Here is a 57671-nt window from a genome sequence, read left to right on the forward strand (position 1 = left end):
CGCCCGGTGAAGGCGAGGAAGAAGGGCGTGAAGGGAGCGAAGAGCGTTGCTGCCTAGGCTAGCCCCTTGTCACACAAACTACCGAAGCCTCTTGTTTTTTCCGATATGGATGGAACACTGTTGACGAGTGACAAGCAGATGAGCGACGCCACCTGGACGATGCTCGACGAGCTCGCACGTCGCGGCATTGAGTTTGTACCGTGCACGGGGCGTCCGCTGTCGGGCGTCTTTGAGGCCATCCTCGCCCATCCTGCCGTGCACTACGCAGTCTGCGCCAATGGCGCTAGCGTCTGGCAGCTCGACGAGGATGTGCCCACCGATGCCTCACGCGCCACGCGCATATTGAGCCGACCGCTCGACCGCGCCATCGCCCACCGCGTCCATAGCATTGCCGCCGGCCACGATGTGACCTTCGATATCTTCGCGGACGGGCGGTGCTTCCTCCCCCGCTCGCTCTACACGCGCCTGGACGAATTCTGCGGCGGAGATCCTCACATCGCGGCTTCGCTCAAGCGCACGCGAACGCCGATCGACATGGATATCGACAGCAAAATCGACGAGGTCGAGGTGCTCGAACGCATCGCCATGTACTGGCACGACTCAGCCGACCGCGATGCTATCGTGGCGGCGCTCGACACGCTCGAAGGCATTGAGGTCACGCGTTCGTACGCCATGAATATCGAGGTCATGGGCGGGGGTGCCACCAAGGGAACGGCATTGGCTTGGCTATGTGGGCATCTGGGCGAGCCTCTCGCCGACGCCTGGGCGTTCGGCGACAACATCAACGACATCCCCATGCTGCAGGCAGCGGGCCACGGTACGGCGATGATCAATGCCGAGCCCGAGGACCGCGAAGCCGCCGGCGCCATCACCGAATACGACAACGACCACGACGGCGTCGCCCGCGCCGTCATGGCCGCCCTCGCCTAGCAGCAGCAACCCGGCAGGGTAGCTAATTTGGGACGGGGCTTTTTTAGCTACCCTGGTCACAGTAGTCGTTGGGGGCACTCTTCGCGGGGCGCTGCAAGGACTGTCCCCATCTGCCGAATTAGGCGAGACTCTCCAGCACGCGACGGAGCTCCTGCTGGACGGCGTGGTCGCGGTTGCACCCCACCACGCGATCGGCGACTGCCTTGAGCGCGGGGCGCGCGTTTTCCATCGCGCAGCCCGTGCCGACAAAGCGAATGATCTCGTAGTCGTTCATCGAGTCGCCAAAAGCCATGACCTCGTCGCGTTCGACGCCATAGTGCTCCATGAGCTGTGCGATGCCCGAGGCCTTCGACACACCGGGCTGCATGGCATCGATCCACGCGTTGCCCGAAGGCGCAAAGGTAAAGAACTGGCCGAGCTCGCGCTGCAGTACGTAAGCGCTGTCCATAACGGCACCATCATCGCAAAAGATACTCGCCTTGATGATATTTACGCTGGGATCGGGCAGCTCCCAAATGCGCTCGGCATTGGGAAGGTCCTTATCCACCTCGCGCACGAACTTACTCTCGTCATCGAGCAAGAAGGACTTGGTTCGGTCAAAGAGCGCAAGATGCAGATTGGGAAACGTCGCGACGGCCTGGGCTAGCTTTCGAATCGCCAGGTGCGAATACACCTCACGGCCTACCATTTTGCCGTCGGCGTAGACCTGGGCACCGTTAGCTGCGACAAAGTCCATTTTGTCGCGAACGGGCGCAAAGAACTCGCACAGGCGATCGTAGCGGCGGCCTGACGATGCGGCAAAATGCACGCCATGCTCGCGTAGCGCCAAAATCAGTTCGTAGGTCTCGGGAGGCACCTGGCCGTTTTCGTCAAGCAACGTGCCGTCCATATCGGATGCAATCAGCTTAAACATAGAAAAGCTCCCTTCGGGCTTGCTGGAATCGAACGTGTATCCGATTCCAACGTACCCAAAGGGAGCTCAAATAAGACCCCGCAGTCATAAACGTTACATAGACCTGGCAAATAGCTCACGCGCGCCAGAGAGCCCACGGTCGCGGCGTCAGGCGACACGCCAAAGAGTGTCCCCAGCGACTAGTCGTTTAAGAACGTCCCCGATGACTAGTCGGCGTAGGTGAAGGTCGTGACGTCGAACATGCCCTCGGGGCGGATGCGGAGCGTCGGGATGACCGGCAGGGGCAGGAAGATGATGCCCATGATGGGGTCGAGCGGCGGCTCAATACCCATGGCGCGCGCCTTGACCATAAAGTCGTCGTGCTGCGCCGCGACATCCTCGGCCGTGCCCTCGCTCATCAGGCCACCGAGCGCCAGCGGAATGCGCGCCACGACCTCGCCGTTGCGCACCAGCACGTGACCGCCCTGGCCCACGGCCTCAACAGCAGCCATCATATCGGCGGCGTTGTCGCCCACCACGCACACGTTGTGCGAGTCGTGGCCGATTGTGGAGGCAATGGCGCCACCGGTGATGGTGAAACCGCGCACCCAGCCGCGACCGATATGCTTGCCGACCAGGCCCAGGCCAGCGGGGCCGTCGCCGTCGACGCCCTCGGCTTGCAGCGACACGCCGCGGCCATGGCGCTCAATCAGCATAATGCGGCGCAGGCCCTCGGCGCTCTCGGGGCGAGCCATACCCGTGATGGCCTTACCCGGCACCACGTCAATCACAGCCTCGCCCGGCTTAAAGGCATAGTCGAAAACGTCGAGCGAAAGCTTCGGCAGCTTAACAGAGGCGCGCAGCTCATCGGCAAGGGCTGCAACCTCAGCCATCTCGGGTGCGATCTCGCCCACAAAGGTGCCATCCTGCGCCACCAGAGCACCGGCGGCATATACGCGATGCGGGGCCGTGGCAAACGTCAGATCGTTGAGCACCAGCAGGTCGGCACGCTTGCCCGGAGCGATGGCGCCGCGGAGCTCATGCGGGTCACGACAGCCGTGGTCCAGGCCAAAGGCCTCGGCCGTGGAAAGGGACGCCATGGAGATGGCGACCACCGGGTCGATGCCGGCCTCGATAGCCACGCGGCAGGCATTGTCGATCATGCCGGTCGAAAGTGCATCGGAGGGAGCGCGGTCATCGGTCGCGAAGCAGCAGCGGCGGGCACGGGCGGGGTTTTCCAGCAGCATAGGCGACAGGTTGGCAAGATCATGGCTGCAGGTGCCCTCGCGCAGCATGACATACATGCCGCGGGATAGCTTGTCGAGCGCTTCCTCGGGAATCGTCGACTCGTGGTCGGCGATAATACCCGCCGCGGCATAGGCGTTGAGATCCTTGCCGGCAACAAGCGGAGCATGACCGTCAACCTGCTTGGACGGTGTCTGGTTGGCAGCATCGATGCGAGCGCAGGTCTCGGGGTCGGCCATAAAGACACCCGGCAGGTTCATCATTTCGCCCAGACCAAAGACGTCGCCCGGATGCTCGGCAAAAAACGCCTGCATATCGGCAGCAGTGATGACGGCACCGGCCTGCTCGTCGGGCAGTGCGGGCACGCACGAAGGCATCATGTACTTGATGGAGATGGGCGCGCGACAACCGTCCTCAATCATAAAGCGCAGGCCGTCTAGGCCGGAAACGTTAGCGATCTCGTGGCTGTCGGCAATAGCGGTGGTGGTGCCACGCGTCGCCGCCATGCGCGCATACTCGGCAGGGCGGATGTTCGAAGACTCGATATGCAAGTGTCCGTCAATAAAACCGGGTGCGAGATAGCGACCCTGACAGTCGATAACCTCAGCTGCCTCGTACGTGCCAGCAGCGTCATCTCGACCATCGTAGAGAACACCGACGATCACGCCGTCCTTGACGGCGACGCTACCGGGCGCCACGCGCTGACCGTACACATCGACGATCTGCGCGTTGGCAAACAGCGTGTCGACGGGCACGCGGCCCTCGGCGGCATCGATCACAGACCTCATGACCTCAACGGACATACATACTCCTTTAACCGTAGAAAAAAGCTGCGGAGCGGACAGACCTTCACCGCAGCAAGCCAATAGCCATTGTATGCCCAAACGATGGGCCAGCAATACGCCCCTCTGCTTAACGGCACGCACCACTTGGCGCAATGGGGACAGGCTGCTTTGCACCAAAAAGAAACGTCCCTAAGTGCCAACCAGGACAACGCCGTAGGTGGAGGACGGACAGCGAGCGGACTCCAGAGCGAACAAATTGGCATGAAAAGAGGACGGCATAGACCTTCTGGTCATGCCGTCCTCTTTGAATGACAAGTTGTCGCTCTGGAGCCCGCGCAGCGTCAAGCTGTTACGCGGTTTGGTAAAACCGCGTAACTAAATAAGCTTAAAGCCCTTGCGCTTGCCCACGGAGAGGGTGTCGCCCAGCTTGAGGGCACTGGGGTCGATGTTGTAGCTCTTGGGAGCCACGGCCTTGCCGTTGATCTTGACACCGCCGCCGTCAATGTCGCGGCGGGCCTGACCGGCGCTGGCCGAAAGACCCAGGTCCTTGAGCAGGCCGGCAAGGTAAATCTGGCCCTCGTCGTTTACGGTCAGCTCAACATGCTTCTCGGGGAAGTCGGCGAGCTGGCCCTCCTTGAACACGCGGTCGAACTCGGCCTGAGCCTCGTCGCCGGCACCGGCGCCGTGGTAGGTGTCGCACAGGTCGCGGCCCAGAGCGCGCTTGAGCTCATAGGGATCGGCAGAGCCATCGGCCAGGGCAGCGTCGATCTTGTCGACCTCGGCCGGGGTGAGCGAGCTCGCCAGGCGGTAGTACTTGCCGATCATCTCGTCGGGGATGGACATGGTCTTGCCGAACATATCCTTGGGCGCGTCGGTCAGACCGATGTAGTTGCCATAGGACTTGGACATCTTACGGACGCCATCGGTGCCCTCGAGCAGCGGCATGGTGAGCGCGATCTGCGGCTCCATGCCCATCTTCTCCATGAGCTCACGGCCGGCGAGCAGGTTGAAAAGCTGGTCGGTGCCGCCCATCTCCACGTCAGCCTTGATCATGACCGAATCGTATGCTTGCATCACGGGATACAGGAACTCGTGCAGGGCGATCGGCGTCTGGGACTGATAGCGCTTGGTAAAGTCATCGCGCTCAAGAATGCGGGCGACGGTGAACTTGGAGCACACCTGCAGCAGACCGGCCAGGTCCATCGACAAGATCCAGTCGCCGTTGTGCACGATGGTGGTCTTCTCGGGGTCCAAGATCTTCATGGCCTGGCTCACGTAAGTCTCGGCGTTGGCCTCGATCTGCTCCTGAGAAAGCTGCGGGCGGGTGGAGTTCTTGCCCGAAGGATCGCCAATCAGCGCGGTACCGTTGCCGATGATCAGGGTGACGTTATGGCCCAGGTCCTGGAACTGGCGCATCTTGCGCAGGGGCACGGCGTGGCCCAGGTGCAGGTCGGGGCTGGTGGGATCGACGCCGAGCTTGATGTTGAGGGGCTCACCCTTCTCAAGCTTCTTACGAAGGTCGGCCTCGGGGACGATCTTCGCGGCGCCCGAGGTGATGATACGCATTTGCTCGTCAACAGACAGCATTGGGTATCCTCCTTTTGCTATAGCACCCTCGCCGAAAACGGCGGTGCTGGAAGTCCATAAACTCTCATATGATAACAAACTGACGCGACGCAGCACCTACGACAGGAAAATCCTCGTCCTGCCGCATGCGTCGATGGCAACTGGCAGACGTGTACCGTCACGATCGACCAGATAGCGCGTCTGCCGGCGACGCAAGCAGTCGCAGCAACAAGCCTGTCCCGTCGCATCGGTGGCACAGACGCCCTCGGCGGTCAGCAGGCAGTGCTCGCACACCATAAGCTCGGGACGATCGGTATCGACGGGACCCAGGACGCCAGGACAGGCGGCAAGCTCGGCAACGCGTTTCGTATCGTGAGCGACAAGTTCGGCAGGCAAAAATACGCGCTGCGCCCCAAGCCCCCGCAACCAGGCGAGCGTTGCCCGGTTCGCACAGAACACCGGCGCTGCCACGTCAAAGACGACGCGCAGTTCGCGAGCTATCGCCACTTGTCCCAGATTACGACAGACGATGCGGCCGGCGCGCTGCATGAGCGACCGAGTGCGCTCGATATCGCCCACACGGCAGACCTCGTCGAGCACAACAGTCGCATCGGACAGGTCGAGCTCTTCGTTCGGGTCCTGGTCCATCAGCTGCCAGGCAAAGACCAAGCGAGCGGCGACAGACTCTGCAGGTTCTTCCGGCTGCGCGCCACCATCCATCAGAACGCCCGCAAACGGCAGCGTCTCGACAGCGCGTTTCGCAAGCACGGCCGCATCGGCCTCGGCCCGCATGCGCTCCAGTGCCGCCGCCGTTTGCTCAAGCACACCAGCGCTGCGAATCAGATACACTTCGCAGCCCGCGTCGACCTTGCGCTTGCAATGGACAACGATGCGCTCTCCCGCCGCGGCATCCACCGGGCAGGGAACTTGCGGCCAGCGTTTAGGTACATCGGGCCGAGCGTCGGCGCCCGGGTAAAACCTGATCTCGAGCGTATCGCCCGCCGCCACGGCGGCATCGAGCTCGACGGTCACTTCCTCGTGTCCCACGGTAACCAAACGGCCCACACGCACGCCCTGGTTGATCGCGCGTTCAAAACTCATAAGCTCCGCGCCCGAGCGGCCTCGCAGATACGCGTCGGTAAACCCGCGGTTAAACGACCTTCCCAGCTCACGTTCGAGCGCCCGCACGGCATCGGGATCCCACGCGCCATCACGCAGCATATCGAGCGCCCGGCGCCACGCCCGCACCACGTTGTAGACGTAGTCGGGGTTCTTCATACGCCCCTCGATCTTGAGCGACGCCACCCCGGCAGCAACAAGCTCGGGTAAATGAGCAATGCCCAGATAGTCACGCGGGCAGAGCAGACGATCGCCTTCGACGGCAACGACGCTCTCCCCAGCCTCATCCACCAAATCGTATGCCAGACGGCACGGCTGCGTGCAGTCGCCACGCATCGCCGACCGTCCGCGCCGCAGGGCCGAAAACTCGCACGCGCCCGAATAGCCAATGCATATGGCGCCATGGCAGAACACCTCGATGGGCACACCGGTAGCGCAGAGCGTCGCAATCTCTGCCACGGTCAGCTCGCGCGCCGTCGTCACGCGCTCGACCCCCAGCTCGTCAGCCGCCAAACGCACAGCCCCCTTGCTATGGACGCCCGCTTGGGTGGACAGATGAATCTCGACCCCCGGAATTGCCGCATGCAGCGCGCGGGCTAGGCCCGCATCTGCCACGATCAGTGCATCGGCGCCCAGCGCATGCGCATGTGCCCCCAGTGCCACAGCTTCGGACAGCTCGTCGTCGAACACGAATACGTTGAGCGTCACGTACACGCGCGCACCATGGGCGTGCGCCACGGCACACCCGCGCGCAAATTCGTCATCACTAAACCCGTGCGCACTCACGCGGGCGTTAAATCCGCTCAACCCGGCATAAATGGCATCGGCACCTGCCGCGATCGCGGCGAGCATCTGATTGAGCCCGCCAGCCGGAGCCAACAGCTCGGGCAGTGCCAGCCCCGATGTTGGCGTCCCATTCCCGCATTGTCTGCTAGGCTCCGTCGCCCAAATCGCCATCGGCAAACTCCTTACCAAGGTATGCAATCGCTCTGTTAATTGCCGTCAACCAGCATACACGAGGCTTCGCGCGGCTCGATTGGTTTATCGTGTAATAACTTATGTCCATCCTGCCCGACGCATACCCGCCGCCTGGCACGACATACTTGGAGGTCAACATATGGGTCCTCGCCAACGACAGGGACACGGTCGCTCTAAGACGCACGCTCTGCCCGTCATCCTGCTTTCGCTTTTGGGCTTTTTGCTCATCGCGGGCGTAGCATTTGGCATCGGCATGATCGGCAACGTCAACCGCTGGCTGTCCGACCTGCCCGACTACACCGACGCCAACGCCTATCTGGTCAGCGAGCCCACCGAGATTGTTGACTGCAACGGCAACAAGATCGCCAGCTTCTATACCCAAAACCGCAAGTCCATCACCAAGGACCAGGTCTCCCCGTACGTCCTGCAGGGCACGATCGACGTCGAGGACGAGCGTTTCTACGAGCACGGCGGCATCGACCTCTTGGGCATCGCGCGTGCCTCGGTGGCAACCCTTGCCGGCGGCCACGAAGGAGCCTCGACCATCACCCAGCAGGTGGTGCGCAACACCATCCTGCAGGAGGAGCAGTTCGACTTGACCATCGAGCGTAAGGTGCGCGAGGCCTATATCGCCATCAAGATGGAGGATATGTACTCCAAAGACGAGATCCTCATGATGTACCTCAACACCATTTACTATGGCCACGGCGCCTATGGCATCGAGGCCGCCGCCGAGACCTACCTCTCCAAGAGTGCTTCCGACCTCACCCTGAGCGAGGCCGCGCTGCTCATCGGTCTGCCCAACTCGCCTTCACAGTACGACCCCACGGTCAATCCCGACCTGGCGCTTTCCCGCCGCAATAAGGTGCTCGACAACATGCTGCGCCTGGGCCACATCACGCAGGAAGAGCACGATGCCGCGCAGGCTGAGCCCATCACCCTCAACGTGACCGAGATCTCGGGCAGCGGTGTCGACGTATACTCACAGCCCTACTTTGTCTCCTATGTCAAGCAGCTGCTCGAGCAGGAGTTCTCCACCGACGTGCTCTTTAAGGGTGGCCTGACTGTTAAGACCACCATCGACCCCACCATGCAGCAGGTGGCCGAGGAGGCTGTGCGCTCACAGCTCGACACGCTTTCGCTCGATGGCCTGGACATGGGCATGGTTGTCGTTGACCCCAAGACCGGCTACATCAAGTGCATGGTGGGCGGCTACGACTACAACGCCGACGAGAATCACGTGAACCACGCTACGGCAAAGCGCCCCGTGGGCTCCACGTTTAAGGCCTTTACGCTGGCAACTGCCATCCAAAACGGCATGAACCCCAACGTTATTCTCAACTGCAACTCGCCACTCAAGGCCAAGGGCACCACGACCGAGGTGCAAAACTATGACAAACAGAGCTATGGCAACATCACGCTTAAGCAGGCAACGGCATACTCATCCAACACCGGCTACATTCAGGTGGCCGAAGCCATCGGAAATGACAAGATCATGTCGCTCGTCAAAAAGCTCGGCATCGATCCCGCCAAGGACAATATCGAGGACGTTCCCGTCATGACGCTCGGCACCGGGTCCATCTCACCGCTCGAGATGGCATCGGCCTACGCCGCTTTTGCCAACGGCGGCTATTATCGCCAGCCGATCGCCATCACCGAGATCGACTCGCGTACCGGCTCGGTTCTGTACCAGCACACCGACAATCCCACGCGGGTGCTCACCGAAGGCGAGGCTGCCGCGGTTACCGACGTTCTATCCGGCGTCATGCAGGGCAGCGGCACGGGTGCCGCCGGCGCGCTGAGCGTCAACCAGCCCTATGCCGGCAAAACGGGCACCACTGACAACACCACCAACCTGTGGTTCTGCGGCTACACGCCGCAACTGGCATGCGCCCTGTGGACCGGTTATTCCGCAGGCGAGATTCCCATCCAAAAGTACGGTTCGGACCTGCTGGGCGACAGCACCAACCTGCCCGTCTTTAAGAAGTTCATGAACACCGTTCTTGCGGGCGCCGAGCGCGAGGAGTTCCCGACCGGAACGGCTCCCACGTACAAGAACAATAACGTCTGGAAGTTCTACGGCACAAACAACAAGAAGAAGGAAGAGGACGAGGATAAGGACGAAGACGAGGAAGAAGAGACGGAGACCACCGGCGGGAGCGGCAACGAGGGCGGTAACACCGGCGGCGAAGGCGATGGCGGCAGTACCACCCCTACTCCCGACCCCAGCCCCGATCCCAGCCCCAGCCCCGACCCTGGCCCGACCCCCGATCCCAGCCCTAGCCCGACCCCCGATCCCTCCACAGGTCAGTAGATAGCAAAGCGCCCGAGCAGCTCAAATGCTCGGGCGCTTTTTGCTGGGACATACATGGCATATCGCGCGCAATCGAGATGCCACGACAGGAGCGTCACAAAAAGGGCGTCGGCTCAAAACCGACGCCCCTGTATTTCCACCGTCTTAGCTGGCGTTGTTTACGCGCGTAAAGCTATTTACGCGCGGCACTGAGCTTGTTAATCAGCGCTTCGAGACGTTCGCCATCCTCGGCAGTCTGAGCGATAACCAAAATCGTGTCATTGCCGGCAAGCGATCCGAGCACATCGGGCAGCTCGGCCGCATCGACAGCCGCGGCAATGCCCGAGGCGGTGCCGGGCTGAGCCTTAATCATAACCAGGTTGTCGGTGCGCAACACACCGGTAACCAGCTCGGAGACCATGCGCTGCAGGTGCAGGTCCTCAGCCAGAACATAGATGCCCTCGGGCAGTTTGCGCAGCCCCATATCGGCGATGTCACGCGAAACCGTCGCCTGCGTGCAATCAAAGCCCATGGCGCGGAGTTCGTCCACCAGCACGCGCTGCGTACGCACGTCTTTATTGCGCACGATATCTCTGATGGCATCCTGGCGCCCGTTGCGTTTTTTAGCCATATAAAACCTCACTCCATAGATGGCGAAGACAATCTATCAGTGATTGAATAGTTTAGCGCTATTTGAGGCTATTTGTGAATAAGAACGCATTTCGAAACAATTCTATGCAAATTATTTTCGAATATGACACAGCTAGGCTATCCTTGCGCCCGTTCTGTTCAAAAAAGCAGCCAGATGCGCATACATAACGCAGCGCATAGGCTTAACGTTGGCAATCGGCCCAAACAAAAGTCCAAGGCCTCGGCGCTCTCCCTTAAGGGCCACCGCCATCTGGCGGGTCCGCACGTCGTTGAGCATATCACGCAATCGTGCCGTGCGCTCAATTGAAGACACCCCATGGGGGCTCAGGCACAAATTCTCGATACAAGCAACCAAGCGGCCATAGTAAAACCGTTGGCAGGCCAGCTTTAGATGGTTATCGTCATCTATTGCGTCGAATGGCACGCAAAGCTCTTCAAGCGCCTTGGCGTCATCGGAAAGTCGCGAGAACATGGTGGGGTCGAATGAATCCGCAACCGATGGCGCGGCCGTATGGAAACAAGCTTCGGCGCACCCCAATACGCGTTCCGCATGCGAAAGGGCAGGCGCCAAAAAGGCGATCGCACGATACGACTCGGCATGCTGCAGACACAACTCAAACAGGGAGCGTTCATACATCACGCCGGAATGTTGACAAACCAGACCGCTCTCGACCAGCTTGGCCAGGCCTAAAGCCCGGTCTCCATCGTCGGCAAGGGCAATGGATTGCGCGTCCAACATACGAGAATGGCGTTCCCGATGCGTATCGTAGCGATCGAGCGACACCGAGGGAAATACGATATCTGCCGAGGTCTCACAAGCGACATCGAGCATTGCCAAAAACGCGTGCGGCGCAAACCACTCGTCGGCGCTCATTGCGATAATGTGGGCCCCGCGCGAAGCGGCAAAACCCTCGCGAAGGCAAGCTCCGCTCGACGGATCGTCAACGTCTATCAAATCGATGTGAATATCTCTGCCCGCGGCAACATCGAGCGAATGACGAACGCCCGGCGCAGCGTTGCGACATGCAACGACAATCTGCATATCGTAGAGGTCTTGGTTTTGGACGCTTTCGAGTGCACGCATCGCGTAGCTGGGCGAACCCTCCACAACAAGGATCACCGAAAGTCGCGGAAGCGAGCCACGTCGAAGCAAGTTATCCATCCTCTCGACAGCAATAATCAACTGCCGTTCATGGTACACCCCGGCAATAAACGCAATGAGTCGCCTGATGCGCTGCACGCCAAGAACAGATGTTGCACACGGCTCGCCCACACGAGCAGCATACTTAGATGGCTCTCGCTTCTCCTCTATTCGAGCGCGACGAGCTCGGTGGGGTCATAATCTACGCCCATAAAGGTAAGGCCGCACGCCGGCGCCGTGGGACCCGCAGCAGTACGATCGCAAGCGTCAATCACCTCGCGCATCCACTCGGGATCGCGGCGATGCATGCCGATCTCGACGAGCGTTCCCACGATGGTGCGCACCATCGAATGCAAAAACGCATTGCCCTCGATGGTAAACGTGAGGATATCCTCGCCAAAGGCGACCTCGTGGCCAAACTCGGCACGCATCACGCAACGATGCGTTGGCTTGCCCACGGCAGAAGCGACCTTACAAAAGCTCTTAAAGTCCTGTTCGCCCAAAAGCGCTGGGCAGGCGGCTGCCATCGCATCCACGTCCAAAGGATAACGATGCCACCATACTGCGCCACGCGATAGCACCGGACGCGCATCGCGATCGGCAATGCGGTAGGTATAGGTCCGAGAACGTGCGTCAAAACGCGCAGAAAAGCCCTTACGGGCCTTGTAGACCTCATTAACGGCGATATCTTTGGGCAGCAGCGCATCCATAGCTCGCAGCCACCTGCGGCGCGTTAAAGCGAGCTCAGCATCCGCAACGGGCACGCTGATGTATTGGGCCACCGCATGCACCCCTGCATCGGTGCGCCCGGCACACGTCAAATCGACTGAGCGGCGCAAGAGCGTCTCTATGGCAAGACGCAGCTCTCCGGCAACCGTCGTCTGCCCCGGCTGCTCGGCAAATCCGCTATAGGACGAGCCGTCATAGGCAACACGAAACACCAACGTGGCATCGAGCTCTGGAGTCAAATTGAAATCAGACGGCGCGGTCATGGGCGCTCCCAACAAACAAACAACGATATCGCGACAAAAAAAGAGGGGTACGCGAACATACCCCTCGAATATAGCCTATGCAGACGAATTGTCTACTCAGCGGTCTCCTCAGCAGGAGCCTCCTCGGCAGCGGTCTCCTCGACAGCCTCGACCTTCTTGGGAGCAGCGGCCTTCTTGGGGGCCGGAGCAGCCTTCTTGGCCTTGGGCGTGCAAGGCTCGGTGACGAGCTCCATGATAACGATGGGAGCGTTGTCGCCCTTACGGTTACCGAGCTTCATGATGCGGGTGTAACCGCCGTTGCGATCCTGCCACATGCCCTGAGCAGCCTTGTCGAAGATCTCGGCAACGAGCTGCTTATCGCCGAGCTTGGCGATAGCCAGGCGACGAGAGTGCAGGTCGCCCTTCTTGGCCCAGGTGATGATCGGCTCGACAACCGAACGCAGCGCCTTAGCGCGGGTCTCGGTGGTCTTGATGCGGTCGTTCTCGAAGAGGGCCTTGGCCAGGCTCTTCTTCATGGCCTTGGTGTGGCTCGCATCGGTGCCGAGCTTCAGGCCCTTCTTAACGTTGTGACGCATGGTCTAGTTTCTCCTCAAATATGCGAAGCATTAAGCCTTCAGGCTCAGGCCCATGGACTCAAGCTTGTCCTTCACTTCCTCGATCGACTTAACACCGAAGTTGCGGATGTTCAGAAGATCGTTCTCCGAGAACTCAACGAGCTGACGGACCGAGTGAATGCTGGCACGCTTAAGGCAGTTGTAGGAACGGACAGAAAGGTCCAGATCCTCGATCTGCTTGTCCAGCTCGGCGTTGTCGTTGGTGACCTCGGGAGCGAAGATCGAAACCTCCTCCTCGACCTCGGGGGTCTCGGCAAGGTTCATAAAGGCAGCCATATGCTGGTTGATGATATTGGCGGCCTGGACCACGGCGTCGCGCGGGGCGATGGAGCCGTTGGTCTCGATCTCGAGGACAAGGCGGTCGTAGTCGGTGTGCTGACCGACACGGCAAGCCTCAACGAGCTTGGCGCAACGGGATACCGGCGAGTACAGCGAGTCGACGTGGATCACACCGATGGGATCGTTGTCGCGCTTGTTGGCCTCGCCAGAGACATAGCCGCGGCCATAGCCGATGCGCATGCTCATGGTGAGATGGCCACCCTCAGTGAGCGTAGCGATGTGCTGCTCGGGGTTGACCAACTCAAACTCGGACGGAATAAAGAAGTCCGCACCGGTGACCTCGCAGGGGCCGTCAACCGAGATGGTGGCGGTCGCCTCGTCGGTCGTGCCGAGAGCCCTGAAGACAAGACCCTTGACATTCAGGACGATGTCAGTGACATCCTCGACCATGTTAGGGATGGTCATGAACTCGTGCTGCGCACCATCGATCTGAATAGCCTCGACGGCGGCACCCTCGAGCGAGGACAGAAGAACGCGACGCAGGGAGTTGCCCAGCGTATCACCGTAACCGCGCTCGAGCGGCTCGACGGAGACACGAGCAGACGTCTCGTTGATCTCTTCGACCTGAACCTGAGGCCTAATGAATTCTGACATGTATTACCTCCAGCCTCAGCAGCCCGGATGGACTACTTAGAGTAGAGCTCGACGATGAGCTGCTCGTTGATATCACCGCTGATCTGCTCACGCGTCGGCAGAGCGAGCACGTTACCAGACAGCTTCTCGATATCGACCTCAAGCCAGCCAGGGACCTCAAAGCGCTCGGAGGAAATCAGAGCCTCCTTGATGGGGAGGAGGTCACGGAACTTCTCGCCAACAGCGACGACGTCGCCGGCCTTGACGCGGTAGGACGGGATGTCCACGCGCTTGCCGTTCACGGTGAAGTGACCGTGGCGGACGGACTGACGAGCCTCTTTACGGGTGCGAGCGAAGCCAAGACGGAAAACAACGTTGTCGAGGCGAGACTCAAGGATGATCATGAGGTTCTCACCGGTGACGCCGTTCATCTTACGGGCCTTGTTGAAGTAGCCGTGGAACTGCTTCTCCAGAACGCCATAGATGAACTTGACCTTCTGCTTCTCGCGCAGCTGCATGCCGTACTCAGATTCCTTGCGACGGCGCTTGGGCTGACGGATAGATTCCTTCTTGCTGCTGTAACCGAGCTCAGCGGGATCGATCCCGAGCTGACGGCAGCGCTTAAGAACAGGAGTCCTGTCGATTGCCATATTGATACGATCCTTTCAGTTACACGCGGCGACGCTTCTTGGGGCGGCAGCCGTTGTGCGGGATGGGGGTCTTGTCCTGAATGCTCGAGACCTCGAGGCCAGCAGCCTGGAGGGAGCGGATGGCGGTCTCACGACCGGAGCCGGGGCCCTTGACGAAGACGGAAACCTTCTTCATACCGTGCTCCATGGCCTGCTTGGCAGCAGCCTCGGCAGCCATCTGGGCAGCGAACGGCGTGGACTTACGGGAGCCCTTGAAGCCCACCTGGCCAGCCGACTTCCAGGAAATGACGTTGCCCTGGGGATCGGTGATCGAAACGATCGTGTTATTGAACGTAGAACGGATGTGAGCCTGGCCCACGGAAATGTTCTTACGGTCCGCGCGCTTCAGACGGGCAGCGCGAACGTTCTTCTTAGCAGTAGCCATCTATCTAGCGCTCCTTATTTCTTCTTCTTAGCACCGATCTGACGCTTCGGGCCCTTGCGGGTACGAGCGTTAGTGTGGGTGCGCTGGCCGCGGACCGGGAGGCCCTTGCGGTGACGAAGGCCGCGGTTGCAGCCGATGTCCATAAGGCGCTTGACGTTCTGGTTGCGCTCACGGCGGAGGTCGCCCTCAACCATGATCTGGTTCTTGTCGATATACTCGCGGATGGCGTTAACCTCATCCTCGGTGAGGTCCTTAACGCGCGTATCCACGTTAACGTTGCACTCGACGCAGATTTTCGTCGCAGTGGTGCGGCCGATGCCGTAAATGTAGGTCAGACCGATCTCAACGCGCTTCTCACGCGGGAGGTCGACACCATTAATACGGGCCAACGTAGTCTCCTCTCTTAACCCTGACGCTGCTTATGACGGGGGTTCTCGCAAATGACGAGGACCTTGCCATGGCGCCTAATGATTTTGCACTTATCGCACATCTTCTTGACCGAAGGACGTACCTTCATCGTTCTTCCTTTCGGTAGCGCTCAAACTACTTCCCTACTATCTACTCGCCCAGCCGCAGGCGTTTAAAACTATGGCTGGTCTTCACACACAATCCGACCGTAGGTTGAGCTAAGCCTGCAGTCGGAAATAGAGTGCGTGTATGCGTGCCGCTATTTGTAGCGATAGGTGATGCGGCCGCGGGTCAGGTCGTACGGGGAAAGCTCCACGACAACCCTGTCACCGGGGAGAATACGGATGTAATTCATTCGAATCTTGCCAGAAATGTTGCACAGAACCGAATGACCGTTCTCGAGCTCGACCTTAAACATGGCATTAGGCAACGGTTCCTTTACCGTACCCTCGAGCTCAATTGCGTCTTCCTTCTTCACAAGCAATCATCTTTCTCTAGAAAACGACAGCGATTGAGTATTCTACAACACGTATACACGCATCGTAATAACTTCGTAATGGCTCCACAACTACGTGGAACTTGTTACATTTGAAATGTAAAACAAAGCCGTTCCCTGATGCCCAAGATCGCCTTGAAATGAGAAGGCATAGACCTTGGGGTCATGCCTTCGAAATTGAAAGGCGAGGTTGGGCATCAGGGGGCGGCAACTTTTACATTTCTCCGCCTTGGAGCGAACACCAGGATCCTTGCGCATCGGTGGTGAGAATCACCGGACCGTCATTGGTGATGGCGACGGTGTTCTCGTAGTGCGCGGCGGGCAGGTGGTCGTTGGTGGTGACGATCCAACCGTCGGAGCCCGTGCTCACATGGTTGGAACCCATCGTTACCATCGGCTCGATGGCAATGACCATACCGGCCTGGAGGCGAACGCCCCTCCCCTTCTTTCCATAGTTAGGAACATTGGGGTCCTCGTGCATCGCGCGGCCAATGCCATGGCCCACATAGTCACGAAGCACGCCATAACCGTGAGACTCGGCGAGAGACTGGACGGCATGGCCAACATCCCCGATATGGTTACCGGGAACAGCCTGCTCAATGGCAGCCTTAAGGCAATCGCGCGTAACCTCGCACAGGGCCTTGGCCTCGGGCGTAGGGGTGCCGACGAAAAACGTCCATGCGTTATCGCCAACCCAACCGTCGACAACGGCTCCCGTATCGATAGAGATGATATCGCCATCGCGCAGGATCATATCGGGGTTGGGAATACCGTGGACCACGGCATCGTTGATCGATGCGCAAATGGTCCCCGGGAACCCGCCGTAACCCTTAAAGGCCGGGGTGCCGCCATGCATGCGGATAATCTGCTCCGCGAGCTGATCGAGCTCAAAAGTCGAAACGCCGGGGCGCACCATGGCTCCAACGTGGCGGAGCGCCATCTTAGATAGCGCTCCTGCCTTCTTCATCTGCTCGATTTGCGTTGCAGACTTAATCTTAATCATAGACCGAGGGCCTCTTTGACATCCCCGTATACGGTCTCGCGAGCCTGGTCACCGTTGACCGACTTGAGCAGACCCTGGCCACGATAGTAATCGACAAGCGGGCTCGTGGACTTCTCGTAGACGTCGAGACGGTTCTTGATGGTCTCGGGCTTATCGTCGTCGCGCTGATACATCTCGCCGCCGCATTTGGGGCAAGTAACATCGGCAGCAGTGCCGGTGTAACCGCAGGCGCGGCAGGTGCGACGCGAAGACAGACGATCGATGATGACCTCGGGGGCCACGTCGACCAGAAGGGCGCAGTCGATCTCGCGACCCATGGCGGAGAGCTCGGAATCGAGCGTCACAGCCTGGGCGGTGTTGCGCGGGAAGCCGTCGAGGATGAAGCCCTGCTGGGCGTCATCGGCGGCAAGGCGCTCCTTGACAAGGTCGATCACGAGCTGGTCGGGAACGAGCTCGCCAGCGTCCATGTACTTCTTAGCCTGAATACCAAGCTCGGTGCCACCCTTGACGGCAGCACGCAGCAGGTCGCCCGTGGAGATGTGGGCGACGCCAAACTCGGCGACGAGCTCCTGTGCAACGGTGCCCTTACCGGCACCCGGAGCTCCGAGCAATACCAGGTTCATGAGCAATCCTCCTCTAGCCTATTTAAAGAATCCATCGTAATCATACATCTTGATCTGGCCTTCGAGCTTGTCGACCGTGTCGAGCACGACGCCGACCATGATGAGGATGGACGTGCCGCCAAATGCCTGGATCAGCTGATTGCCCGTGAAGGAGAAGATGATCGAAGGCACGATGGCGATGAGCGCCAAAAAGACAGCGCTGGGAAGCGTAATCTTGTTGAGCGCGTTCTTGATGTAGGCCGCGGTAGCCCTACCCGGACGAACGCCCGGAATGAAGCCGCCCTGCTTCTTAAGGTTGTCGGCCGTGTCATCGGGATTGAACACCATGGAGGTGTAGAAGTACGCGAAGAACACGATGAGGACAACGTTAAGCACCCAGTTGAGCCAACCGGTCGAAAGCGCAGAGGCAACTGCCTGAATCCAGCCGATGCCGGGGAAGAACACGGCAACCTGAGCCGGGAAGTACAGCAGCGCCGAAGCGAAGATGATCGGCACGACACCCGCGGTGTTGACCTTGATGGGCAGGTAGGTGGTCTGGCCACCCATCATGCGACGGCCCACGACGCGCTTAGCGTAGGAGACCGGAATGCGGCGCTGGCCGCGCTCAAGGAAAACGATCAGCGGGATAACCAGCAGGATGATGGCGCAGATGATCACCATAGTGATGATGCCACCGCCATTGCCCTCGGTGCTGGAGAAGATCGCCTGCGGCAGACCGGCCATGATGTTCGCAAAGATGATCAGCGACATGCCATTGCCGATACCGCGCTGGGTAATGAGCTCACCAATCCACATGATCAGCATGGCGCCCGCGGTGAGCGTGCCGACGATCATGAGGTCGAAGATGATCTCGGGAGCGGCGGCGCCATTAAAGCTGATGCCGAAGCTCTTAAAGAGGAAGAGGTAACCCACGGAGTTGAGGATTGCCAGAGCCAGGGTGAGGTAACGCGAATACTGCGTAATCTTGGTCTGACCGACCTCGCCCTCGCGGGCAAGCTCATGCAGGGAAGGCACAACGGCCTGGAGCATCTGGAGGATGATCGAGCTGGTGATGTAAGGCATGATGCCCAGCGAAAACACCGACACATAGCTCAACGCGCCGCCAGAGAAAAGATTCAGGAGGGCCATAGCACCTGCGGCGACCGAATTGTTATCGGTCGAGAAAAGGCCCAGCATCCCCTGGAAGGGAATGCCGGGCACAGGAACGTGCGCACCAATGCGGTACACGACGAGCATAGCTATGGTAAAAAGAATCTTTTCGCGCAGTTCTTTGATGCGGAAAGCATTCTTAAGACCATTTAGCACGGCAGCTCGACCTTTCCGCCGGCGGCCTCGATCTTGGCCTGCGCAGAAGCGCTGACCTTGTCGACCTTGACCGTGAACTTCTTGGTAAGCTCACCATTGCCGAGCACCTTGACGGGCTCGAACTCGCTCTTGGTGATGCGAGCGGCCTTAAGAGCGGCACCGTCGATCACAGCGCCATCCTCGAACTTACGCTCGAGACGCTCAACGTTAACAGCGGTGTACTCGATACGACGGGGGTTGCGGAAGCCCGGAAGCTTGGGCAGGCGCATAGCCAGCGGAGTCTGGCCACCCTCGAAGCCGGCACCCTTGGTGCCGCCAGAGCGAGAGCCCTGGCCCTTCTGGCCGCGGCCAGAAGTGGTGCCGTGACCCGAAGAATTGCCACGGCCAACGCGCTTGCGGTTCTTGGTGGAACCGGGCGCGGGAGTAAGATCGTGAAGCTGCATTTGCTACTCCTCTACAATCTCGACAAGGTGCTTGACCTTGAAGATCATGCCGCGGACGGACTCGTTGTCAGTAATCTCGCGAACCTCGCGGATCCTGTGGAGACCGAGGGCACGGACAGTACGGACCTGGTCCTGCTTGCAACCGTTGGTGCTGCGGACCTGCTTGATCTTGATGGTGTCAGCCATGCTTAGTTCTCCTTACCGACGAACATCTCGGAGACCGTCAGGCCACGGCGAGCCGCGACGTCCTCAGGGCTGGAGAGCTCCTTGAGGCCCTCGACGGCAGCCTTGATGATGTTGAGGCCGTTGTCGGTACCGAGGGACTTGGACAGGACGTTCTTGATGCCAGCAAGCTCAAAGAGGGGACGCACAGCGCCGCCGGCGATAACGCCGGTACCCTCGACAGCGGGCTTGATGATGATGCGGCCGGCACCAAAGTGGCCGATAACCTCGTGCGGAATGGTGCCCTCTTCGGTCACCGGCACGTGGAACATGTTCTTCTTGGCATCGAGAGACGCCTTGGAGATGGCCATGGGCACCTCAGCGGACTTGCCCATGCCAACGCCGACGTTGCCCTTGCCATCGCCAACGACGACGAGAGCGACGAGGCTCATGCGACGACCGCCCTTGACGGTCTTCGACACGCGGTTGATGTAAACGACGCGCTCCTCGAACTCGGAGGCCTCGCGCTGCTGCTTCTGATTACGAGCCATGTGCTACATACCTCCTAGAACTCGAGACCGGCGGCACGAGCACCGTCGGCGAGGGCCTTGACGCGACCATGGTAGATACGGCCACCGCGATCGAAGGCGACCTTGGTGATGCCGGCCTCGATGGCACGCTTGCCAACGAGCTGACCGACCTTCTCCGCAGCCTCCTTGTTCGAGGTGTGGGTGCCCTTGAACTCGGCCTCGAGGGTCGAGGCAGAGACGAGCGTCAGGCTGGAGCCCTTGCTGTCGTCGATGATCTGGGCATAGATGTTGGCGTTAGTACGGGTCACGCGAAGACGCGGACGCTCGGCGGTACCCGAGATCTTGCCGCGAACACGACGCTGACGACGCTTGAGGCCTTCCAGCTTCGCCTTATGCTTGTTCATACGTAAACTCCTAAAAAGGTTGATCTTGCCAGCACCTAACGGGGTGCTGGTCTTATGCGAGTGAGTCGGTTACGACTACTTGGCGGCCTTACCCAGCTTGCGGCGGATGTGCTCGCCAACGTAGTGGATACCCTTGCCCTTGTAAGGCTCGGGAGGACGGTGGCCGCGGATCTCAGCGGCGATCTGACCGACCTGCTGCTTGTTGATACCCTTGACGTTCACGTGGGTGTTGTCGGGAACCTCGAAGGTGATACCCTCGGGAGCCTCGACGATCACGGGGTGCGAGAAGCCCAGGGAGAACTCGAGGTTCTTGCCCTTCTGCTGCACGCGGTAACCGACGCCGGCGAGCTCGAGCTTCTTCTCGAAGCCCTCGGAAACGCCAACAACCATGTTGTGGATGAGGGCGCGGGTGAGGCCGTGGCGGGCACGGGTCTCACGCTCGTCGTCGGGACGGGAAACGGTGAGGACGTTGTCCTCGATATTGATAGCGAGCTTCTCATAGACATCGAGCTCGAGCTGGCCCTTGGGGCCCTTGACGACAACGTTGTTGCCGTTGACTGCCACTTCGACTCCGGCGGGAATCTGGACAGGCTTATTACCGATACGAGACACGGTGATCTCCTTTCCTTCTACCTACCGAGCGAATTACCAGACGTAAGCGATGATCTCGCCGCCGACGTTGTGCTTGCGAGCATCGCGGTCGGTCATGACGCCATGGCTGGTGGAAATAATGGCGGTACCAAGGCCACCGCGGACGCGGGGCATGTCGGCAACGCCGGTGTACTTACGCAGGCCCGGCTTGGAAATGCGGCGGATGCCGTTGATGACCTTAGCCTTCTTGGGACCATACTTAAGCGTGATGTGCAGAGTCTTCTGGGGAACGGTGTCCTCGACATCGTAGCCCTCGATGTAGCCCTCCTCGTGCAGAACACGAGCGATCTCGACGAGCTTCTTGCTGCTCGGCATGGAGACCGTGGCCTTGTTCACAGAGTTAGCGTTACGAATGCGCGTAAGCATATCTGCGATCGGGTCTGTAAGGTTCATACAGATTCTCCTTCGTTCTTGATGAACACGTGCTCTTGGTTCTTCGCCGCCCTTAACGGCAAAGCCTAACTAGCACGTTTTCCCTGTTCCAAACGGATGCTTGAAACGCTGGTAGTGACTTACCAGCTGGCCTTCTTAACGCCGGGAAGCTCGCCCTTGAGTGCAAGCTCGCGGAAGCAGACACGGCACAGGCCGAACTTGCGGTACACAGAGTGCGGACGGCCGCAGCGCTGGCAGCGCGTGTACTCACGAGTAGAGAACTTCTGCTTGCGATTGCACTTGACGATCATCGATGTCTTAGCCACTTATATCCTCCTCACATAGAGTATTGTTCGCCCCAAGCGCCGCCCCCTTGTGGGAACGGCGCTTATAGGGCAGGTGAACCTATTTCTTGAACGGGAAACCAAAGGCGTCCAGAAGGGCCTTGGCCTCCTCATCGGTGTTGGCGGTGGTCACGAAAGTGATGTCCATACCACGCTGGTGATCGACGGAGTCAAAGTCGATCTCGGGGAAGATGAGCTGCTCGGTGACGCCCATGGAGAAGTTACCACGGCCGTCGAAGCTCTTGGCGGAGATGCCGCGGAAGTCGCGGATACGAGGGATAGCGACGGAGGTCAGACGATCGAAGAACTCCCACATACGGTCGCCACGCAGGGTAACCTTGCAGCCGATCGGCATACCAGCGCGCAGGCGGAAGGTAGCGATGGACTTGCGGGCACGGGTGATCATCGGCTGCTGGCCGGTGATGGCGCGCAGGTCGCGCACGGCACCGTCGATGGCCTTGGAATCGGTAGCGGCCTCGCCGACACCCATGTTCACGACGATCTTCTCAAACTTGGGGATCATCATGACGTTCTCGTACTGGAACTTGTCCTGAAGCTGCTGCTTGACCTCGTTGTTGTACTTGGCCTTCAGACGCGGCACATACTTCTCTTCTGCCATTGTTCACTCCTTCTTGGGGTTTTAAGCACGGGGCGTGGCCACGGTGGGTTGTCCTCGTGCCTCCTGACTGCATCCGCGCCGCTCATGGCATTTCGCGGTTTGGACTCGACGCAGCAGGAGCCGACAAAACAATCGGTACTATACGCGCATTGGGTGCGTATTTCCAGAAAAACATCGTCTGCCTGCACAACTCCACAACTCCCCCGCACAAATGGGTCCCAAAAAACAGTTGCGGTGAAATAGGGACTGTTTGGCGGCCTAACAGGCTTAAACAATCCGTATTTCACCGCAACTCATATATGGGTCGTTATTTTTGGCGAGGCAGGACCAGGTTGAGGACGACGGCGACAAGTGCGGCGACGGCAATGGAGGATCCGCCAAAGACGGTGTCGACCCATGCGGGGAATCCAGCGCCGGCGAGCGCGCCGGCCGTGCGCTCAATGCCCGTGCCAAAGGCGATAGAGAGACCCATGAGCGTGGTATCGCGCTGAGACAGGCCGTGGCGGGAAAACATGACCACACCGTTCATGCCGATGGTTGCGAACACGCCAATGGTGGCGCCGCCGATCACCGGTTGCGGAATGGACGTGAGCACTGCCGCGCACTTGGGCAGCAGGCCCGCGACGAGCAGAATGGCGGCTGCGAGCGTAAAGACCATACGGTTAACGACCTTGTTCTCGGCGATAATGCCCACATTCTGGCCAAAGGTTGCCGTGGGGACGCCGCCCAAAAAGCCCGAGAGCATACCGACGAGACCATTGGCGATCAATCCGCCCGAGATCTGACTATCGGTCGCGGGGGTATCGAGCGCCGCAGAGGACACGGCGGCAAACTCTCCCATGACCTGCACGGCGTTCACGATGGCCACAACGCCCACCACGGCACACGCCGCTGGATCGAACACCAGACGATGGGCGCCAAACGCCGGTGGGGCAAACCAACTTGCAGTCGCGACAGCCGAGAAGTCGACCATGCCCAACACCGCCGCAACGACAAAACCTGCGCAGATACCGGCCAGGATGCTGCCCAGCTTGAGCGCGCCCTTGCCGTAGTTACCGGCCATAAAGGTGACGACAAACGTCACGAGCGCGACGGTCCAGTTGGTGACGCTGCCAAAATCGGCCGCGCCCTCCCCGCCTGCCATGGACGCCACGGCAACCGGGCACAGCGACAGGCCAATGACAAAGATGACGGTACCGAGCACCGGAGCTGGGAACAGAAAGCTCACGCGCTTAAACAAAAGACCAAAGAGCACGACGAGCGCGCCGCCGATAACTTGAGCGCCCAGCACGGCCTCGAAACCAAGCTCAAGACCGACCGCTTTAAGTGCCGGCACGAAGGTAAAGCTCGCGCCCATCACGATGGGCAAGCCCGAGCCGACGATGCCTTTTATGGGGAACTGTTGAAGGAAAATGTCAAGCGCCGAGAGGACGAGCGACGCCTGAATGACGGCGGCTTCCTCTTGAGGCGTGAAGCCGCAGACCGACGCGATGATGATAGCGGGCGTGACGATACCCGCGAATGCCGCCAGCACATGCTGCAGTGCATGGGGCAATACCTGCACAAACGAAACTTTTCCCGTACGCTCGAACAGGGCGTCCCCTGCCACCGACTCTGCCATTTGCGCCTCCCATACCCTAGGCAGCGGCCCTATGCCGCCCAACGGGCGGACATTATAGGGCATATGGCACAGGTAGCATTTTGACCCGCATGCGGCAGAGGGCTGGGGTAGCTAATTTGGGACGGGGCTCTTTTAGCTACCCAACAGTGAGCGAACGCCTCGAGATGATTTTTCTGGGACGGGGATTAAAAAATCATTGCGTACCTAATGATTTTTTAATCCCCGTCCCAGAAAAATCATCGAGCAGGCAGGGTAGCTAAAAGAGCCCCGTCCCAAATTAGCTACCTCTGGGATGCGACTAGCGCTTGCGGGGGACGAGCTTGGTGCGACGCAGATGGATCATCTCGGCGGCGATGGAGATGGCGATCTCTTCGGGATCCTCGGCCTGAATGGCAACGCCGATCGGCAGGTGCAGCTCGTCGATCTGGTCCTGCGTAAAGCCCTCCTGCTCCAAGCGAGCCCGCACAAAGGCCGTCTTGCGGCGCGAACCCAGGCAACCCAAATAGGCGGGCTTGGCGCGCATGGCCTGAATCACCACATCGATATCGGACTTGTGGCCCGCCGTGGCGACGACCACCAGATCGCGCGGACCGATGGGGCATTGCTCGTCCAGGTTCTTGTAGTCGACCAGACGACGGTCGTAGACGCCGGGCACCCATTCGGGCGTCAGCGTGCCGGGGCGGTCATCGCACGCCACAACGGCAAAGCCCGCCGCCGTGAGCACGCGCGCCGTCGCGGCGCCCACGTGACCGCAGCCAAAGATGTAGGTCAGGCCCTCGGGGCAAAGCGTCTCGATGTGCGCCGGGGGAATCTCGGAGGCGGCGTTGGTGTAGGTGACCTTACTCCCCTCTTCCGTCAGCGAAAGCCCGGGGCAACCCACAATGGTGCGGCGCGACTCCTCGCCATGGTATTCGGCAGCGTCGCTTTCGAGCGCGCTTGCGATAAACGGTTCAAAGTCGATGACGAAGTCGCCGATGCGTCGATACGCCAAGACGTCGGCAACCGACTGGAACAACGGCGCCTGCGATGCATCCAGGTGCAGATAGCACAGGCAGATGGCTCCGCCGCAGATCATGCCGGTATCGGAGTTCTCGCCGCCCATGGTGTAGCGGACCAGACGCGATTGCCCTGCGGCCAACAGCTCGCGCGCCTCGTCCAGCGCAAGGAGCTCAATCTTACCGCCACCGATGGTGCCCGCTTGGCTGCCATCGGCAAAGACGGCCATCCAGGCGCCCACGCCGCGCGGCGATGACCCTGCCGTGCCGGCAACTACCACCAGCTCGCACGTCTTACCGGCCTTCAGAGCGCCAAGCGCAGCATTCACCACATCGAGCTTTTCCATCGTCGCTTCCTATCACCTAAAAACGTCGGTGAACATGGCGAGCGCCTCGAGTACGCCGCCGCCGACCGACGTCGCCTTGTCCGAAATATAGTTGATATAGCTGGCATCGCCGCGTGGATCGACATCGGCACATTTAAAGCCCTCAGTGACTTGAACGCCGTTCGCCAAAAGCCCGCGCAAGCAGCCGTCAATCTGCGTGACCATGGGCGCATCGCCCGCATACCCAATCGCATCACCGGCACTCACGATGTCGCCAATCACATGGTCGGACCTAAACACGCCGGCGGCGGGGCTGTGGATAACGCGCTCCTTGCCATAGCCGGCGATGACACCCGGCACGCCCGTATTGGGCTGGGGCGAGCCCTGGGTGATGACGCGGCCGAGAAAATGACCGCGCATGGTCTCGACCACGGCATCGCAATCGAGCGGCGCGGTAAAGCCCGGTCCTACGGCAATGACGACAGGCGCCATATCGCGCGTGGTGCCCAAATTGCGCTTGGCCAGGATCGCGTCGACCACGGCAGCGGGCTTAAGTTCGTCGAGCATCTTGGCCTGGGGATCCACCACGACGGCAACATCTCCGGCCTGGGTAATTGCAAGCGCCTCTGCCGGCGTCTGCGCCAAGCGGGCGCGAATGCCCTCGACCTGAACCTCGCCCAGGCGAATGGCCTCGCAAAAACTGATTGTGCGGCGGATACACGTGGGAACCGCGATATCGGCCATAACGACCGACACGCCGGCGCGCACCAAACGGGCGGCGACGCCCGTGGCGATATCGCCGGCGCCGCGAACATAAACGAGCATTTCCGGGGCACCTCCCTGTGCTACGGTTTGAGCAGAGCAAAAGCGGTTCGACCGCTACTCTGATGATTATTTATTATCACAGTATTATACGGCGGTGAACAGATGGAAACGACGAGCGGAAACCTTGTCTCCGCGCTCAAGCTCGAGCCGGGCATTACCGCGATTATCGGCAGCGGTGGCAAGTCGACCTTGCTAAAGGCGCTCGGCCTTGAGCTTATGCGCGTGGGCGGCCGCGTGCTCCTCTGCACCACCACGCATATGTTTCCCGTCGCCGGCGTGCCATGGGACGGGTCGAGTCGTCTCCTGGACGCCGCACCTTGGAAGCCGGGCGCCGCACATGTCCCCGGTTGCACCTGCGAGGCCTGCGCGGGCCTTGCGCGGGGAAGCATCTGCCAAGCAGGTGTCTTGGACCCCGAGACGGGCAAGCTCTCCGCCCCCGCCGAGCCGCTCGGCAAGCTGGCACAGCGCTTTAACTACGTCTTGGCCGAGGCGGACGGCAGCAAGCGGCTCCCGCTCAAAGCCCACGCTGCCTGGGAGCCGGTGATTCCCTCTGGCACGGCCAACATCGTCTGGATCGTTGGCGCCTCGGGGCTCGGCAAGCCCATCAACGAAGCCGTCCACCGCCCCGAGCTCTTTTGCGAGCGTTGCGGCTGCGAGACCACCGACATCGCCACGCCCGAGCGCGTCGCCCAGGTGCTCAATGCCGAAATGCAGGCGCTGAGGCTCGACGCCGCGCACGTCATACTCAACCAAGTCGACGCGCTCAGCGACCCCACGATAGCCGACCGCTTTGAGGCTGCCCTCGGCCGCCCCGTCGTCGCCACCAGCCTCCAGGGGTAGCTAATTTGGGACGGGGCTCTTTTAGCTACCCCATGTTGAGAGAAAAATCATCAGGTAGGCAGGGTAGCTAAAAGAGCCCCGTCCCAAATTAGCTACCCCTGGCGGCACCCCCTGCTAGCGAGGCGCGTAGCAGGCCGCAACGTGTTCTGAGACGCGGCGCTGTCCCTTGGCGGTATCGACGTCCCACAGCTCGTAGGCACGCGCCTCGACCAGCACCACGTCGGTGCGGTCCTTGAGAATCGAACCGCCGCCGTCCTTGCCCTCAAGACACATAAGCGCATCGAACAGTTCCGCCGGAAAGAGCACCGGGCTCGAAGGCTCACCGCTGCACGCCAAGCGCACCGGGTGTTTGCGGCCGCGCTCGTCAAACGCGCGAACCATGGCCTCAAAAGAATCCGCGCTCACAAGCGGCTGGTCGCCCGGCAAAAAGAGGCAACCTTTCCAGTTGTGATCGAATCCCCACGAAAGGCCCGCACGGACGCTTTCGCTGCGCAGCTCACCCTCGTGCAGCGCGCACGGGCAATGCTTGTCCTCGCAAATCTGAGCGACCTCGGGCCAGCGCGTCGAAACCACAACGTCAAAGCCCCGGGGAACCGAATCGATGGTCCGGGCAATCAGCGGCTCGCCATAGATATCGGCAAGCATCTTGTTAGAGCCAAACCGCTTGCCCTCGCCCGAAGCCATAATGACGCATCCAAGTTTCATGGCGATACCTCCCCTGAAGCCATCGTACCCATAACTCGCGCCGCGGGGCACCTACATCGAAAGCGCTTATCCCGCACGCCCACGACGCAAAAAGGGGGCACCCCGCCGGTTGGCAGAGCGCCCCCTTTACATGGCTTACCTCAACCCGGCTTTAGGCCTGAAACCAACGGACGGCGTTGCGCTCATAACGCAGCGACGCTTTCGTTATTTGCGAACAAGTGGGGTTTATGGCAAAGTGTGCCCAAACTAATTTTTAGGAAGGCACCCATGACCCCCGCACAGATTGAGTTTTATAAGCGCCTTGCACACGGCCTGGCGCTCCAGTTTGGCCCCAACTGCGAAGTCGTCGTCCACGACCTGGAGACCGAGGACGTGGATCACTCCATCGTAGTGATCGAAAACGGCCATGTAAGCGGACGCAAACTGGGTGACGGTCCCAGCCATATTGTGTTTGAGTCCATGCACGAGGACACCACCGACGTGCACGACCGCGAGCCATACCTCACCAAAACCGCCGATGGCAAGCTGCTTAAGTCCTCGACCATCTTTATCCGCAACGACGAGGGCAAGCCTGTCGGCATTTTGGGCATTAACTTTGACATTACGCTCATGAAAGCTTTTGAGCGCTCGCTCGATGCCTTTACCGGCACCGGCGGCACGGGCTACACCGAGCCCGAGCCCATTACCAAAACCATCGGCGACTTGCTCGAAGATCTGCTGCGCGAGTGCGAGCAATACGTGGGCAAGCCCGCAGCCCTTATGACCAAAGATGAGCGCATTCGCGCCATTGGCTACCTCGATCGTCGCGGCGCCTTCCTCATTTCCAAGTCGAGCGAGCGTGCCTGCGAGTTCTTTGGCATCTCTAAGTACAGCTTCTATAGCTACCTCAACGAGGCAAAGGCTGCCGCCGGCGACAAGTAGGCAGCTCGGCCGGATCGCCCTCCCCTTTTGGGCGCGAGTTCTGGAATGCACGAATCCAAGACTCGGCCGCAAGGCAAGTTCCATATAATCGATGAAATAGACAGTTCGAAAGGATGGAACAAGATGGGGTCGAGCAACGCATCGCGCAACGGCCACGGAGGCTTCGCTTCTGCCGCCAGGCATGCGAAACGCGTGTTTGACGAGGGCGAAGACGATCTGTTTGCGTTGAGCCTCGACGACGTGATGAGCGATCGCCCCTGGACAGCCGACGAGCACATGAGCGGCAAAACCCATTCGGCAGGCGATCCTTCCGAGACGGCATCGTTTATCGCCGCGGCGCAGCATCTTGCGCCCGAACCGCCCGTTGCAGATCTCGACGACTTTGCGACCCGTCAGTTTGCCTTCGATTCCTGGGCTGATGCCGATCTGGACGAAACATCTGCCGGCGCGCCGACGCTCGGCGAGCCGGTAAATCCACTTGTCGCCGCGTCCGCTTCCGAATACGAGCCGGACGACCACGCGCAAGCTATGCCCACATCCTCATACACCGATAGCCACACTGACAACGACGATTATTATGGCGACTACTACGCCGCGGAAGAGGCGCCGCGCTTTTTGGATTTCAATCCAGTAGCAAAGATTATCTTTATAGCGATTGTCGTGGTGCTACTTGGCGTCATTGCGTTTGAGGGATTCCAGCTGTTCCGCAGCCCCGTCGAGTCCGAATCGGCAACGCAGCAAAAAGAGGACGAGAGCAACGACTACCTCGACGTCAACAACCTCAAGGGCGACCCCAACGACGGGGACGAGTAGCGAGGGCTGAGGGCGGCTGAAACGTCCATATGTAGCACCAGCTTCTACGTGCTGTTTTGTTATCCGGTTACACTTTTCCGAATGTTGAGACCGTCAGATTCGACACTTTTCCGTACTTTTGAGGTGCCGATTCCGACACTTTTCCGTACTTTCTTACGGCTGATTTCGACACTTTTCCGAATGTTGGCCGAATAATTGCCGCGTAATCAAGCGCCGTCTGCACATCATTTCGCAGGCGCGCTTGATTTGTGTCCGCGCGCGCTGATAGACTCCATCGTGCCCGCAAGGAGCGGGCGCGTTTTATCCAGAGTCGGGGTAGAGAGTTGGCTCCACGATCCCGACGCCAACCGGCCAAGAGGCACGGTGGCCCTGCCAACATCGATGAAAGGAGTCCGTATGGACAATTTCTCCGTGCGCAGCGAGCGCAATTTCCACAACCTGGCAGCCAAGCCAAAACGAATACATCTTCTGGACAAGCCGAACGGCTATGCCTCGGCCATGGTCAAGAGCAGTCTCTCCCACCAGATGCGCTTTACGGTGCAGGTACTCGAGGAAGAGCTCTGCGCCGGCGGCGACCCGCATGTGTTGCAGATCAAGCTGCTCGGAGACGACTCGCGCGAGCCGTCGAGTTGGAAGTTGTTTGCAGACGGCATGTGCGTTGCGGACGGATCCGGCGCCTTTGCCCGCGAGTGCTTCTGCGAGGGAGCCGAGGTGTTTTTGGACCTGTGCCGCGATGCCGTGCGCGCAGCCAAGCTGCGCCAATGGAGTCAGAGGGAGTACGAGCTGCTGAGTGCCGCGCGCGGGATCGCGGGGGTGTAGACGAACGCAAGATGCATCATGGTGACGTGCAGCCATCGCACGCCACCCCTCAAATCACACGGTGTCAAAAGGCTGGCACTTGTGTCTGCCTTTGACAGTCCGAAAGCGCTAGCGAAGTTCATTGATGCCGCGGCTAGATACGCAGCAGTAAAGAGATGTTGAATACAAAAAGAGGCCTCCCATCTCTAACACAACCAGAAATGGGAGGCCCTTCATATCCGAAGCCCCTCTCAAGCAAGGCAATTGTAAGTCAGCCTATTCTGCATCCTTAAACTGAACTTCGTACTTCTCGCCCATCCGCTCGCCAATTCCAGTGACGTACTGGCTCAAGAGAGTTTTAGCTCTTTCACGGGCGCTGTTCATCAATGTCGAATTGCCCTCGACACTTTTTATCATTTCGTTTTGGGCTTCTTCAAGTGCAGCGGACTGATCAACTGTCGTAATAGGAGTTAGCAGTCCGGTATCGCTATAGATATCGGAAAAGGTGCTCTCGTCGGCTTGGGGCTGACCGAGGACCTGCGCATTAGGGACTGTGATAGTTACGACATTGTTCTCATCCGGCTTACTGACATCTACCTTGGCAACATCAACACCCAGCTGCACGGTTCCGTCGTACTCGAACCACGCTTTCTTGTAACCCACGTTTATCCCAAACAGCATATTGGTGCCGTCGTTATAGATTTCCGCGACGTTATGGAATCTGCACTCAACGGTAGCAAGCTCAGCGATCTTCGTATAACCCGAAAAATCAGGCTCTTCGTCTTTTTTTGCGCAACCCGAAAGCCCAGTAAGTGACAGCGCCGCCACGAGGGCAAAGCATACCAACCATGGTTTACGCATTGGAGTCAGCCTCCCCCTTGTAATCGGCCAACGGTTTGAAATCAAGCTCGTACTCACCCTCGATAAGCGGCAGCGTCAGGGCCTTCACGGTATCCCGCAAGCTCGCGTCCGCCTGTTTTTTAATCTCCTTTTTATCAACTTCGTCTGCGGCATCTTTGCGACAAAGTGACAGAACATCTTTTATATCTGCAGTTGCGTTTTCGGGAAGGTAGCCAAACTTACTATTGTCGAGCTGAGGCTCGCCAACCTGCGCTTTGGGGAGATAGGCGGTAACGACCTTATTCTCTTCGTCGATGCCAAACTGGATGTCGCTCATCGTAAACGATGCACGAATGTGAGCCTCGTATTTAACGCGATATTCCACGCGATCCATCCAGAGGAACCTGCCGTGTTTCTCGACGATGCCGTGGTAGGTGTAATCAACCGTAGAAAGACTGTCGATATCTACAGCAGACTTAAGATCCGATGTCGTGAGGTACTGAGTTTCGTCGTTATCGAGCATTGAAGGGAGGATGAAGCCGAAAAATCCGACAAGGGTCACCGCTATGACCACGACCAAAGCGATCTTTACCTTGGTCGACAGCTTTCCAAAAAACTTGGCAACCTTCTTACCCCACTTGTCATTCGCCTCGACCGCTTCTTTTCGAGACACTTCCACACGCTCATCATGCCCGGAGGTACATTCGGACTGAACGCCCCTCTCATGTTTGCTATGTTCCAAAACACGCCTCACTCATACCGTTGAGTAGTAATCTGCTGGTAGAATTCTATCAGCAGTTATTGAACTCATTTCTTCCAGTTCGGCAGGAGGCAAAATGAAGCAGTTGTATGCAGTTTTGGCAGTTGTGATTGCGTTGATAGCCCTCATTCTTCTCGCCAGCACCATTGGCATTATCAGCATCAGGCTTTAGCTCGCCATCAGATACCTCGCATCCATCCCTCAGCAGATTCAGCCTCAGCCTTCAAATTAGGCAACCACAACGGCATGCGCAACGTCTGCGGGCTCACCGAGATCGGTGAGCCCGCTTTCCGTAATCTGGTTGCCAAAATGTCGGTGGTCAGAATCTCCCGAGTCAATCACGAGCGATGAGCGAACATAGACAGCTGCAGAGAGCTCGAACGCTTGACGTACGAGAGTGTAGAAACCCATATCTCGAATATAGCGGCTCTTCTATGCCGCTCTCAAAAGTATCCCTCGTTGGGTATTCAGACACTCCTTCAGTCCCTCAATATCATTCGGCTTCTTTTCGAACAGCTTAAGAACGGCATTGGAGGTCTTCTCGCCATTCGCCTTGGACAGACGCTCTGTGTAGTCGCGCACGGACTTAACAATGTCCTCAAACTGCTCGCCCTTAATTTCGACCGAAAAGCCTTCCTTACCGCCATTAAGGGCAGTTATGGCGCCTTCCAACCTGTCAATCATCTCGATTGTGAGTTCGCCATCCCCCAAAGCCTTAAGGTATTCCGAGAATGTGGAGTTAAAGTCTGCCATCTGCTTCTTTCGCATCGCGTCTTCTTTGCTGTGGCGCACATGAGTCATTCCCGCATAGATGCCTCCGCCGACCGCAGCTACGCCCGCAACCGCAAGCGCGGCTATAGCAACTTTCTTGTTCTGCTTCGCAAGCTGAACTGCCTGGTCAGCTATGCGCAGCGCTTTGTTGGCCCCATTTTGAACATCTGCAGGCTTAAGATGCCGAACAATATGACCAGCGCCATCGCGCACAACACCGCCCCATTGGACATACTTACCAGTAGCTAGGCCCACCGCTATATCTGCGGGAACTTCGAAAGCAACCTGTTGAATCATGGCAATGTCTCCTTTTATGCTGGCCACCAGATACGGGTGAGCGGAAGAATGGAACGGGTATCGTCATCGGTCTTGTCATAGATTTCGACATAGTGCCGCACGAAGGCATCCAGATCGAGTAGGCGCACGGGAATGTTTGCACGATCCGCCTCGTAGCGCGCCTCTTTCGTAAAGCCCCCAGTTGACACATACAGTCCACGGTCGCCTGCGCGAAGGCCACCGATAAAAGCACGGACTGCCGGAGCGCCCATGGCGCCCTTACGGTGTTTGACCTCAGCGACAATACGAGGCGATTCCAATCCGAGAGCATCCGGAGACGCCACCACATCGCGACCACCATCAGGACCCTTGGGCATAACGCGAGCGCAGTAGCCCATGGCCTTGAGCAAGCCCGCTACCAAGCGCTCCATATCCTCCCAATCGAGCTGGTTAACGCGATCCTTAATGAGCTCAATACCATTGTCATAGGTTGCTGCGAGGGTTTCTTCGTCATTTGTCGCGTTGTTATCATCGATGGCGGAATCATTCGAAGGCACCGCCGACTTATCCTTTGCGGCGTTCATGAGATCGGCCATAACTTCATCAGACACGGCAAAGATGGTTTGGATGCCGCCAAGTGAATTCTTAGAAGAAGGCGAGAGCACGTCACGTGGAGCGGTTTCACCCCATTTGACGTCTCGCGTGTAGGTCACTCCGTCCATATCGCAGACGGCAACGCAGGGGCCAGTGATAACGCCAAGGTGATAAAGGCGGCTCTCTGGATCGTACATGACAACAGTCAAGCCCGTCGTCATATCGTGCGCAAAGCGGTAAACCTGGCCAACACCCGCCGCGACTTTACCCTTGCTGTCACCGGGATGCGCCTGGCCATATGCCGCCCTAATCTGTTCGCGATCCATAGCGGCAATATCGGCACCATCGAAATCCCAACCGATACCTATGACGCCGCGCTCGAGCCAGTCGGACGCATATACGCCGCCGCGCCCCGCACGAATCATCCAAGCACCCACGCGAAACCTGCCTTCCCGCCATAGCGCATCTGTGTTGTGACACCATGGCTTAACTCAAAACCCCAAAGATCACTTCGACGACATTCGCTGCATTGGCAAATGACAACAAGCGGCCCTATTACTCGCTCACCTTCATATAGGTGAGCTCAAATGCCTTTACGCGACGCATTTCGGGTAGGCGGTTCTCGATGCTAAAAGCGTTGCCGCTGTCGAAGCGTTGCCAAATATCCAACCCGCGATCGAGCAGGATGTCCCATTTGCCATCGATCTTGAGATGTCGCGCATGAAGTGTACCGCTGCGATCAATCTCCCAAGTAAAATCAAGGCCCAAGGGAGACATGGACTCCCTGATTTGCTCCAGGTATTCCTCCTGCTTGGAATCGGGGTATTCGTCGGGAGCTGTAATCAGATGCACCTTTACCGAAGTCACGTCAAACTTGCAATGGCGCACGACCACTTCGAGCAGTTCCATTACGTTGCGACATTGATGGAACGTGCGCACGTACGGATCAATAATCTCGACATTCTGCGCTCCCTCCAAGTAAGCACCAAAGAGCTTCTCATAGGAAACACCACGCTGATTCTCGCGCAGGGCAATGTGTCCAGCTCCAGGCTTACGCACCGCTGGCTTCGGCTGAGACTGCGCAGGAGCTGCTGCCTCAGTCTCAGCGGACGCAGCGGGCTTATCCACGGATGCTTCGACGACGCGCTCCTCCGCCTGGACCGCCGCCTCGAACCCATCGGTCATAGGCGCTTTGCCCCCGTCGCCCTCCCAAGGCACCTTGTCCAGTGAGTGATACGTCGCGGGATAGTCAAGCTCCTCGAGCGTTGCCACCTGTTTCCAGGCGCCTCCCCCCTTGGGGCGATAGGCAAAGTCAACACGCTCAAAGGTCTCGTCAATGCGGATGAGTGTATCCTTCACGCGCTTGCGCAGCTCCAAAGCGAACTCGACGATTTCAGCGGCCTCCTCAGCGGTCTCATTGCGCCCGGGGAACAGAATTTTCATCAGGCCCGCGCACGTCTTTACCACGCCGTCACGGTCGCGCGTCGAGATACTGCTCGAAAGCTCGAAGAACCGATCGACCTCACCCGAATAGTCCATAGGACGCATAGCACGCAAGGCCTCGGCAAGGTAGTCAACGATAAAGCCAAAATCACTGCAGAACATGTCACCACGGATGATATCCATCTCCCAGCCAGGGATATAGGCATGCAAGCGATCAATAAACGCGGGGTCATGATAGACGGGAGGCAAATCCTCGAGCAGGTCCGTCTTGTTGATCATGTAGCTCACATCGTGGCTCGTGTTGCCCACGAACACCATAGACGCCTCTGCCGTCACCTGTTCAATACCACGACTAAAGCTCTTGTTGGCCATATAGTTCTTCATGATGTCAACGATATCGGCCTTGGGCTTTTTATTCTTGCCCGCGAACTCGTCGAAGGCTACGCAATCCCAGTAGCCAACCAGGCCGATCTTACCCGTGGAGTTGTTCACGAACAGCTTCGCCGGCGTTACCTCGCCGCCCGAGATAAGGATACCGTGCGGGCTGAACTCACTGAACACATGGCTTTTACCGGTGCCCTTAGGCCCCAACTCAACCAAGTTGTAATTTCGCTCGCAATAAGTCACCAAGCGCGTCAGCTGGAACAATTTGGCACGGCGCCCCAGCTGATTAGGGTCCAAGCCAATCGAGCGGATGAGTACGTCAATCCACTCGTCCTCAGAAAACTGCGAGCGTCGTGCAACGAAGCCCTCAAAGTCGAAACGCGACATCTGAATAGGCTTAAGCGAATTGAGCACATAAGGGGATTCATCGCGCGCCTCATTTGCCTCGTAGGATAAATCGGCGATGCACCACACGCCCGAAACGAGCAGACGACGATTCTTCTTAACTGTGTCAGAGCTCACGAGGACCTTGGATACACCCAAATTCTCAAAAGATGCCTCATAGGCATCGCGCTTCTCGTTGAGCGTGACCGAAACCTTGTCGATGATGCGCTTCTGCCCAATTTGTTTTATATCCGAACGTATAGCGCCAGCCTCGGCACGTTGCACGTAGTGCTTGGCAAGGATGCTGCGCACGCGCTCCACGCCCGCTTCAATCTGAATTTCGTCATCGGTGGCGCAATTCTGCCCCAGCAGGTACTCGAGCACGTAGCTGGGAACGGCAGCGTTGCCCTTCACGAGCTTGACGAGGTCCTTACGGACCACATAACCCGTAAATACGTCGTTCAGTTTTTTATCCAATGCGTCCATGCGCAGCCCTATCTCCATGTGCTCAGACCCGCGACCTTAGCCAAGGCATGCGGGAACTTGTTGTAATTGACCTTAACACCGTCGTCCAGGTCAATGTCGATTCGCTCGTTGGCCAGCGGGTAGATGACGTCGCGCTCCCAGTCGGTAAGCTCGCGCACCACCGCACGGTACCTGTCCGCCTGGCGGTTATCGGCTGCACGGTCGCTCTGCTCGAGCTGGCCGATCTTCGCGTTGAGCTTCTCGACGTACTCGCGCAGGTACTTGGTCAGAATCTGGCCGACCGTGCTCGGCGTGTAGCGGTGCATGTAGACAAGCACTTGGAAGCTGCCCTTGGGGCTTGCGAACATCCAGTAGATGGGCCGCTTGCCGCTACCCGTCACCTGATAGGTCGCACAGTGGTCCTTGTAGAATTCCTTCACGAAGTACTTGCGCAGGTTCTTACCCAAGGCGTCCTCGATGAACCTGATGTTTTCGTCAAGTGTCTCGGCGCCATAGGTCACCTCAAGCCACTTGCGGAACTGTGCCACGATGTCATCGCCGAACCACTCGCCGTCAAGCACAGGGAGGATGGCATCGTCATCGGGCAGGAACCCGGCATTGGGGACCCTCGCCCTGAAGTCATCCACCGTCTGCTGCGCATCAGCCAGAATCAGTCCAGGCACGAAGGTCGAGTAACGGCCCATAATGCAGCCGACACCATAGGAAATGAGCGATTTCACGTCGCGTACCAAGTCAGCGCGACGCACCGAGACCTTGTCGTCAGGCACTTCGATGGGCACCTCGCCCTCCATACCGTAGATGCGCGCGAATATACGATTGAGCTCCTCCTCGTTAGCCTTGAGCTGGTTGAAGCGCTCGTCGCAATCGGCGCTCCAGCGCGCAAACCGCTCCGAAATCAGCGAGGCGGATGCCGTACGGGCATCGGAGTTCACACCATAAGAGAGTTGCTCAGCGCGTTCGCGAGCAGAAGGCGCAAGCGGATGATAGTCGAGATGCCAGGAAATCTCGAAGGCATCCCAGTCTATTTGAGACAAATCGATGAGCCGTTCAACGGCTGCGTCCAACTCATCGGTAAGAACCGCCTCGCTTAGCGGAACCTTCCTTACTTCACCGACTGATTTAGTAATGGTTGGTGAAATCTTTTTTAGAAACTCATCCCCAACGCTTGAGTTGAGTAGACCAAGAATAGCCTTGGCATGTCGGAGAGGGTAAATTCCGATTCCAGCCATGTCGGAAAGGAAGCCCTTTGGCTTAAATCGAAAAGCACCTCCGCCAATTTTTGACCAAGTAACAACCTCGGAAAACTTATATTCTGGCCTATAATCTTGAACGTGTCGCGTTTCTTCAGGAAGCAAACGCTTAACGTTTTCCCCGTCATTCTTCCAGTTTATTACTTCAAAATCATTCCCGTACCATTTTCGGTAGTCTCCGCCTTTATTAAGTGGGTACCAAGTTTGCGGAGCAAACGTCAGATCGTTTACTGAAGACAGGCCAAAACCAATATTTCCATATGCGACTTCCCACCAAGCTTTAATAAACTTCGTGTTATTCCCCGTCTGAATACCTACAGACCCAGGAGCATAATCACCGAGAAGCGCATTGCTGGAAAACGCATTGCACATTGCTGGCGTAAGCCCGTATGAAATAGTGCAGTCAGGCAGACTTGCAAAATCACTCAGACTCTTATGGTAGATGAACTTCTGCTCATTGCCTTTTATTGCGCTCGTTAAAGCACCTCTTTTGGCTGAACTCGTCTTATATTCCTGCAGATCAATATAAACACCGGTAAATAATGGATGCCCGCTAAACAATACCGTCGCACAGACCTGAACAACATCCCCAGCAATTTGTTCGAAAGCCCCAGCTCCCAAATCCACCAAAGCGACAATATCCTTGGTATCAATTACAAGTCGCCTCATCGCCTTATAGGTACGTTGAGTTAGCCATGAGTGCATCGTAACCATGCTCGAATAACCGCATGTCTTGGCTAGGCTAAATCCTCGTTTGATAAAACAGGTGCATAAATCATTTTTCTCATCTGGATACTTATTCTTTGTCCAGGTGCTCATATAGCTATTAAAATGACCTCTCGTCAAATACGGGGGATTTGCGACCACACAATCAACCCTGCGCGACAACGCCTCGAGCACGTTCTTCATTGTTCGGAGCTTCCTGAGTACGCCGGCGCCCAGCAGGTCGTCCCCGCTGAAGCTCGCGATGGCGTTATCCACCGCCGCCATGTCGCCCGGGGCGGGCACATAGAGGCTGCCGACCTCGGTCATGTGTTCGAAAGCGTCGAGCAGGTCAGTCGCGCCTGCGATCGGGCCTGCGCCCGCGAGTGTGCCAGGCTCAAACGCGACGGGCTCGAGCACCGTCACGTTTGCATCGATATGTTTATCGAAGAAGCTCGGGTCCTTCTCCCGCGCTTTCATCTCGAGTGCGAACTTGGCGATCTCGGCCGCGCGGCCGTCGATCTCCATGCCGAAGAGGTTGTTCTGTAGGATGAGCGCTGGGATGTCCTCCGGGAAGTAGCCCTCCTCCTGGTAGATCTCGAAGAGCAGGTCGAAGGCGTACACGAGGATGTGGCCCGATCCGCACGCTGGGTCGCACAGCGTCAGCTCCTCGGGCGAGTAGACCTTGATGAAGTCCTCGGTCTCGCCCTCGGGTGCTATGTAGTAGTCCATCTTGTTGGCGAGCGCCGAGTCCGGGTTGTTCAGCATCCAGAGGCGCCCGAGGGAGTTCTCCACGAGATACTTCACGATCCAGTCGGGCGTGAACAGCTGCGTGGCGGGCGCGATGTCGTCCGCGGTCGCCTTGCGTCCGCTGTCGTTGTACTCCGCCTTGCGCTCCGCTACATAGAACTGGTAGAGCCAGCCCAGCACCTCGACGGTCTTGCACTCCTCGTCGTCCATGTCCTCGACGATGCGGCGCAGGATCGAGCCCTCGGCGAGGAGGCCCTGCGGCATGACGAGGCTCGACGCCGCCGCCTCACCGAACAAATAGGGCATCGCCGCGGCGTAGCGGTCGCACACCGCCACCAGCAGCTCGCCGTAGGCCGCCTCGGTGCGGTTCGCGCCGGAGCCGCTGCCGCCGGCGAGGACGCTCTGCACGCGGTCGCGCACCAGGCGCGAGAAGCCGAAGTCCGGGTCGAACACACCCTGGGCGGCGTCCGCGAGGATCGCGGGCTGGGTCGCGCCCGGGCGCGGCGTCACCACGGGGACGGGCGTGTAACCCTTCGCGTCCATGAAGCGCAGCGCGCACAGGCGGTTGAACCAGGTGTACGCCGTCGACTCAACGACGGCGTCCATACCCTTGTCGTCGATGGCGGCCTCGAGCCTCCTGACCTTCTCAGGCAGGTCGAGCCGCTCGGGGCTGCCGGGCTCCAGGACGGCGTCGATCCTCGCGGCGACCTCGGCGCGCAATGCGTCGCGGGCGCCGAAGGCCAGGTTCTTTATCTTGTTGGAATCCATGTCTGCCGTCCTAGAAGTCGAAGTCATTGCCGAACGCGCGGTTCACAGAGAGCCGCTGCTCCCACTCGGCATCGAACTGGTTGGTGTTTCCCACGCGCGCGCTTATCCTGAGCACCGCGGCGACGCAGTCGTCCACATCGTCAGTCACGTGGAGCGTGACGCGGGTCTTACGTTCCTCGGAGCCCTGAGCCGCACTTGCGAGCTCGAGCGTCTGTACCTCGGCACATAGGAGGCGGCTCGCGTCATCGGGGTCATAGAGGCCGACGCGCACGGTCAGCGAATTCACCTTCTCGGAGCACGGCTCCGTTTGGTATACGTCGAGGGTCACCGTTGAGCCGGTAATGGCGGGCCTTCCACAAAGGAAGCCCTGAACCCCCGTGCACTCCGCCGTCTGACGAGCGTCGACTCGGTTTATGGTTACCACTGGAACGACATTCTCTTGCGGAGAGACACCGCCGTGGACATAGCGTGCGCCGCTGCCGCGCAAACGCAAGCGTGTAATACCTCGAGGGAAGGCGAACCGCCCCTCGCCACCAAGCGAAAGTTGCGCTGAAGAGTATTCAATAAGAACGTCGCTCTTTGGCAGCGTCAAGCCCATGGCATATCTTCTGCCGTGGCTAAGATTGTGACCGGAAGCATGGACAAGATCGGTAAGACCGTCCGCCGCGGCAAAGTTATACTCTTCGACTTGGCCATCTTGATAGAGGAAACCGTGATCGGCGGTCACGAGGACCTTACCGCATCCCGCGCGCAGAAGCTCACCGGCGATCTTCATCACCTGGGTGATTGCATCTTCGCATGCTGCGAAGACCTCACCTTCGGTGTCGCGAGAGTCACCGCGCTTATCAATCGCGTTATGGTAGACCATCACGAGCGGAGCGCCCTCGACATCGGGCAAACCCTCTTCCAGGACTTTTGACGCCTGGATGAGCATGGCACCGGGAATCGCCGCCTCTACGACCTTCTGGCGATTGACAAGCCCGTCGGTGGCGTCACCGTCCTTAAGCACGTTAGCCGTAGCTAGATCAACCTCCATGGTCCCCTCAGGAAGCAGCGCCGCCATGCCCAGCTGGGTATAACTCGGCAGCATGCAGGCCATCCCCTCACAGCTCGCACTCACGAGAACACGTCCCGAAGACAAGTCTCCGCCGGCGATACGAGTCGAAAGTTCGGCGCCAACCTCATAGCGCATCGCATCGGAAACGATAACGCCCAGACGCTTGCCTTTCTCGGCCGTCGGGAGTTCTTTCTCAACTTTCTCGTAGAAAAATCCCGACTGCGAGGGAATAGTCGAGGGTGGATAGACCCCCGAATCCATAAGATGCAATTGCCAGCGATCGGTCAGGTCAACGAGAAACTTGCCATAGGCGTCATCGACCTTGGACACAAGCTCGTTTGCCCTCCTTCTAAACTGGGCGGTCGCATTGCGCATGGCATTCACAAAGCAACGATATTCCTCGTCGATGCGGTACCAGCTGGCGCAGTACGCGTCGAAGATCTCTCTCTCGGTTATCGCCGCGGTGCATTCCGTCTTATATGCCTCGATTCCCTCAAGCGTCGCGGCCGCAGCAACCAGAGCCTCATACTGGGGAGCGTAGCCCTCAAACCAGTGAGTATGCAGGCGTACGTTTAGCTCGTTTTGGGCATCAGCCGCGTGCAGCGTGCCGTCAAGAGCACGTCCAAGCATATCTGTGATAATCCAGTCATCGAAGACTGCCAGAGCATCGTTGGTGCCGATAGACTCCATTGAACGCTTGTCAGTACCCACCGATGAAACGACAGCGTCGGAGTATTCGCGTGCCAGCGAGTCATACGAATCGCTGGTGCGGCTGCTGGCGGCAAGGTCAGCGAGTATTCGCGCGGCATCCGCCTTGAGCGACGCACTGTCACAAATGAGATCGGCGCAGCGTGCCTTGAGCATCTTGAGAGCAAGATCTTCGAGGGTCGGGTCTTCACCCGTGGGTGCGGCATATCCCACAACTTCAAAGATCTCGGACCAAAGCGTTGTGACAAGCCCACACTCGTAAATGACTCGCAACGTCCTATCCTGCCCGCGCCCAAGCTCGGCGAGGAGCTTCTTCACCACATCGCGCACGGCGTCGCGAGGAATCTCCGCCCTCGATCCTACGCACGCGGAGAGCATCGCCAAGCGAAGAGAACGGTCGTCACTCTTACTTAGCACGCTTGCCGCAAGGGCCTTGCGACGCTCCTTTGAGTTGAAGAAGCGCCCATGTTCGGCGAGGGCGTCGGCAAGGGCCATGGGAACGCCGCATTCGCTCGCCCAGATACCTTCCATCTTGCAAGTGAAGGGCGTGGCAGCGAGCTTTATGTCGTATAGAAAGTCATCCTGAAAACGTGGCTTTGCACCCGAACGATAGACAACAAGATTATGGGCAGGTCGCTCGCGAAGGATCGTCCGCTTGCATGCAAGCTCCGCACCGGTCGCGTCGAGGATAGCGCCGCCGTCCAAATCTAAAGAGGCGACAGTCTCGGCGTACTCGCCGGACTCGTCCTCCCAGAACAGCGTCGCATGACCAAGGCTGAACTGGCCCTTAATCCTGTCCTCGATTTCATGAACGTCGATGTCCACAGTTCCTACCTCGTAACGATGATTCCGTCGTCGACCTTGGCCTCGAGCTCGGCGCGCAGCGCCTCGAGATAGTCGTCGACATCCTGCCTACTCTTGATGGTCGGTTTACCATAAGCCCCCGCGCGTAGCGAGCTCAGCGCGCAGGTCATGGGCGCTTGGGTCCGGGCGGGCTCGGGCTGCGACCCAGCGGCTTCCCCGTCAGACTCGTCGTTTTCTTGCGTGTGCGCAGGAGCGACCGCAGGTGGATTGAGCAGGGAAACTATGCTTGCCGCCTTGGCATCCTTAAACGACTCAAGGAAAGTCCGTATGCGCAGCGATGACTGCTCTTCGGCGAGTCTCGTCGCTGCTTGATCGAAAATCTCTGCAAGCGAGAGACGCGCTTCCTCTGGCACCGCATCCATGTCATACGCGCTCTCAAACGAAGCGCGATATTCGTCGAGTTCCTTAGCAACGTCGGACCTTAAGCTCTCCCTAGCACGGTCAATCTCGCTCTTCGCCCGCCTGACATCACTCGCAGCGCGAGGGATATCGCGCGATTTATAGCACTGAGGGTCGTTCACGACCGCAAGCGCTCCCTCAAGGTCGGAGGTAATTTCGATGCCGAGGTCACGCATCTCGGCAAGGCCGGTTTCGCCGAACTCCTTGACCTCATTCCACTTAACAGCGAGCGGCGAGCCTTCAATAAACTGCTTCATACTCGACAGGTCTACCTTGTCCTCCGCGAGGGCGTCAGCCTTCTCGGGAAACTGGTCAACGAGCCATTTCCAATCAGCATTCACCGCGCCAAGCGCAGCGTTAAGCTTGTTAAGCTTCCCGGTAAATTCGGTGGCGAATGGATAAGTCGAGGCTCGTCCCTCGGCAGCGCGGAACGCTGGAACTTCCTGCTCGAGATAGGCCACCATCTCGCCTGCGATGGACTTGGCATCGCCGCCAACGGGATTGGTGCCCACGAGCTTTCTAAACGAGCTCTTAATCGATGCAAGACGCTCGGGAGACACGGCCTCGACCTTGGCAACGACAAGTTTATCCATATCGCGACCAACTTTGAGCGCTTGCGCGAGAGCGGTGCCCTCGAGGAGCGACCCCGCCTTACGAATCTCGACGCGACCGGCGGCGTAGAGCGTCGCCACCGCATTGCGAACGGCAACGTCGGGCCATCCGTACTCATCCTTCGTAAAGTGCGCCATCAGACTCGACGTGCCATCGCCGCCGACGGTTACCGCGTAGCCCGGACCCATGATGCCGATCCAGCTAAGTACCGTCTGGGCATACTCGGGAAGAGGAAGGTCAATCATCGATTGGGCCGGCAGACAGCTGTTGTAAACGTCTCTGTCGGTGTAGTTCTGCACAATTTGTTGCAAGCCCGTGTAGCTGCGCCGTACAAGTTCGCCCACAGCACACTCGATGGCGACCTTGCCCGAACCACTCACAGAGTCGGTAATGTTGACTCCAGAAACATAAAAGCGCGCCTCTCCAATCAGCTCATCTAAATCGGCGCGGAGTTTACGCGACTGCGCGTTGAGTACTGCCCTCTTGTCAGCGATTATCGCGTTGCGAATCTCGTTCGAACCACTCGCCTGGTTTACGTACTTATTTGTCTTTACGAACAAGGCGACATCGTTGAGAAACGCATTGGGATTGTGCAACACAACCGTGAGTGTCTTGGGGCCAGAGGTTTGAACATCCACGATACCACCGGATGGAGCATCGGTCACAATGTCAACAGTCAGGTCGTTACCCGAACGTCCGATGGCGTCGCCGTTCACCTTAAGATTGTATGGGAAGGCATGCGAGAAGGAACCATTCTCGTAGCTTGCGCGCGAGGCGCCAACGATATCCTTAAACGCATCGCCAATCTTATCGCGTACATCCGAGGTCTGAATCTCCGTCGTACGGATTTCCGTCTCGATCTCTTTCTCATCGTCGGTAAGGTACTCATAGATGTTCGAGTTGGGATTACGACGTATGTAGAGCTGTCGTTCAAGCTCGGCAAGCGCATCCTTAATCTCCTGCTCGAGCGTTGCCGTGTTCTGCTTGAAAGAGCCATACAGGAGCACACGCAGGTTTCCCGGCGTTGCCTTGAAGTCCTTGCAGTATTTGACGAGCAGCAGTGCCTTGAGGACGCGGATTGCCATGGGCATGTCAGCAAGGTTTGTCTCGGCAATGCTGATGGCACCATAGACCTCGCTCTTTAACGAATTGCGCAGTCCTTCGAACATTGAGTCGAACGTTGCCAGGTCCTGGCCCTCCGTTGAACCGTCACCGCGGTTGAGTTCGACGCCAACCTCCTGGAACACGCCGAGCATGGAGCGGGCTCCCGTAGAATGGTGCTTGCCCGTGAAGGCATTGTAATCGGAAAGACCACGCATCGCAGTGATGAACAAGTCAAACTGATAGGGCACAAAGGGGTACGTGCCTACAAAATCGTCCTCATCCTTATAACCCACATAGCGCTTCGAACCATCGGCGAAGTCAAAGAGCACCGGGAAGTCGTCCCTGTACTTATCGTACATGCCGTCTAAGGCAGAAACGGCATCGCGGCTTTTGGCCAAAAGTCGCTGTTTGATGACCTCCTTGGCATCCTTGGACGTGAGCTGCATCTTAATTTTGAATCGCGCTTGGATTTTGGAGAAGTCATTGGCGGACTTGTCGGTCATCTGACCGATCGTATCTTCCATGTTTTCCTGGCTGGTAACAACGACCCAGGACGCCCCATCGCATACGGTTGCGAGCTCTTCTGCCACGGACTGCAAATTCGTCATGAGGTTTGAATCCTTGGCGATAAACTGGCCAACTTCATCAACGAAGAAATTCAGGCGGAACCCCGGCTCGTGATCATCGATGTATTCCTTCACGCGAACGGCAAACGAGTGAATATCGGGCTTATATGTTTGCTGGTAGTAGCGCACGGCATTGTCGGTGGTTCCGGGCTCGTTGCCGCACACCTCATCGAATGCTGCAGTGATCTTTGCAGCATGCAAAAGCGCTGCTTTGCGAACATCAACCCATGCCTTGCCGGTAGCCTCCTCAACTTTAGCTATAAAAGCATCGAGCAGTCCCTCCCGGTCGAGGTCATATTCCATCTTGGCAATATGCTGTTGATCACCATCGAAATAGCCGCAATGACGGTTGAAAACCTTAATGAATGCGGCAAGCAGAGCGCCGGCCTCGGTGCGTCCCTGGTTAGGCGCAATCGTATCAATATTGAAAAGGATGGACTCGCTCGGATGGCGGGTGCGGGCCACTTCCATGGCGCCCCGCAGGGCAGGGTCGTCCTCGAGCTTAGGCAGGATGTAGTCAACAGCGCGTTTACCGGCAACTTCCTGGTCCTCCAAAAGCACTGCGAGAATCTTGAGCATGTGAGATTTACCGCTACCGAAGAAGCCCGCGATCCATGCGCCATTACCGGTGGCATCGGGATCGTTGTACTCATCAAAGAAGCGGTTAAGGTGGCCGGCAAGTTCGGGAGTAATCACGTACTCGTCGAGCTCGTTAGCAAGATGCTCAACGCTGGAAGCCTTCACAACAGCATCAATCGGCCTGTCGATCGGCTTTTCGTACATATACTCGTATTTCATAGAGTTGCCCCCTAAAGGTCAAACACGTTCGTCGCGCGGTAGTAGCCGCCGTTTGCTTCAGACGGGATATTCAATATGTCAAGCGAGGTCGAACCGTCGGCGTTCTGGCGGTATTCGCCAGGGAACACCAACACGACGGGTTTATCCGTCTCGATTTCGCCGAGCAGCGTATGAGTTCGGACAAAGGGAAATGTCTCTCCAACGCCTGTGATGAACGCAATGTCGCACGCAGAGTCGTCGATAGCCGCCTCGACGGCAGGCTTAATGACGTCGCTCACGCTAATGGTGTCCTGAAGCATCATGATGAGCTCGTCGCGCGTGGCGGTTTGCTCGGCTTCACAAAGAGGCTCCCACATGCCCTCAGAATCCAGGTAGTCGAGAACGATGTCATAAAGGTTCACCCGCACAGCGCGGACGCCCCTATTGGGTAGGTCGTCGGAACAGATGGCGGCTATGAGATCTCGAGCATACGACCTCTGCGCCGGAGGATACGGCAAAACATACGTCGACTGTCGCATCGTGTAGCCCTTGCGGCCGAGAAGCGTGTCGTCGGAGAGACGCTCCACGATGAAAGCGCGCGCATCGGGCGATCCGATGTGCTCGAACTTTTTGGTCACAACAAAACACCCGCCTTCGGGAACAGCTCGATATCCTGTGGAGCGCGCTCGCGAATGAGGTCCGCAAAATGAAGCGAGGGATAGAGCGGGGTGATGTTACCCGCGTTGTCAAGGAGGCGGCACTCGCGAAGCATCCCGAATGCTCTGAGCTCGAGTTGTTTGAGCGACTTTTCGGTGAGGCGTGCAAGTTCGGGATGATCGACAGACTGCTCATCTACAAAAGCGGCCCATACCGTTCGGGGCACATCGGGCACCATATTGGAGAAGCGTGCAGCGACGACGTCAGTCGAAAACGAATAGAGCACCTGATAGGTTCGGCAAATGGCGAGCCACGTCATGGCAAGCTGGTCGTCGTCAACGGCATCGGCCAAAAATGCCAGCTCATCTGCGTCAAGCATCTTGAGTCGCTTAATGATCTCGGCACCGACACGCTTGCGAGTGCTCTCTTTGTTGAGGCTGATAATGTCGTCCTCGACTATGCGACGCCTAACCTCTGCCCAATCGGGGGTCTCAACAAAGGCCCTCGCGACCTCAGCAGTCTCGAGCCTGCGGGCACCAATGCTCGTAAAGGAGAGACTGTACTTCTGTCGTTCATTACCTGTCATTCGTAAGCTCCTTGATTAAACATTCGCGAACGTATGCACTTAAGCTTGTGCCCTTCAGAGAAGCGGCTTCCTTAGCGGCGTCACGCAACGTATCGGGGATGCGCACGGTTATTGCAGTCTGTTCGCCACTCACGAGAAACTCGCGAATATCCGTGGCGTTTGCATCTTTGCGCAGCAAGTCGGCATAACCCATGTTGACCATCCCTATGTTTGCGATATGCAATACATTGTTAGTAAAAAAATCGATTCCCATTGTCTTGCAATAGACTTGTGATGTCATCGCCTTTTCTGTAAATGGACCCGTTTTTACCTCGCATGGTTTGTTGTTCAACAATGCTGCGAATGACGTGAATGCCTTATGATCGCTCCGCGTCACTACCACCATTTAGCGCGCTTACAGACGCTTTGGCACCTAACGCCCGTTGTTCGATGCGCGCCCTTTACTCAAACGCCTACACTTGAGCATTACAGGTCAATTCCGCCAACAGGCAAGAGAGGCTAACATGCGGTCCGAAAACGAGCAGATTCATTACCGAGCAAAGTTCAGGCTTTCGCCCTATTCGACCACCACGCCCTCAATCGTCGATGCGTATCGTCAGATCTACACCTGGGTGCGCGATAAAGAGCAGCGCAAGCGTCATGAGCAGAGTGCCTTTGAGTTTTTGTCGAGCAATAAAAACATCGCCTCCGATTTTATATTTGGAAACCTCAGCTATCCCGTTGGCTATTCTGGAGGCATGACCACGGGCAGCCGCGTGAACATTTGCACTCGCGCAGCCTTTGATGACAAGCGAGGCAGGATTCCCGTCGCTTGGGCCTTTGAATATGACGAGCCCGACAGTCACTATCCGTTTCGTCACTGGCACACCTGTATTGGTCTCGAGACCGCCGAGGACGACTCATGTCTGGTCAATATCAAGGTCACCTATGCGACCCTGCCCGATTATGTGGGCTGGCCACTGCCAGAACCGGACCTCAATATTCCCCGCATCGCAAAGGTTCTGTTTTCGCTTCCCAATCATCAGGCATGCGTTGGAGAGACAATCGTCAACACATCGTGCACGCGCCTGACGTTTGAGAACTTTGACGCCGAGTTCTCCGACAACCTTCTGAGCAGCCAGCGCGAACTCCCTTTGATTCTAATAACCAGCGATGATACCGGTCGATATCCCGTCAAAGATCCCGGCAAGCTCGCCAATAATCTTATGGGCCTAGCCAACGTGTTTGCCGCCGACGAATCCGATGGTCGGCTCAAATCAAAGCTGTTCAATCTTTTTCTCTACGATACGCCTGCCTATCGATACAACTGTCCCAAGTCGTCACTTCGTATTTACCAACCGAACATCAATCTGTCTGACGAAGAAGACGCCCGTCGACACCTCTGCATCAGGCACGATAGGCTGACCGAGTACGGCAACAAGACATCCACGATACTTAACCGGAGCCTGGGGCGCTCGTTCTTGCGCGGCAGGGGCGATATTGTAGACACGAGCGATATTGCCTGGTACAAATCGCGCCAATCAATCGGGGCGCTACGCAGCCGCATGGCAGAGATGAAACGCCACGCAGAGAATGAAACCGTAGCCGAGGCAAAACGCACCGAAGCGCTTGCCGCCTCGTACAGCCAAGAGGCAATGGACAACCTTAAAGAGCTGTTGTCAAAGGAGACTGCTGACAGGCAGCTCTGGGAGGGGCTGGCCAACGATTACGCCGACAGCAACGCCGCGTACGAGCAGCGTATTGAGCAACTGGAAAACAGCCTACTCGAGTTGGATGAATCCGAGAACACGATCGCCAACTTAAAGTATCGACTCCAAGAGGCGCTGGAGCGAGCCGATCGCTCGGAAAAGCAGGTAGCCGCGCTCAGAGCGGAAGCATGTTTTGTCGAGGGGCTCGAGGCATTTCCGCGCACCCTTGAGGACGAGCTTAGGTTTGCTGCGAATCTCTGGCCCTCGCGCATTTTCGTTTTGCCCGAGGCATACGACTCGGCACGCCGATATGATTTTGCCGATCTTGACGAGGAATGGCAGATCCTTAAATCCATAGCGACCGTTATGTGGCAACTCAAGTTTGGGGAGCGCCCGACGACCGGAGACCTCTATAGCGAGTTTAGAAATCAGACCTCGTTTGACGCCGCACCGACCGAGACCAAGCTGACTAAAAACGACACCGAGCTCATGCGGCTCCGCCAACGCACTTACAACGGTAAGCAGGTTTGCATCTTGCCGCATATTAAGGGCAACGGTCGCAACCGCCGCGACCCATTCCGTCTGCACTTTTGTTTTGACGACGAGGCCAAGCTGATCGTGATAGGCCACTGCGGCAGCCACCTGCCAACATCTGGAACTGCCAGGCAGTAAGGTACCGCACCAGCATGGGCGGAGGGTGCCCCCTACCTCCCCTCCGCCTTCAGCTTCAGCAGCAGGTCGCCCAGCTCGGGGCACTTGCTAGAAAGGCACGTCTCGGCTCGCTCGCCCATCCCCCACCGTTGGCGGACTTCCTTGGCGCGCGGGCTCACGTGGTAGTCCCCGTCCATCACCTGCTTGAGCAGCTTGGCGGTCACGCGTGCATCGGCCAGGGCGCTGTGGGCGTGACCCGTCGACTCGTCGAACTCGATGCCAAACCACATTGCCGCGTCACCCAACGAGACGCGCCCGTGGCTGCCCACGTCCATAATCGAGGTGTAAAACGCCTGCAGGTCGGCCCAGTCCGTAGGAAATGCGGAAAGGTCGATGTGCTTTGCCTGGCACTCGGTCAAAAGCTGTCGACGGTCCGTCCCGCTCCAGCAAACCACCTGGGCGGAGTAGCGACCGATCCAATCACCGAGCCTTTTGATCACTATGTAGAGCGGATCGGCCATCGCGGTGTCCACGGCCGATATCCCTGTGAGCTCGCGGACGGGATACGCAACGCCTTCGGTTAATTCTGTCTGCACAAACTGCGAGAACTCGCCCATAACGTTACCGTGGTAATCGAGCTTGACGGCGCCGACCTCGATAATCTCATTGCGCAGCCCACGGCGCTGGCGCTGCTTTGGCACCGGCGCAAACTCAAAGTCCAGCACGATCTGGCGCGCAAAGTTCGTCGTATCGATAGCCGAGATACCCGGCGTCTTTTCAGCTGACACGGTTATGGCCTCTCTCCGTTGCCTGCCGCTTGCTACATAGGCGGCTACATTGTCGTAAGGATAGGCGCTCGTGCGGACATGGAAGCGGGGCGCAACGCCATGCGCCGGTCGCACGCCATGCAGACGGCCCCCAAGGGAGTCGCCCGCTTATTCAAATGGATGAAAAAGATTGAGGCCCGGTGACTTGAATCAGAGGTCATCCCGGGCCCATCAGAGCTCGTAGAGCTCTTGGTTGCTTTGGTCTCGCTCTTCACGGCGCTTATCGAACTTTCCGAGGCACTCAAGCAGCATTCGAAGCATAACAAGTCGCTGCCATTAAGGCACTGACCTCTTGACCAAGCAACGGCGCTGCCCAGCTATCACCCTTGGGCTGCCGTCAACTTTATTCTATCCGCGGGCGCTTGGTTTAACAAATGGATTTTCGGCAACGAGGCCTCGGCGCCCGTTCCTGCGTTCGCTCAACTCGTCGCTCTACTCCAGCCACCACTCAACATCCACGGAGCACTCAACCGCAAATGCTAAAGACCGCGCGATCGGGCAAAGACCCGTCACCAACAACACAGGACGGTCCCTCAGCTTCCTTTACGTTATAGCTAGCTATAACGTAATTCGACAATCGCTCACGCAAAAGGGGCGGTACACCACCGCACACGGACCGTTCCGGAAGCTCCTGACCGCTCTGGTCTCGCTCCTCACAGCGCTCATCGGACTTTCCGAGGCACTCAAGCAGCGTCCGAAGCATAAAAAGAGGGGTCGACGCCGTTAAGGCATCGACCCCTTAATCTAAACAACGACACTGCCCAGCTCTTCACCACTTGGGCTGCCGTCAGCCTTATTTTACCCACGGGACAAACCCTTTGAAGTGCGGCTTGGCGCCGCATGACGTCGGCGGACGAGGCGATGCGTCCGCCGACGAATAGCACCGAATTAGTTACTTCTTGCTCTCGGGCAAGACCAGATCAACGGCAGCGTCCTTGGCGGCATCGATGTGCTGAGCCACGACCGGCGTCTGCGGAAGGATCAGGTTAAGGACAATGGCCATGATGGCGGTGGGGGTTACGGCATTGGAGCCGATGACGGTGGACACCCAGGTGGGCATACCCTCGCCGGCAAGGCAACCGCTGGCCATCCAGATACCCAGGCCAAAGACGACGGAGGTGCCGACGATGGTGGTAGTGCGCTGCGTGAGGCCCTCGCGGGTGAACATGCGCACGCCGTTCATGGTGATGGTGCCAAAGACGCCAACGGTCGCACCGCCGATGACGGGCTGCGGGATGGCGGAAAGGACAGCAGAGAGCTGCGGGAACAGGCCGGCGATGGCAAAGACGGACGCGATGATCACAAAGACCCACTTGTTGACGACCTTGTTGGAGCAGATGATGCCCACGTTCTGGCCAAGGGCGCTGGTGGGAAGACCGCCCAGCAGGCCGCCGGCCATAGAGGTGAGGCCCTGAGACACGATAGCGCCGGAGAGCTCGCGCTCGGTGGGCATGCGGTCGATGGAGCCCAGGCAGGCGGCGGAGACATCGCCGATAACCTGGATGGCAACCATGGGGAACACGACGGCGAGGGTAATGCAGACCTCGGGATCAAACTCGAGCGCGTAGGGCATGAGCTTGGGAAGGGCGAAGACCTGAGCGGTGGCGACGCTGGAGAAGTCGATCATGCCAAAGGGAATGGAGACGATCATGCCAACGATCATGCCAAAGAACACGGATCCCAGCTTGAACGTACCCTTGCCAAAGTTGGCGAGCGCGAAGACCACGGCGAAGGTGATAAGAGCGACGCACCAGGCCTGCGGGGTGCCCCACAGCGGCGTACCCATACCGCCGGCCATATACTTGACGGCCGTGGGATACAGGGAGACGCCGATGGAGAAGATGACCGTACCGGTCACGACGGGCGGGAACAGCCACTTAATCTTGCTGTAGGCCAGACCAAAGAGGACCGCGACGGCACCGCCGACAATCTCGCCGCCCAGCAGTGCACCAAAGCTAAAGCCCGAGGCACCCATGGCCTGCAGGGCCGGCAGGAACGCGAACGAGACGCCCATGACGATGGGCAGGCCGCCGCCGATGCGACGGAAGGGAGCGAAGGCCTGAAGGGCCGTGTCGATTGCCGAAAGAATGAGCGCCACCTGAATGATGTCGGTGCTCTGCTGGCTGTTAAAGCCGTAGACGCCGGCCATGATGACCGCCGGGGTAATGATGCCGGCAAACGATGCCAGTACGTGCTGAAGGGCACACGGAATCATTTCCTTAACGGGCGGCATGCCCTCGCGAGTGAACAGGGCTTCAGTGCCGTTCGTAACCGTCTCCTGGGCCATTTGACCACCAATCCTCGAAGTAGTTGTTTTCGCATCTAGCGCTCTATTGTGACGCAGTGCGGGGTTGAGGTTGTGCCTTCGGTGAATATCGTATTAAAGAATTTTCTCATTCTCAATAATAATTTTTTGTTATCAGACTATTTTTCAGCTTAGACAACGCATTTCCGCAGGTCAGGAAAGTGTCTGGTCAAAATAACATCTAACTTTTCTTTTGGTCGACCGCTTACCGCCAAAATCCTACCGTTCGTCTGTATTACGCAATGTACCTGCGAATATACGAGTCAATAGACACCGTGTTACCATGAGAAAAAATTGTTATGAAACTTCCGATTTCATCCAAAGGAGTTGCCCGTGAACGAGACTGTACGTCGCTTTTTGCCGATGGTCGATTTCCTGGAGCAGATACTCGGCAAGAACAGCGAAATCGTGCTGCACGATTTCTCGGATCCCGACCACGCCATCGTCGATATCCGTAACGGCATCGTGAGCGGCCGCAAGGTCGGCGGTCCCGCCACCGATCTGGCACTCAAGATCATACACGATCCCAAGTATCGCGACCTGCCGTTTATTACGGGCTACGAGGGGCGCGGTGCCGGTGGCAAGACATTGGAATCCGCAACGTACTTTATTCGCGAGGATAACGAGATCGTCGGCATGCTCTGCGTCAACACCGATCTTTCCACGGTACGCTCCATCAACGCCATGGCTCAGCAGCTCATGGCCTGCTTCGACGCTGTGCCAAGGCAGGCGGAGCCCGCGTCTATCGAGGTCGAAATTCTTTCAGAGTCTACACAGGAGCTCATCGACCACAGCATTTCCGAATTGCTCGAAAGCCGCGGCCAGGATGTCGCCTCGCTTGGGCAGGCCGATCGCGTGGACGTTATTCGCCACCTTAACGGCAACGGCGTATTTATGCTCAAGGGCGCTGTTGCCTGCGCTGCCACCGCGCTGGGCATCTCGGAGCCCAGCGTCTACCGCTACCTGCAAAAAGTTCGCAAGGAGGGCTAACGAGCAAAATGGAGCGCGGGCAGTCTTTTTGGGACGGGGCTATTTTAGCTACCCTCCTCTGCCCGCGACTTCGATGAGCCGTAAGTAAAAGCAATCCTGCATATAGGGGTAGCTAAAAAGGCCCCGTCCCAAAAAGACTGCCCTTGGTGGCTCCGCAAGCGATCCGTCACGTGACAAAAGAACCCTGCAGCTCACACGCGCTGCAGGGTCTTTTTGCATGTCATGTTTAGTTGTTGCCAACGCCTTAGAGAGCGGCGACGACCTCAATCTCAACCAGACCGCCAGCCGGAAGAGCGGCAACCTGGAAAGCGCTGCGCGCGGGGAACGGGGCCTCAAACTTGGAGGCATAAATCTCGTTCACGGCGGCAAAGTCGGCGATGTCAGCCAGGTAGACCGTGGTCTTGACGACATCGGCAAACGTAGCGCCGGCAGCGGTCAGCAGGGCTTCGACGTTGGCGAGGGACTGCTTGGCCTGGGCCTCGATGCCCTCGGGCAGCTTGCCGGTCGCGGGATCGATGCCCAGCTGGCCGGACAGGAACACCATGTTGCCGGTCTGGATACCGGGGGAATACGGGCCGATGGCTGCGGGCGCGTTATCGGAAGACACGACGGTCTTGCTCATGTTTTTCTCCTTACGATCAAATAGAGAGCGTGAGCGCGGCGTTCGCACCGGGAGGCACAGTTCGGTCTGAACACCGCGCTTGATTGGGATAGTAGGGGATGATTTCGCCCGCTGCAAGATAATTATCAGAATGCGAGAATATTTTATCGCCCAACGGTTTCCCCGAACCGCTGAACGGTTCTCCACGGGGTCAGCCAGCCCAGGCTACTGAAGACTTTGTCCTGCTTAGGCTGCGGGCATCGCCCATCGCGACGGCGCCACTATACTTTTGAATATCTGAGCATTTTGAAAGGCAGGATATGACCGCAACCGCCAGCCGAACCACCAACCGCAGACCCGAGCTCTTGGCCCCCGCCGGAGGCCCGGAGCCCTTTGCCGCCGCGCTCGCCGCCGGGGCAGACGCCATCTACTGCGGCATGGGCAGCTTCAACGCCCGCCGCAAGGCCACCAACTTTACCGATGAGGCCTTTGAGCAGGCATGCCGCGCCGCGCACCTGGCCGGCTCGCGCGTCTACGTCACGGTCAACATCGTCATTAAGCAGTCCGAGATGAGCGATGCACTGCAGCTCATCCACCGCTGCTCCACGCTGGGCGCCGACGCCTTTATCATCCAGGACTGGGGCCTGTTCTTTGAGGTCAAGCGCACCATGCCCGGCATCGAGACCCATATCTCGACCCAGGCGAACATCCACGATGACCGTGGAACCATCTGGTGCCGCGAGCAGGGCGCCGACCGCGTGACCCTCTCGCGCGAGCTTTCCATCGACGAGATCGCCGCCATCCACGACGCCGCGCCCGACGTTGACCTGGAGGTCTTTAGCCACGGCGCCATCTGCTTTTGCTACTCGGGCCTGTGCCTGCTCTCGAGCTTTGCCATGGCGGGCCGCTCGGCCAACCGCGGCATGTGCGCTCAGCCCTGCCGTCTGCCCTACGAGCTGATCGACGAGAACGGCCGCACGCTCTCCCCCGCCGGTCGCGAGCGCGCGCTATGCCCGCGCGACACCAACACTTCACAGCTTGTTCGCCGCCTGTATGACGCCGGCGCCGCATCGCTCAAGCTCGAGGGCCGCATGAAGGCGCCCGATTACGTGTACTCCATCGTCGATGTGTATCGTCATCAGATCGATGACATGCTGGCCGGGGCCGTCGTAGATAAGGACGAGGACGCCGCTCGCCAGCGCCAACTCAAGCGCTGCTTTAACCGCGACTTTACGCACGCCTATCAGGACGGCACCTCGGGCGACGAGATGATGAGCTACGAGCGCTCCAACAACCGCGGCCAGATCGTGGGCACGGTGCTGGGCAGCCGTATGGCCAACCGCGACGTGCGCGGGCTCAAACCCGACGACCGTCGTCGCCGCGCCGCCATCGCCCGCATTGAGCTGTTTGAGCCCGTGGGCAAGGGCGACCTGTTGGAGCTTCGTCACGACGACGAGTTCGACCAATTCCTGACCACCATCGCCGCCGATGATGCCGCCGCCGGCGACATCATCGAGTGCCGCGTTCCCCGCAGCATGCCCGAGGGCTGCCGCGTGCGTGTGATTCGCAGCCAGCGCGCCATTGACGCTGCCGGCGCTGCGCTCAAGCGCGACGTGCTACGCCGCCGCGCCGTAGACGTGTCCGTCGCGGCGCGCCTAGGCGAGCCGTTTACCGTCACGCTCACCTGCTGCGACGACCCCACGCTCACCGCCACCGCCACCGGCTTTACCGTCGAGGCCGCCAAGACCCGCGCCGTCGAGGTATCCGATCTGGTGGAGCATGTGGGCCGCATGGGTTCCTCGCCCTTTGAGGCCGCGAGCTTTGACGTGGCGCTCGATGAGGGCTGTGGCATGGGCTTCTCCGCTGTGCACAAGGTGCGCGCCGCCGCTTGCAAGGCGCTCGAGGAGGCCATTCTGGCGCCTTACGAGGAGCGCGCCCACACGCTCGAGCTGCCGGCGATTGTCACCAGTGATTCCCGCCCCGCGCCCGAGCACTACCGCGATGAGCCGCAGATCTGCGCCACCGTCACCTCGCTCGAGGCCGCCGAGGCAGCGCGCGCGGAGGGAGCCGCGCGCATCTACATGACCACCGACGCGCTCGATGCGGCCGAGCTCTCCCCCGCCGATGCGTTTGAGCAGGGTATTGTTCCCGTGCTCGATGAGGTCTGCCGCGCCGTCGACCACGCGCGCGTCGACCCGTGGGTCGTTGCCGGTGCCACGGTCGCTATTGGCAACATCTCTGAGCTTGCCCTGGCCGCCCAGGTTGGTGCCACGGCCGAGATTCGCTCTTGCCTGCCCGTGCACAACACGCCTTGCATGGAGGCACTTGCCGAGCGCGGAGCCGGGGCGTTTTGGCTCTCGCCCGAGATCACGCTCGACGAGATTATCTCGCTTGGCACCTCCGCGCCCGCAGCCCTGGGCATCACCGTTTTCGGCCGCCCGCGCGTTATGACGAGCGAGCACTGTATCCTGCAGGTGGCCAATGGCTGCATCCACGATTGCGCCCACTGCCGCCTGCGCGCCCGCAAGCTGTCGCTCAAGAATATCGACGGCAAGGTCATGCCGGTGCGCACCGACATCCACGGCCGCTCGCGCCTGTACGACGCCTACCCCATCGACCTCACACCGCAGGTTCCACAGCTGCTCGACGCCGGCGTGCGCCGTCTCATGGTCGACGGAACCCTGCTCGAGGCCGATGAGATTGGCCGCGCCGTCGCACGCGTCCGTCGCGCCGTCGAGGCCGCGCAGGCCGGCCGTAAGCCCGCCGCCCGCCTGCGCGGCGCCACTTCGGGCTGCATGTTTGTGGGAATTAGCTAACCGAAAGGCTTACACGTGAACGAAGAACCCCAAGTCCTCTACTGCGACGCCTGGCTCATGGCCATCGATAAGCCCGCCGGCATGATCGTCCACGGCGACGGCACCGGCGAGCGCACGCTTACCGACTATGCCAGCGACCTTTTGCTGGCGATGGGCGACGGCTTTGCCGCGACCGACATGCAGCCGCTCAACCGCTTGGACCGCGACACTACCGGCGTGGTGTTGTTCTCGCTCGACAAGCAGACGCAGCCCGCCTTTGACCAGATGGTCATCGACCACGCCTTCGAAAAGCACTATCTGGCGCTCGCCGAGGGCAAGATCGACTGGAACGAAAAGCTCATCGACAAGCCCATCGCCCGCGACCGCCACGATAGCCGCAAGATGCGCGTCGGTGCCAGCGGCAAGCCGTCGCAGACGCGCGTGAAGGTGCTCAAGCGCCTTAAGAGCCGCCGAGGCCTGCCCACCCGTTCGTATATCGATGTTGAGCTGCTCACGGGCCGCAAACACCAGATCCGCGTGCACCTGGCAAGCGAGCGCCATCCCCTGGTTGGCGACGACCTGTACGGAACGCCGCGCCCCTGTGGCCTCATGCTCCACGC

General features: G+C 58.7%; 53 protein-coding genes and 1 riboswitch (1 of these 54 running past the window's edge). Of the genes, 10 read left to right on the forward strand and 43 right to left on the reverse strand.

What is annotated here, in order from left to right; translation table 11 throughout:
- Nucleotides 1-66: 66 nt before the first annotated feature.
- Nucleotides 67-930 (forward strand): Cof-type HAD-IIB family hydrolase, encoded by an 864-nt coding sequence (locus tag ACTNDJ_RS00685; protein WP_255413671.1) that lies wholly within the window; start codon nt 67-69, stop codon nt 928-930.
- A gap of 118 nt (nt 931-1048) precedes the next feature.
- Here the strand turns inward: ACTNDJ_RS00685 and ACTNDJ_RS00690 are convergent, their stop codons facing one another.
- From ACTNDJ_RS00690 to ACTNDJ_RS00705, 4 genes are all read right to left on the reverse strand, one after another.
- Entirely contained in the window at nt 1049-1843 is a 795-nt protein-coding gene (locus ACTNDJ_RS00690; protein WP_427794984.1) for a Cof-type HAD-IIB family hydrolase, read from the reverse strand.
- Between the two features lie 206 nt (nt 1844-2049).
- Nucleotides 2050-3870 carry an adenine deaminase gene (locus ACTNDJ_RS00695; RefSeq protein ID WP_441044634.1) on the reverse strand — a complete coding sequence of 607 codons (1821 nt, stop codon included), beginning with the start codon at nt 3868-3870 and terminating at the stop codon, nt 2050-2052.
- A gap of 357 nt (nt 3871-4227) precedes the next feature.
- Nucleotides 4228-5439 (reverse strand): tyrosine--tRNA ligase, encoded by a 1212-nt coding sequence (gene tyrS, locus ACTNDJ_RS00700; RefSeq protein WP_117769435.1) that lies wholly within the window; start codon nt 5437-5439, stop codon nt 4228-4230.
- A 96-nt stretch (nt 5440-5535) separates the two neighbouring features.
- Nucleotides 5536-7494 carry a U32 family peptidase gene (locus ACTNDJ_RS00705; RefSeq protein ID WP_441063381.1) on the reverse strand — a complete coding sequence of 653 codons (1959 nt, stop codon included), beginning with the start codon at nt 7492-7494 and terminating at the stop codon, nt 5536-5538.
- Between the two features lie 160 nt (nt 7495-7654).
- Here ACTNDJ_RS00705 and ACTNDJ_RS00710 point away from each other — a divergent pair, with 160 nt between their 5' ends.
- Nucleotides 7655-9829, forward strand: coding sequence for a transglycosylase domain-containing protein (locus tag ACTNDJ_RS00710; protein WP_441063379.1), 2175 nt, complete (start codon nt 7655-7657; stop codon nt 9827-9829).
- A gap of 172 nt (nt 9830-10001) precedes the next feature.
- Here the strand turns inward: ACTNDJ_RS00710 and ACTNDJ_RS00715 are convergent, their stop codons facing one another.
- The 24 genes from ACTNDJ_RS00715 to yqeB all read right to left on the reverse strand — a co-directional run bounded on the left by ACTNDJ_RS00715 (nt 10002) and on the right by yqeB (nt 26319).
- Nucleotides 10002-10439, reverse strand: coding sequence for an arginine repressor (locus tag ACTNDJ_RS00715; RefSeq protein WP_154516043.1), 438 nt, complete (start codon nt 10437-10439; stop codon nt 10002-10004).
- Between the two features lie 132 nt (nt 10440-10571).
- A complete protein-coding gene (locus tag ACTNDJ_RS00720; RefSeq protein WP_441083179.1) occupies nt 10572-11732 on the reverse strand; it encodes a glycosyltransferase in 1161 nt (386 codons plus the stop codon).
- A 35-nt stretch (nt 11733-11767) separates the two neighbouring features.
- Nucleotides 11768-12592 carry a tRNA pseudouridine(38-40) synthase TruA gene (gene truA, locus ACTNDJ_RS00725; RefSeq protein WP_441063375.1) on the reverse strand — a complete coding sequence of 275 codons (825 nt, stop codon included), beginning with the start codon at nt 12590-12592 and terminating at the stop codon, nt 11768-11770.
- Between the two features lie 92 nt (nt 12593-12684).
- Nucleotides 12685-13167: a 50S ribosomal protein L17 gene (gene rplQ, locus ACTNDJ_RS00730; RefSeq protein ID WP_271742473.1), complete on the reverse strand. Its 483-nt coding sequence runs from the start codon at nt 13165-13167 to the stop codon at nt 12685-12687.
- A 30-nt stretch (nt 13168-13197) separates the two neighbouring features.
- Nucleotides 13198-14139, reverse strand: coding sequence for a DNA-directed RNA polymerase subunit alpha (locus tag ACTNDJ_RS00735; protein ID WP_154516055.1), 942 nt, complete (start codon nt 14137-14139; stop codon nt 13198-13200).
- Nucleotides 14140-14171: 32 nt separating this feature from the next.
- Nucleotides 14172-14768: a 30S ribosomal protein S4 gene (gene rpsD / locus ACTNDJ_RS00740; RefSeq protein WP_006235275.1), complete on the reverse strand. Its 597-nt coding sequence runs from the start codon at nt 14766-14768 to the stop codon at nt 14172-14174.
- A gap of 19 nt (nt 14769-14787) precedes the next feature.
- On the reverse strand, nt 14788-15192 hold the full coding sequence (rpsK, locus tag ACTNDJ_RS00745) for a 30S ribosomal protein S11 (RefSeq protein WP_006235274.1): 405 nt from the start codon (nt 15190-15192) through the stop codon (nt 14788-14790).
- Between the two features lie 14 nt (nt 15193-15206).
- Nucleotides 15207-15581 carry a 30S ribosomal protein S13 gene (gene rpsM / locus ACTNDJ_RS00750; RefSeq protein WP_154516058.1) on the reverse strand — a complete coding sequence of 125 codons (375 nt, stop codon included), beginning with the start codon at nt 15579-15581 and terminating at the stop codon, nt 15207-15209.
- Between the two features lie 14 nt (nt 15582-15595).
- Nucleotides 15596-15709 (reverse strand): 50S ribosomal protein L36, encoded by a 114-nt coding sequence (gene rpmJ, locus ACTNDJ_RS00755; protein ID WP_006363204.1) that lies wholly within the window; start codon nt 15707-15709, stop codon nt 15596-15598.
- 150 nt (nt 15710-15859) lie between these two features.
- Nucleotides 15860-16078 carry a translation initiation factor IF-1 gene (gene infA / locus ACTNDJ_RS00760; protein ID WP_035137443.1) on the reverse strand — a complete coding sequence of 73 codons (219 nt, stop codon included), beginning with the start codon at nt 16076-16078 and terminating at the stop codon, nt 15860-15862.
- Nucleotides 16079-16310: 232 nt separating this feature from the next.
- Nucleotides 16311-17099 (reverse strand): type I methionyl aminopeptidase, encoded by a 789-nt coding sequence (gene map / locus ACTNDJ_RS00765; protein ID WP_441063374.1) that lies wholly within the window; start codon nt 17097-17099, stop codon nt 16311-16313.
- Complete coding sequence (locus ACTNDJ_RS00770) at nt 17096-17722, reverse strand: adenylate kinase (protein WP_347486596.1); 627 nt, start codon at nt 17720-17722, stop codon at nt 17096-17098. The genes map and ACTNDJ_RS00770 overlap by 4 nt, the downstream gene beginning before the upstream one ends.
- Before the next feature lie 18 nt (nt 17723-17740).
- Complete coding sequence (gene secY, locus ACTNDJ_RS00775; RefSeq protein ID WP_370450586.1) at nt 17741-19027, reverse strand: preprotein translocase subunit SecY; 1287 nt, start codon at nt 19025-19027, stop codon at nt 17741-17743.
- The gene (gene rplO, locus ACTNDJ_RS00780; RefSeq protein WP_006235267.1) at nt 19021-19470 is read right to left on the reverse strand and encodes a 50S ribosomal protein L15; all 450 of its coding nucleotides are present in this window, start codon (nt 19468-19470) and stop codon (nt 19021-19023) included. Before rplO ends, secY begins: the two co-directional genes overlap by 7 nt.
- 3 nt (nt 19471-19473) lie before the next feature.
- Nucleotides 19474-19656 (reverse strand): 50S ribosomal protein L30, encoded by a 183-nt coding sequence (rpmD, locus tag ACTNDJ_RS00785; protein ID WP_154516067.1) that lies wholly within the window; start codon nt 19654-19656, stop codon nt 19474-19476.
- 2 nt (nt 19657-19658) lie between these two features.
- Nucleotides 19659-20183 (reverse strand): 30S ribosomal protein S5, encoded by a 525-nt coding sequence (gene rpsE / locus ACTNDJ_RS00790; RefSeq protein ID WP_154516070.1) that lies wholly within the window; start codon nt 20181-20183, stop codon nt 19659-19661.
- A gap of 14 nt (nt 20184-20197) precedes the next feature.
- Nucleotides 20198-20566 (reverse strand): 50S ribosomal protein L18, encoded by a 369-nt coding sequence (gene rplR, locus ACTNDJ_RS00795; RefSeq protein WP_118270231.1) that lies wholly within the window; start codon nt 20564-20566, stop codon nt 20198-20200.
- Nucleotides 20567-20641: 75 nt separating this feature from the next.
- Nucleotides 20642-21178, reverse strand: a complete 537-nt coding sequence (rplF, locus tag ACTNDJ_RS00800; protein ID WP_370450587.1) for a 50S ribosomal protein L6 — start codon at nt 21176-21178, stop codon at nt 20642-20644.
- 33 nt (nt 21179-21211) lie between these two features.
- Nucleotides 21212-21610 (reverse strand): 30S ribosomal protein S8, encoded by a 399-nt coding sequence (rpsH, locus tag ACTNDJ_RS00805; RefSeq protein WP_006235262.1) that lies wholly within the window; start codon nt 21608-21610, stop codon nt 21212-21214.
- A 119-nt stretch (nt 21611-21729) separates the two neighbouring features.
- Nucleotides 21730-21915, reverse strand: a complete 186-nt coding sequence (locus ACTNDJ_RS00810; RefSeq protein WP_022094280.1) for a type Z 30S ribosomal protein S14 — start codon at nt 21913-21915, stop codon at nt 21730-21732.
- 79 nt (nt 21916-21994) lie between these two features.
- Nucleotides 21995-22552, reverse strand: coding sequence for a 50S ribosomal protein L5 (gene rplE / locus ACTNDJ_RS00815; protein ID WP_154516073.1), 558 nt, complete (start codon nt 22550-22552; stop codon nt 21995-21997).
- A 307-nt stretch (nt 22553-22859) separates the two neighbouring features.
- Nucleotides 22860-24173, reverse strand: coding sequence for a uracil-xanthine permease family protein (locus ACTNDJ_RS00820; RefSeq protein ID WP_441044624.1), 1314 nt, complete (start codon nt 24171-24173; stop codon nt 22860-22862).
- 298 nt (nt 24174-24471) lie between these two features.
- A complete protein-coding gene (locus tag ACTNDJ_RS00825; protein WP_441063372.1) occupies nt 24472-25515 on the reverse strand; it encodes an XdhC family protein in 1044 nt (347 codons plus the stop codon).
- A gap of 12 nt (nt 25516-25527) precedes the next feature.
- On the reverse strand, nt 25528-26319 hold the full coding sequence (yqeB, locus tag ACTNDJ_RS00830) for a selenium-dependent molybdenum cofactor biosynthesis protein YqeB (RefSeq protein WP_441063370.1): 792 nt from the start codon (nt 26317-26319) through the stop codon (nt 25528-25530).
- Between the two features lie 102 nt (nt 26320-26421).
- On the opposite strand from yqeB, the gene yqeC reads away from it, so the two are divergent.
- Entirely contained in the window at nt 26422-27159 is a 738-nt protein-coding gene (gene yqeC / locus ACTNDJ_RS00835) for a selenium cofactor biosynthesis protein YqeC (RefSeq protein WP_441083180.1), read from the forward strand.
- A gap of 114 nt (nt 27160-27273) precedes the next feature.
- On the opposite strand, the gene ACTNDJ_RS00840 is transcribed toward yqeC, so the two are convergent.
- Nucleotides 27274-27864: a nucleotidyltransferase family protein gene (locus ACTNDJ_RS00840; protein ID WP_441063367.1), complete on the reverse strand. Its 591-nt coding sequence runs from the start codon at nt 27862-27864 to the stop codon at nt 27274-27276.
- 267 nt (nt 27865-28131) lie between these two features.
- Here ACTNDJ_RS00840 and ACTNDJ_RS00845 point away from each other — a divergent pair, with 267 nt between their 5' ends.
- The 3 genes from ACTNDJ_RS00845 (at nt 28132) to ACTNDJ_RS00855 (ending at nt 30417) form a co-directional block, all read left to right on the forward strand.
- Nucleotides 28132-28785 (forward strand): helix-turn-helix transcriptional regulator, encoded by a 654-nt coding sequence (locus tag ACTNDJ_RS00845; RefSeq protein ID WP_441083181.1) that lies wholly within the window; start codon nt 28132-28134, stop codon nt 28783-28785.
- A gap of 123 nt (nt 28786-28908) precedes the next feature.
- Nucleotides 28909-29598: a hypothetical protein gene (locus tag ACTNDJ_RS00850; protein WP_441083182.1), complete on the forward strand. Its 690-nt coding sequence runs from the start codon at nt 28909-28911 to the stop codon at nt 29596-29598.
- A 297-nt stretch (nt 29599-29895) separates the two neighbouring features.
- A riboswitch (SAM riboswitch) is annotated at nt 29896-29986 on the forward strand.
- An 8-nt stretch (nt 29987-29994) separates the two neighbouring features.
- Nucleotides 29995-30417 carry a hypothetical protein gene (locus ACTNDJ_RS00855; protein WP_441083183.1) on the forward strand — a complete coding sequence of 141 codons (423 nt, stop codon included), beginning with the start codon at nt 29995-29997 and terminating at the stop codon, nt 30415-30417.
- Between the two features lie 255 nt (nt 30418-30672).
- Here the strand turns inward: ACTNDJ_RS00855 and ACTNDJ_RS00860 are convergent, their stop codons facing one another.
- The 11 genes from ACTNDJ_RS00860 to ACTNDJ_RS00910 form a co-directional block, all read right to left on the reverse strand.
- The gene (locus tag ACTNDJ_RS00860; protein WP_441083184.1) at nt 30673-31257 is read right to left on the reverse strand and encodes a DUF4230 domain-containing protein; all 585 of its coding nucleotides are present in this window, start codon (nt 31255-31257) and stop codon (nt 30673-30675) included.
- On the reverse strand, nt 31250-31978 hold the full coding sequence (locus ACTNDJ_RS00865) for a DUF4230 domain-containing protein (RefSeq protein WP_441083185.1): 729 nt from the start codon (nt 31976-31978) through the stop codon (nt 31250-31252). Before ACTNDJ_RS00865 ends, ACTNDJ_RS00860 begins: the two co-directional genes overlap by 8 nt.
- Nucleotides 31979-32428: 450 nt before the next feature.
- The gene (locus ACTNDJ_RS00870) at nt 32429-33064 is read right to left on the reverse strand and encodes a hypothetical protein (protein WP_441083186.1); all 636 of its coding nucleotides are present in this window, start codon (nt 33062-33064) and stop codon (nt 32429-32431) included.
- A 14-nt stretch (nt 33065-33078) separates the two neighbouring features.
- On the reverse strand, nt 33079-34074 hold the full coding sequence (locus ACTNDJ_RS00875; RefSeq protein WP_427795001.1) for a restriction endonuclease: 996 nt from the start codon (nt 34072-34074) through the stop codon (nt 33079-33081).
- Between the two features lie 118 nt (nt 34075-34192).
- Nucleotides 34193-36334, reverse strand: a complete 2142-nt coding sequence (gene brxL, locus ACTNDJ_RS00880; protein ID WP_441083187.1) for a BREX system Lon protease-like protein BrxL — start codon at nt 36332-36334, stop codon at nt 34193-34195.
- An 8-nt stretch (nt 36335-36342) separates the two neighbouring features.
- Entirely contained in the window at nt 36343-39804 is a 3462-nt protein-coding gene (pglX, locus tag ACTNDJ_RS00885; RefSeq protein WP_441083188.1) for a BREX-1 system adenine-specific DNA-methyltransferase PglX, read from the reverse strand.
- 10 nt (nt 39805-39814) lie between these two features.
- Nucleotides 39815-42394 (reverse strand): BREX-1 system phosphatase PglZ type A, encoded by a 2580-nt coding sequence (gene pglZ, locus ACTNDJ_RS00890; protein ID WP_441083189.1) that lies wholly within the window; start codon nt 42392-42394, stop codon nt 39815-39817.
- Between the two features lie 5 nt (nt 42395-42399).
- Entirely contained in the window at nt 42400-45972 is a 3573-nt protein-coding gene (gene brxC, locus ACTNDJ_RS00895; protein ID WP_441083190.1) for a BREX system P-loop protein BrxC, read from the reverse strand.
- Nucleotides 45973-45983: 11 nt separating this feature from the next.
- A complete protein-coding gene (locus ACTNDJ_RS00900) occupies nt 45984-46589 on the reverse strand; it encodes a DUF1788 domain-containing protein (protein ID WP_427795007.1) in 606 nt (201 codons plus the stop codon).
- The gene (locus ACTNDJ_RS00905; protein ID WP_427795008.1) at nt 46586-47194 is read right to left on the reverse strand and encodes a DUF1819 family protein; all 609 of its coding nucleotides are present in this window, start codon (nt 47192-47194) and stop codon (nt 46586-46588) included. Before ACTNDJ_RS00905 ends, ACTNDJ_RS00900 begins: the two co-directional genes overlap by 4 nt.
- Nucleotides 47184-47579: a YlcI/YnfO family protein gene (locus ACTNDJ_RS00910; protein ID WP_427795009.1), complete on the reverse strand. Its 396-nt coding sequence runs from the start codon at nt 47577-47579 to the stop codon at nt 47184-47186. Before ACTNDJ_RS00910 ends, ACTNDJ_RS00905 begins: the two co-directional genes overlap by 11 nt.
- A 73-nt stretch (nt 47580-47652) precedes the next feature.
- Between ACTNDJ_RS00910 and ACTNDJ_RS00915 the strand changes: the two genes are divergently transcribed.
- Entirely contained in the window at nt 47653-49554 is a 1902-nt protein-coding gene (locus ACTNDJ_RS00915) for a hypothetical protein (RefSeq protein WP_441083191.1), read from the forward strand.
- A gap of 32 nt (nt 49555-49586) precedes the next feature.
- Here ACTNDJ_RS00915 and ACTNDJ_RS00920 read toward each other — a convergent pair whose 3' ends face one another.
- Both ACTNDJ_RS00920 and ACTNDJ_RS00925 read right to left on the reverse strand, forming a co-directional pair.
- Nucleotides 49587-50321 carry an exonuclease domain-containing protein gene (locus ACTNDJ_RS00920; protein WP_441083192.1) on the reverse strand — a complete coding sequence of 245 codons (735 nt, stop codon included), beginning with the start codon at nt 50319-50321 and terminating at the stop codon, nt 49587-49589.
- A 931-nt stretch (nt 50322-51252) separates the two neighbouring features.
- Entirely contained in the window at nt 51253-52647 is a 1395-nt protein-coding gene (locus ACTNDJ_RS00925; protein ID WP_441044594.1) for a uracil-xanthine permease family protein, read from the reverse strand.
- A 351-nt stretch (nt 52648-52998) separates the two neighbouring features.
- On the opposite strand from ACTNDJ_RS00925, the gene ACTNDJ_RS00930 reads away from it, so the two are divergent.
- Nucleotides 52999-53655, forward strand: coding sequence for a helix-turn-helix transcriptional regulator (locus ACTNDJ_RS00930; protein ID WP_441083193.1), 657 nt, complete (start codon nt 52999-53001; stop codon nt 53653-53655).
- A 244-nt stretch (nt 53656-53899) separates the two neighbouring features.
- On the opposite strand, the gene ACTNDJ_RS00935 is transcribed toward ACTNDJ_RS00930, so the two are convergent.
- Nucleotides 53900-54277 carry a RidA family protein gene (locus ACTNDJ_RS00935; protein ID WP_152077077.1) on the reverse strand — a complete coding sequence of 126 codons (378 nt, stop codon included), beginning with the start codon at nt 54275-54277 and terminating at the stop codon, nt 53900-53902.
- A gap of 299 nt (nt 54278-54576) precedes the next feature.
- On the opposite strand from ACTNDJ_RS00935, the gene ACTNDJ_RS00940 reads away from it, so the two are divergent.
- Both ACTNDJ_RS00940 and ACTNDJ_RS00945 read left to right on the forward strand, forming a co-directional pair.
- Nucleotides 54577-57072 carry a DUF3656 domain-containing U32 family peptidase gene (locus tag ACTNDJ_RS00940; RefSeq protein ID WP_441083194.1) on the forward strand — a complete coding sequence of 832 codons (2496 nt, stop codon included), beginning with the start codon at nt 54577-54579 and terminating at the stop codon, nt 57070-57072.
- A 15-nt stretch (nt 57073-57087) separates the two neighbouring features.
- Nucleotides 57088-57671 carry the 5' portion of an RluA family pseudouridine synthase gene (locus ACTNDJ_RS00945; protein WP_441038833.1) on the forward strand. Its footprint extends 76 nt past the window's final position, so 584 of the gene's 660 nt are visible here — the first part of the coding sequence; its start codon is at nt 57088-57090; its stop codon lies off the right edge, out of view.

Source organism: Collinsella sp. HCP3S3_D1 (assembly GCF_052064015.1).
In the GTDB taxonomy this organism is placed as follows: Bacteria; Actinomycetota; Coriobacteriia; order Coriobacteriales; family Coriobacteriaceae; genus Collinsella.

Excerpts from the sequence above, each read along its gene's own strand:
- ACTNDJ_RS00690 (WP_427794984.1), bottom strand. The coding sequence starts at position 1,843 with ATGTTTAAGCTGATTGCATCCGATATGGACGGCACGTTGCTTGACGAA.
- ACTNDJ_RS00695 (WP_441044634.1), bottom strand. The coding sequence starts at position 3,870 with ATGTCCGTTGAGGTCATGAGGTCTGTGATCGATGCCGCCGAGGGCCGC.
- tyrS (WP_117769435.1), bottom strand. The coding sequence starts at position 5,439 with ATGCTGTCTGTTGACGAGCAAATGCGTATCATCACCTCGGGCGCCGCG.
- ACTNDJ_RS00705 (WP_441063381.1), bottom strand. The coding sequence starts at position 7,494 with ATGGCGATTTGGGCGACGGAGCCTAGCAGACAATGCGGGAATGGGACG.
- ACTNDJ_RS00710 (WP_441063379.1), top strand. The coding sequence starts at position 7,655 with ATGGGTCCTCGCCAACGACAGGGACACGGTCGCTCTAAGACGCACGCT.
- ACTNDJ_RS00715 (WP_154516043.1), bottom strand. The coding sequence starts at position 10,439 with ATGGCTAAAAAACGCAACGGGCGCCAGGATGCCATCAGAGATATCGTG.
- truA (WP_441063375.1), bottom strand. The coding sequence starts at position 12,592 with ATGACCGCGCCGTCTGATTTCAATTTGACTCCAGAGCTCGATGCCACG.
- rplQ (WP_271742473.1), bottom strand. The coding sequence starts at position 13,167 with ATGCGTCACAACGTTAAGAAGGGCCTGAAGCTCGGCACCGATGCGAGC.
- ACTNDJ_RS00735 (WP_154516055.1), bottom strand. The coding sequence starts at position 14,139 with ATGTCAGAATTCATTAGGCCTCAGGTTCAGGTCGAAGAGATCAACGAG.
- rpsD (WP_006235275.1), bottom strand. The coding sequence starts at position 14,768 with ATGGCAATCGACAGGACTCCTGTTCTTAAGCGCTGCCGTCAGCTCGGG.
- rpsK (WP_006235274.1), bottom strand. The coding sequence starts at position 15,192 with ATGGCTACTGCTAAGAAGAACGTTCGCGCTGCCCGTCTGAAGCGCGCG.
- rpmJ (WP_006363204.1), bottom strand. The coding sequence starts at position 15,709 with ATGAAGGTACGTCCTTCGGTCAAGAAGATGTGCGATAAGTGCAAAATC.
- map (WP_441063374.1), bottom strand. The coding sequence starts at position 17,099 with ATGATTAAGATTAAGTCTGCAACGCAAATCGAGCAGATGAAGAAGGCA.
- ACTNDJ_RS00770 (WP_347486596.1), bottom strand. The coding sequence starts at position 17,722 with ATGAACCTGGTATTGCTCGGAGCTCCGGGTGCCGGTAAGGGCACCGTT.
- rplO (WP_006235267.1), bottom strand. The coding sequence starts at position 19,470 with ATGCAGCTTCACGATCTTACTCCCGCGCCCGGTTCCACCAAGAACCGC.
- rpmD (WP_154516067.1), bottom strand. The coding sequence starts at position 19,656 with ATGGCTGACACCATCAAGATCAAGCAGGTCCGCAGCACCAACGGTTGC.
- rpsE (WP_154516070.1), bottom strand. The coding sequence starts at position 20,183 with ATGGCTCGTAATCAGAAGCAGCAGCGCGAGGCCTCCGAGTTCGAGGAG.
- rplR (WP_118270231.1), bottom strand. The coding sequence starts at position 20,566 with ATGAACAAGCATAAGGCGAAGCTGGAAGGCCTCAAGCGTCGTCAGCGT.
- rpsH (WP_006235262.1), bottom strand. The coding sequence starts at position 21,610 with ATGAACCTTACAGACCCGATCGCAGATATGCTTACGCGCATTCGTAAC.
- rplE (WP_154516073.1), bottom strand. The coding sequence starts at position 22,552 with ATGGCAGAAGAGAAGTATGTGCCGCGTCTGAAGGCCAAGTACAACAAC.
- ACTNDJ_RS00820 (WP_441044624.1), bottom strand. The coding sequence starts at position 24,173 with ATGGCAGAGTCGGTGGCAGGGGACGCCCTGTTCGAGCGTACGGGAAAA.
- ACTNDJ_RS00825 (WP_441063372.1), bottom strand. The coding sequence starts at position 25,515 with ATGGAAAAGCTCGATGTGGTGAATGCTGCGCTTGGCGCTCTGAAGGCC.
- yqeB (WP_441063370.1), bottom strand. The coding sequence starts at position 26,319 with ATGCTCGTTTATGTTCGCGGCGCCGGCGATATCGCCACGGGCGTCGCC.
- yqeC (WP_441083180.1), top strand. The coding sequence starts at position 26,422 with ATGGAAACGACGAGCGGAAACCTTGTCTCCGCGCTCAAGCTCGAGCCG.
- ACTNDJ_RS00840 (WP_441063367.1), bottom strand. The coding sequence starts at position 27,864 with ATGAAACTTGGATGCGTCATTATGGCTTCGGGCGAGGGCAAGCGGTTT.
- ACTNDJ_RS00845 (WP_441083181.1), top strand. The coding sequence starts at position 28,132 with ATGACCCCCGCACAGATTGAGTTTTATAAGCGCCTTGCACACGGCCTG.
- ACTNDJ_RS00850 (WP_441083182.1), top strand. The coding sequence starts at position 28,909 with ATGGGGTCGAGCAACGCATCGCGCAACGGCCACGGAGGCTTCGCTTCT.
- ACTNDJ_RS00855 (WP_441083183.1), top strand. The coding sequence starts at position 29,995 with ATGGACAATTTCTCCGTGCGCAGCGAGCGCAATTTCCACAACCTGGCA.
- ACTNDJ_RS00860 (WP_441083184.1), bottom strand. The coding sequence starts at position 31,257 with ATGCGTAAACCATGGTTGGTATGCTTTGCCCTCGTGGCGGCGCTGTCA.
- ACTNDJ_RS00870 (WP_441083186.1), bottom strand. The coding sequence starts at position 33,064 with ATGATTCAACAGGTTGCTTTCGAAGTTCCCGCAGATATAGCGGTGGGC.
- brxL (WP_441083187.1), bottom strand. The coding sequence starts at position 36,334 with ATGGACGCATTGGATAAAAAACTGAACGACGTATTTACGGGTTATGTG.
- pglX (WP_441083188.1), bottom strand. The coding sequence starts at position 39,804 with ATGGATTCCAACAAGATAAAGAACCTGGCCTTCGGCGCCCGCGACGCA.
- brxC (WP_441083190.1), bottom strand. The coding sequence starts at position 45,972 with ATGAAATACGAGTATATGTACGAAAAGCCGATCGACAGGCCGATTGAT.
- ACTNDJ_RS00905 (WP_427795008.1), bottom strand. The coding sequence starts at position 47,194 with ATGACAGGTAATGAACGACAGAAGTACAGTCTCTCCTTTACGAGCATT.
- ACTNDJ_RS00910 (WP_427795009.1), bottom strand. The coding sequence starts at position 47,579 with ATGGTGGTAGTGACGCGGAGCGATCATAAGGCATTCACGTCATTCGCA.
- ACTNDJ_RS00925 (WP_441044594.1), bottom strand. The coding sequence starts at position 52,647 with ATGGCCCAGGAGACGGTTACGAACGGCACTGAAGCCCTGTTCACTCGC.
- ACTNDJ_RS00935 (WP_152077077.1), bottom strand. The coding sequence starts at position 54,277 with ATGAGCAAGACCGTCGTGTCTTCCGATAACGCGCCCGCAGCCATCGGC.
- ACTNDJ_RS00940 (WP_441083194.1), top strand. The coding sequence starts at position 54,577 with ATGACCGCAACCGCCAGCCGAACCACCAACCGCAGACCCGAGCTCTTG.